Annotated in this window: 47 protein-coding genes, 7 tRNA genes, 2 other RNA genes and 2 pseudogenes; 32 read left to right on the forward strand and 26 right to left on the reverse strand. The window is 43.1% G+C overall.

Annotated elements, in window-relative coordinates:
* Positions 1-245: pseudogene (locus D7V32_RS17320) on the forward strand (hypothetical protein); the annotation flags it as partial.
* A gap of 52 nt (positions 246-297) precedes the next feature.
* On the opposite strand, the gene smpB reads toward D7V32_RS17320, so the two are convergent.
* Positions 298-771, reverse strand: coding sequence for an SsrA-binding protein SmpB (gene smpB, locus D7V32_RS11460; RefSeq protein ID WP_120403002.1), 474 nt, complete (start codon positions 769-771; stop codon positions 298-300).
* 138 nt (positions 772-909) lie between these two features.
* On the opposite strand from smpB, the gene coaD reads away from it, so the two are divergent.
* From coaD to D7V32_RS11480, 4 genes are all read left to right on the forward strand, one after another.
* Positions 910-1401 (forward strand): pantetheine-phosphate adenylyltransferase, encoded by a 492-nt coding sequence (gene coaD, locus D7V32_RS11465; RefSeq protein ID WP_120403003.1) that lies wholly within the window; start codon positions 910-912, stop codon positions 1399-1401.
* A gap of 1 nt (position 1402) precedes the next feature.
* Positions 1403-1666, forward strand: a complete 264-nt coding sequence (locus D7V32_RS11470; RefSeq protein ID WP_120403004.1) for a YfhL family 4Fe-4S dicluster ferredoxin — start codon at positions 1403-1405, stop codon at positions 1664-1666.
* Between the two features lie 26 nt (positions 1667-1692).
* Positions 1693-2069: RNase P RNA component class A (rnpB, locus tag D7V32_RS11475), an RNA gene on the forward strand.
* Between the two features lie 72 nt (positions 2070-2141).
* Positions 2142-2218, forward strand: a tRNA-Met gene (locus tag D7V32_RS11480).
* A gap of 63 nt (positions 2219-2281) precedes the next feature.
* On the opposite strand, the gene D7V32_RS11485 is transcribed toward D7V32_RS11480, so the two are convergent.
* Positions 2282-3010, reverse strand: a complete 729-nt coding sequence (locus tag D7V32_RS11485) for a hypothetical protein (RefSeq protein WP_147394223.1) — start codon at positions 3008-3010, stop codon at positions 2282-2284.
* Between the two features lie 357 nt (positions 3011-3367).
* On the opposite strand from D7V32_RS11485, the gene ubiH reads away from it, so the two are divergent.
* The 3 genes from ubiH (at position 3368) to D7V32_RS11500 (ending at position 6243) form a co-directional block, all read left to right on the forward strand.
* Positions 3368-4576: a 2-octaprenyl-6-methoxyphenyl hydroxylase gene (gene ubiH / locus D7V32_RS11490; protein WP_120403006.1), complete on the forward strand. Its 1209-nt coding sequence runs from the start codon at positions 3368-3370 to the stop codon at positions 4574-4576.
* A gap of 5 nt (positions 4577-4581) precedes the next feature.
* Complete coding sequence (locus tag D7V32_RS11495; protein ID WP_407641549.1) at positions 4582-5817, forward strand: FAD-dependent monooxygenase; 1236 nt, start codon at positions 4582-4584, stop codon at positions 5815-5817.
* A 174-nt stretch (positions 5818-5991) separates the two neighbouring features.
* Positions 5992-6243 (forward strand): hypothetical protein, encoded by a 252-nt coding sequence (locus tag D7V32_RS11500; protein WP_120403008.1) that lies wholly within the window; start codon positions 5992-5994, stop codon positions 6241-6243.
* A 657-nt stretch (positions 6244-6900) separates the two neighbouring features.
* Here the strand turns inward: D7V32_RS11500 and rsmI are convergent.
* On the reverse strand, positions 6901-7743 hold the full coding sequence (rsmI, locus tag D7V32_RS11510; RefSeq protein WP_120403009.1) for a 16S rRNA (cytidine(1402)-2'-O)-methyltransferase: 843 nt from the start codon (positions 7741-7743) through the stop codon (positions 6901-6903).
* A 10-nt stretch (positions 7744-7753) separates the two neighbouring features.
* Here rsmI and D7V32_RS11515 point away from each other — a divergent pair, with 10 nt between their 5' ends.
* From D7V32_RS11515 to D7V32_RS11530, 4 genes are all read left to right on the forward strand, one after another.
* Positions 7754-8710, forward strand: a complete 957-nt coding sequence (locus D7V32_RS11515) for a penicillin-binding protein activator (protein WP_120403010.1) — start codon at positions 7754-7756, stop codon at positions 8708-8710.
* A 16-nt stretch (positions 8711-8726) separates the two neighbouring features.
* On the forward strand, positions 8727-9146 hold the full coding sequence (locus D7V32_RS11520) for a YraN family protein (RefSeq protein ID WP_407641548.1): 420 nt from the start codon (positions 8727-8729) through the stop codon (positions 9144-9146).
* Positions 9147-9210: 64 nt separating this feature from the next.
* Entirely contained in the window at positions 9211-9897 is a 687-nt protein-coding gene (locus tag D7V32_RS11525) for a BON domain-containing protein (RefSeq protein ID WP_120403012.1), read from the forward strand.
* A gap of 4 nt (positions 9898-9901) precedes the next feature.
* The gene (locus D7V32_RS11530) at positions 9902-10783 is read left to right on the forward strand and encodes an alpha/beta hydrolase (protein WP_120403045.1); all 882 of its coding nucleotides are present in this window, start codon (positions 9902-9904) and stop codon (positions 10781-10783) included.
* A 54-nt stretch (positions 10784-10837) separates the two neighbouring features.
* Here the strand turns inward: D7V32_RS11530 and nudC are convergent, their stop codons facing one another.
* The 3 genes from nudC to dnaQ form a co-directional block, all read right to left on the reverse strand.
* The gene (nudC, locus tag D7V32_RS11535) at positions 10838-11611 is read right to left on the reverse strand and encodes an NAD(+) diphosphatase (RefSeq protein WP_120403013.1); all 774 of its coding nucleotides are present in this window, start codon (positions 11609-11611) and stop codon (positions 10838-10840) included.
* A complete protein-coding gene (locus D7V32_RS11540; protein WP_120403014.1) occupies positions 11611-13254 on the reverse strand; it encodes a chemotaxis protein in 1644 nt (547 codons plus the stop codon). The genes nudC and D7V32_RS11540 overlap by 1 nt, the downstream gene beginning before the upstream one ends.
* 126 nt (positions 13255-13380) lie before the next feature.
* Entirely contained in the window at positions 13381-14814 is a 1434-nt protein-coding gene (dnaQ, locus tag D7V32_RS11545) for a DNA polymerase III subunit epsilon (RefSeq protein ID WP_120403015.1), read from the reverse strand.
* A 207-nt stretch (positions 14815-15021) separates the two neighbouring features.
* Here dnaQ and D7V32_RS11550 point away from each other — a divergent pair, with 207 nt between their 5' ends.
* The 6 genes from D7V32_RS11550 (at position 15022) to D7V32_RS11575 (ending at position 25222) form a co-directional block, all read left to right on the forward strand.
* Complete coding sequence (locus tag D7V32_RS11550; protein WP_120403016.1) at positions 15022-18306, forward strand: LysM peptidoglycan-binding domain-containing protein; 3285 nt, start codon at positions 15022-15024, stop codon at positions 18304-18306.
* Between the two features lie 66 nt (positions 18307-18372).
* Positions 18373-20187, forward strand: a complete 1815-nt coding sequence (locus D7V32_RS11555) for an extracellular solute-binding protein (protein ID WP_120403017.1) — start codon at positions 18373-18375, stop codon at positions 20185-20187.
* Between the two features lie 24 nt (positions 20188-20211).
* A complete protein-coding gene (locus D7V32_RS11560) occupies positions 20212-21279 on the forward strand; it encodes a microcin C ABC transporter permease YejB (RefSeq protein WP_120403018.1) in 1068 nt (355 codons plus the stop codon).
* Positions 21279-22292: an ABC transporter permease gene (locus D7V32_RS11565; RefSeq protein WP_120403019.1), complete on the forward strand. Its 1014-nt coding sequence runs from the start codon at positions 21279-21281 to the stop codon at positions 22290-22292. The genes D7V32_RS11560 and D7V32_RS11565 overlap by 1 nt, the downstream gene beginning before the upstream one ends.
* The gene (locus D7V32_RS11570; protein WP_120403020.1) at positions 22267-23871 is read left to right on the forward strand and encodes an ABC transporter ATP-binding protein; all 1605 of its coding nucleotides are present in this window, start codon (positions 22267-22269) and stop codon (positions 23869-23871) included. Before D7V32_RS11565 ends, D7V32_RS11570 begins: the two co-directional genes overlap by 26 nt.
* A 106-nt stretch (positions 23872-23977) precedes the next feature.
* Positions 23978-25222 carry an NADH:flavin oxidoreductase/NADH oxidase family protein gene (locus D7V32_RS11575; RefSeq protein WP_120403021.1) on the forward strand — a complete coding sequence of 415 codons (1245 nt, stop codon included), beginning with the start codon at positions 23978-23980 and terminating at the stop codon, positions 25220-25222.
* 17 nt (positions 25223-25239) lie between these two features.
* On the opposite strand, the gene D7V32_RS11580 is transcribed toward D7V32_RS11575, so the two are convergent.
* The 13 genes from D7V32_RS11580 to pyrC form a co-directional block, all read right to left on the reverse strand.
* Entirely contained in the window at positions 25240-25926 is a 687-nt protein-coding gene (locus D7V32_RS11580; RefSeq protein WP_120403022.1) for a glutathione S-transferase family protein, read from the reverse strand.
* A gap of 173 nt (positions 25927-26099) precedes the next feature.
* Positions 26100-26175 (reverse strand) — tRNA-Glu (locus D7V32_RS11585).
* Between the two features lie 46 nt (positions 26176-26221).
* A tRNA-Glu gene (locus tag D7V32_RS11590) sits at positions 26222-26297 on the reverse strand.
* 24 nt (positions 26298-26321) lie between these two features.
* Positions 26322-26397 (reverse strand) — tRNA-Glu (locus D7V32_RS11595).
* 134 nt (positions 26398-26531) lie between these two features.
* Complete coding sequence (locus D7V32_RS11600) at positions 26532-27419, reverse strand: hypothetical protein (protein WP_120403023.1); 888 nt, start codon at positions 27417-27419, stop codon at positions 26532-26534.
* A 112-nt stretch (positions 27420-27531) separates the two neighbouring features.
* Positions 27532-28944, reverse strand: a complete 1413-nt coding sequence (locus D7V32_RS11605; protein WP_120403024.1) for an amino acid permease — start codon at positions 28942-28944, stop codon at positions 27532-27534.
* 111 nt (positions 28945-29055) lie between these two features.
* Positions 29056-29131: transfer RNA gene (locus D7V32_RS11610), tRNA-Glu, on the reverse strand.
* A gap of 176 nt (positions 29132-29307) precedes the next feature.
* Positions 29308-30738: an amino acid permease gene (locus tag D7V32_RS11615; protein WP_120403025.1), complete on the reverse strand. Its 1431-nt coding sequence runs from the start codon at positions 30736-30738 to the stop codon at positions 29308-29310.
* A 144-nt stretch (positions 30739-30882) separates the two neighbouring features.
* Positions 30883-31020: a hypothetical protein gene (locus D7V32_RS17325; protein ID WP_171407649.1), complete on the reverse strand. Its 138-nt coding sequence runs from the start codon at positions 31018-31020 to the stop codon at positions 30883-30885.
* A 207-nt stretch (positions 31021-31227) separates the two neighbouring features.
* Positions 31228-33738 carry a TonB-dependent receptor plug domain-containing protein gene (locus D7V32_RS11620; RefSeq protein WP_120403026.1) on the reverse strand — a complete coding sequence of 837 codons (2511 nt, stop codon included), beginning with the start codon at positions 33736-33738 and terminating at the stop codon, positions 31228-31230.
* Between the two features lie 152 nt (positions 33739-33890).
* Positions 33891-33966: transfer RNA gene (locus tag D7V32_RS11625), tRNA-Glu, on the reverse strand.
* Between the two features lie 20 nt (positions 33967-33986).
* The gene (rnt, locus tag D7V32_RS11630) at positions 33987-34646 is read right to left on the reverse strand and encodes a ribonuclease T (protein WP_120403027.1); all 660 of its coding nucleotides are present in this window, start codon (positions 34644-34646) and stop codon (positions 33987-33989) included.
* Positions 34631-35665, reverse strand: coding sequence for a dihydroorotase (pyrC, locus tag D7V32_RS11635; RefSeq protein WP_120403028.1), 1035 nt, complete (start codon positions 35663-35665; stop codon positions 34631-34633). Before pyrC ends, rnt begins: the two co-directional genes overlap by 16 nt.
* Before the next feature lie 152 nt (positions 35666-35817).
* On the opposite strand from pyrC, the gene D7V32_RS11640 reads away from it, so the two are divergent.
* The gene (locus D7V32_RS11640; protein WP_120403029.1) at positions 35818-37074 is read left to right on the forward strand and encodes a GGDEF domain-containing protein; all 1257 of its coding nucleotides are present in this window, start codon (positions 35818-35820) and stop codon (positions 37072-37074) included.
* A gap of 86 nt (positions 37075-37160) precedes the next feature.
* On the opposite strand, the gene argG is transcribed toward D7V32_RS11640, so the two are convergent.
* Positions 37161-38501 (reverse strand): argininosuccinate synthase, encoded by a 1341-nt coding sequence (gene argG, locus D7V32_RS11645; RefSeq protein WP_120403030.1) that lies wholly within the window; start codon positions 38499-38501, stop codon positions 37161-37163.
* A gap of 615 nt (positions 38502-39116) precedes the next feature.
* Here argG and lldP point away from each other — a divergent pair.
* The 10 genes and pseudogenes from lldP (at position 39117) to D7V32_RS11695 (ending at position 50562) form a co-directional block, all read left to right on the forward strand.
* Entirely contained in the window at positions 39117-40784 is a 1668-nt protein-coding gene (gene lldP / locus D7V32_RS11650) for an L-lactate permease (RefSeq protein ID WP_171407650.1), read from the forward strand.
* Between the two features lie 32 nt (positions 40785-40816).
* Positions 40817-41560, forward strand: coding sequence for a transcriptional regulator LldR (gene lldR, locus D7V32_RS11655; protein WP_120403031.1), 744 nt, complete (start codon positions 40817-40819; stop codon positions 41558-41560).
* A gap of 2 nt (positions 41561-41562) precedes the next feature.
* Positions 41563-42717, forward strand: a complete 1155-nt coding sequence (gene lldD, locus D7V32_RS11660) for an FMN-dependent L-lactate dehydrogenase LldD (RefSeq protein WP_120403032.1) — start codon at positions 41563-41565, stop codon at positions 42715-42717.
* A gap of 314 nt (positions 42718-43031) precedes the next feature.
* Positions 43032-44729 carry a D-lactate dehydrogenase gene (gene dld / locus D7V32_RS11665; RefSeq protein WP_120403033.1) on the forward strand — a complete coding sequence of 566 codons (1698 nt, stop codon included), beginning with the start codon at positions 43032-43034 and terminating at the stop codon, positions 44727-44729.
* 193 nt (positions 44730-44922) lie between these two features.
* Entirely contained in the window at positions 44923-46956 is a 2034-nt protein-coding gene (locus D7V32_RS11670; RefSeq protein ID WP_120403034.1) for an NADPH-dependent 2,4-dienoyl-CoA reductase, read from the forward strand.
* An 88-nt stretch (positions 46957-47044) separates the two neighbouring features.
* Positions 47045-47135 (forward strand) — tRNA-Ser (locus D7V32_RS11675).
* A gap of 478 nt (positions 47136-47613) precedes the next feature.
* A complete protein-coding gene (locus tag D7V32_RS11680) occupies positions 47614-48384 on the forward strand; it encodes a hypothetical protein (protein WP_120403035.1) in 771 nt (256 codons plus the stop codon).
* 8 nt (positions 48385-48392) lie between these two features.
* Positions 48393-49256: a hypothetical protein gene (locus tag D7V32_RS11685; protein ID WP_120403036.1), complete on the forward strand. Its 864-nt coding sequence runs from the start codon at positions 48393-48395 to the stop codon at positions 49254-49256.
* Positions 49257-49478: 222 nt separating this feature from the next.
* A pseudogene (locus tag D7V32_RS11690) lies at positions 49479-49850 on the forward strand (hypothetical protein); the annotation flags it as partial.
* Positions 49851-49902: 52 nt separating this feature from the next.
* Positions 49903-50562 carry a hypothetical protein gene (locus D7V32_RS11695; protein ID WP_228200212.1) on the forward strand — a complete coding sequence of 220 codons (660 nt, stop codon included), beginning with the start codon at positions 49903-49905 and terminating at the stop codon, positions 50560-50562.
* Positions 50563-50876: 314 nt separating this feature from the next.
* On the opposite strand, the gene ssrS is transcribed toward D7V32_RS11695, so the two are convergent.
* The 3 genes from ssrS to D7V32_RS11710 all read right to left on the reverse strand — a co-directional run bounded on the left by ssrS (position 50877) and on the right by D7V32_RS11710 (position 52001).
* A non-coding RNA gene (ssrS, locus tag D7V32_RS11700) (6S RNA) lies at positions 50877-51060 on the reverse strand.
* 99 nt (positions 51061-51159) lie between these two features.
* Positions 51160-51447: a cell division protein ZapA gene (locus D7V32_RS11705; RefSeq protein ID WP_120403037.1), complete on the reverse strand. Its 288-nt coding sequence runs from the start codon at positions 51445-51447 to the stop codon at positions 51160-51162.
* Positions 51448-51449: 2 nt separating this feature from the next.
* On the reverse strand, positions 51450-52001 hold the full coding sequence (locus D7V32_RS11710; RefSeq protein ID WP_120403038.1) for a hypothetical protein: 552 nt from the start codon (positions 51999-52001) through the stop codon (positions 51450-51452).
* A gap of 64 nt (positions 52002-52065) precedes the next feature.
* On the opposite strand from D7V32_RS11710, the gene D7V32_RS11715 reads away from it, so the two are divergent.
* The 3 genes from D7V32_RS11715 to D7V32_RS11725 all read left to right on the forward strand — a co-directional run bounded on the left by D7V32_RS11715 (position 52066) and on the right by D7V32_RS11725 (position 54816).
* Complete coding sequence (locus tag D7V32_RS11715; protein WP_120403039.1) at positions 52066-52695, forward strand: UPF0149 family protein; 630 nt, start codon at positions 52066-52068, stop codon at positions 52693-52695.
* Between the two features lie 140 nt (positions 52696-52835).
* On the forward strand, positions 52836-54161 hold the full coding sequence (gene pepP / locus D7V32_RS11720; protein ID WP_120403040.1) for a Xaa-Pro aminopeptidase: 1326 nt from the start codon (positions 52836-52838) through the stop codon (positions 54159-54161).
* A gap of 151 nt (positions 54162-54312) precedes the next feature.
* Positions 54313-54816 carry a GNAT family N-acetyltransferase gene (locus tag D7V32_RS11725; protein ID WP_120403041.1) on the forward strand — a complete coding sequence of 168 codons (504 nt, stop codon included), beginning with the start codon at positions 54313-54315 and terminating at the stop codon, positions 54814-54816.
* Positions 54817-54818: 2 nt separating this feature from the next.
* Here the strand turns inward: D7V32_RS11725 and D7V32_RS11730 are convergent, their stop codons facing one another.
* From D7V32_RS11730 to D7V32_RS17470, 3 genes are all read right to left on the reverse strand, one after another.
* Positions 54819-55436, reverse strand: a complete 618-nt coding sequence (locus D7V32_RS11730; protein ID WP_120403042.1) for a CatB-related O-acetyltransferase — start codon at positions 55434-55436, stop codon at positions 54819-54821.
* A 126-nt stretch (positions 55437-55562) separates the two neighbouring features.
* A complete protein-coding gene (locus D7V32_RS11735; protein ID WP_120403043.1) occupies positions 55563-56447 on the reverse strand; it encodes a class I SAM-dependent methyltransferase in 885 nt (294 codons plus the stop codon).
* Between the two features lie 133 nt (positions 56448-56580).
* A partial coding sequence (locus tag D7V32_RS17470; protein WP_213072552.1) for a hypothetical protein occupies positions 56581-57072 on the reverse strand: 492 nt, incomplete at its 5' end.

A 57072-nucleotide genomic window follows, 5' to 3' on the forward strand; every position in this document is an offset into this window, starting at 1 on the left:
TTCCGCAGGATCTAATTAACATTGATCAGCTGTTTCCGCAAATTGGTTCGGCGGTCAGCAATTATTTACAAAAGAACCCTGCTAAAACCAGTGACTTGGAAGGTTTGTTAAAATTAGGCGCTTTAACCGCAAATATTGGTGAAATTAATTTGAGCAATTCGCCTTTGAAGCTGAATGTGGAAAACTTAATTTTAAAGGGGCAGAATTTTGCGCCGAACTGTTATGGCGGTTTGAAATTCTGTTAATATGCCGTGATAAAAATAAAAAACCTCCAATTGGAGGTTTTTTTTATTGGTCTTATTTGTGAAAAAGACGCGCTTTATCGCGCTGCCAGTCACGGTCTTTTTCGGTAGCGCGTTTATCATGCAGCTGTTTACCTTTTACTAAGGCAATTTCCAGCTTGGCATTCGGGCCTTTCCAGTAACATGCCAACGGTACGCAAGAATAACCTTTTTGGTTAATTGCACCCATCAGTTTTTCAATTTCACGGCGGTTCAGCAAAAGTTTGCGTGTACGCGTTGCTTCAGGCACGACATGTGTAGACGCGCTGAGTAACGGCTGTATCTGTGCGCCAAAAAGAAAAGCTTCACCATTTTTAAAAGTGATATAGCTTTCAACAATAGTCATACGGCCAGCACGCATAGACTTTACTTCCCAGCCTTGCAAGGAAAGGCCAGCTTCAAATTTCTCTTCAATAAAATAATCGTGACGGGCACGCTTGTTGAGGGCAATTGTACTGCTGCTATTTTTTTTAACTACTGCTTTCGTCATAATCAAAAACTTCCAAACTTAAGACTATTGTACCTGATCTTTTAGCGAGTTGAAGTGTTTAAATTGATGGAGTTGCTTCACCTTGAAATCAAAGTTTTGCTAAAATACGGCTCTACAAAATAAACAGAGTACAAATGGATGACTAAAACTCGTGTAATTTATCCGGGGACTTTTGATCCAATTACCAATGGCCATATTGATTTGGTGACACGCGCTTCAAAAATGTTTGATGAAGTTGTGGTTGCAATTGCCATTGGACATCATAAAAATCCGGTGTTTAGCTTGGAAGAACGGGTTGAGCTGGCGCAAGCCTCACTGAGTCATTTGGAAAATGTAGAATTTGTAGGTTTTGACGGTCTGCTGGTAAACTTCTTCAATGAACAGAAGGCAACAGCAGTCCTTCGCGGCTTGCGCGCCGTATCTGACTTTGAGTATGAATTTCAATTGGCGAATATGAACCGTCGTCTTGATTCAAATTTTGAAGCGGTGTTTTTAACACCATCTGAACAATATTCTTTTATTTCAAGCACATTAGTGCGTGAAATTGCCCGCTTAAATGGCGATGTTACTCAGTTTGTTCCGCAGGCTGTAGTCGATGCCTTTGAGCGTAAACATCAACAAGGCTGGTAGAGTGTCTTTATATATAACCGACGAATGTATTAACTGCGATGTGTGTGAGCCAGTATGCCCAAATGAAGCGATTTTTATGGGTGAACTTATTTATGAGATTAACCCCAATTTATGCACAGAGTGTGTAGGGCATCATGACAAACCGCAGTGCCAGCTGTTTTGTCCTGTCGATTGTATTCCGCTGGACCCAAACCATGCGGAAACACAGGAACAGCTTTTGGCGAAATACGAAAAACTGATTGCTCAAAAAACATCAAGCAATTAATCTTAATTTTTGTTAAGATGCGCCTCGAAGTGAGCCAGACGATCGCTGCTGTGGAAATCTCCGTGATTGAAGCAGGGGAGGAAAGTCCGGGCTTCATAGGGCAGGGTGCCAGGTAACGCCTGGGCGGCGAAAGCCGACGGCAAGTGCAGCAGAGAGTAGACCGCCTTCATTATGTATCTAAGCAATTAGATTCGAAGGTAAGGGTGAAAGGGTGCGGTAAGAGCGCACCGCGTGTCTGGCAACAGTTCACGGCAAGGTAAACCCCACCAGAAGCAAGACCAAATAGGGATCCTGAGGCACGGCCCGTGCTGGATCCGGGTAGGTCGCTTGAGCGTACGAGTGATTGTGCGCCTAGAGGAATGATCGTTCACGACAGAACCCGGCTTATCGGCTCACTTCACCAAATTTTGATCAATCAGCGCAATATGGGGTTGACGTTCTGAAAAGAAAATTTCATAATGCGCGCACAGTTTAAGGCTATGTAGCTCAGTTGGTTAGAGCACCGCACTCATAATGCGGGGGTCACAAGTTCAAGTCTCGTCATAGCCACCATATTCTGAAAAAACCCGCTCCGATTGAGTGGGTTTTTTTATGCTTAAATATAATGTTGAATTTTTAACTACCAATAATACTCTGAATTAATTGTTGGGTGTTTAATATGCTTTGCGTGGCACTTTCTGTAATCTCAAGCATCCCTGTGATTTTTAGCAGTTCATTGAAAAAACTTTTTGCTTCTTGTGTTTGTGAGTAGGATTGATATTCCTTGTTGGTGACTATGTGTCCAATGGTGCTGTCTATTGTTTTGTGAAAGTCATTTAATCCAAAAACTTCATAATTTTTTAAATTGTTGATTAGCATATTTATCTGGGTTTGAATATAAAGTTTCACATTATCAGAAGCTTCACTTTGTAAAATAGCGCTTAATCTATCATCTAGTAATTGAATAACTTCATTAAGAATGTTTTGATCCAGTATTTTGTAATGATCATATTTTTCAACAATAGCGTCATGTGTTGTTTCGATAAGAAATAAATGCTCTGTGTTATATCCATTTATAAAATTAGAATGACTGGTGTGTAAGTGGATAGATTGAAAACTTTGACAAATTGGCAACGACCATTTGTTGTATTGTTTTTCTAAAAATACTGTACCAATGCAAAACTTTTTTATGTCAAAAACTTGTTGATGAAGCTTAGAAATATTATGTGTTATTAAAGCGGGATTTTCTTTATCTACTTCGAAAAACTCTGCAAATACATCTATCATTTTTCGATTTGCTAACCCATGTGCACGAAGTTTCGTTAAAGCATTATGTAGTTTTAGTGCTTGATTATCGTAGATCAATTTAGTTCCCACGTAGTATATTTATTGATTGAAAAACATACTATTAGGGATGGTAAAGATTATTCAAGTTCTTTGGGTAAATAATTTAATACTTTATTTATATAATCCGTCTGAAACGGTTTGTATTGTTTTTAACGCCATTAAAAAAGAAAGATTCTTAAGAAGCATTAACCATTAAAACTTTGTACGCTATCTTTATAATTTTTTGTCGCTTGTGAAAGATTCATAACTTAACTTTGAAAGTACGTAAATCCATCCTTTTCAATATAAAAAAACAAAACCTTGATGTAAGATAAAACCAATATTTTTTATACGTATTTCGGCTATAGTCCGAATACAGCAGAAAAGGAAGCAAGCATGCAGCAAGAAGTCATCATTGTTGGCGGCGGTATGGTCGGTTTAAGTTTGGCGCTTATGCTGGCTAAAGCAAAAATTGGCGTAAAACTATTAGAAGCCATTAAATACCCAAATTATGATGATGCAAACCTTGCGCCGTACCATTCAAGCTTTGATGCCCGCAACAGCGCGCTGTCACGCCGCAGTGTACAAATTTACCAAGAACTTGGCTTATGGGATGCATTGCAGGAACATGCTGTACCTATTTTAGAAGTAAACATTACAGAACAAGGCAGTTTTGGCAAAGCGCGCTTGCTGGCAGAACAAGAGAAAGTAGAAAGCTTTGGTCAAGTCATTGAAAATGCATGGCTGGGCCGTGTGCTGCTGACAGAAGTCAAAAAAGAACCGCTGATTGAACTGATTGACGGTGTGCAAGTGACGGCTTTGAAGCAAGATGCAGACTTTGCCTATGTCGAAGCACAGCGCGGTGAATATACGCATAAACTGCAGTCGAAGTTGCTGATTGCTGCGGATGGACGTGATTCATTCTGCCGTAAAGCCTTAGGCATAGGCGCATCTGAACATGATTATGACCAAGTCGCAATTGTGACAACTGTTCAAACCTCAAAACCGCACGGCCATGTCGGCTTTGAGCGCTTTAGCCCATTAGGCCCGTTGGCGCTGCTGCCGCTGCCGGGTGAGTACCGCCGCTCAGTGGTTTGGCCTGTACCAAAAGGTACAGAGCATGAATGGCTGGGTGAAGAAAATGATCAGCACTTCTTAGATGCGCTGCAAGAAACTTACGGTGACCGCGCGGGTAAATTCCAAAAAACAGGTAAACGTTTCAGCTTCCCGCTGTCACAAGTTTTAGCGGAAAAACAGGCTGTAGGGCGTGTGGTGCTGATGGGCAATGCCGCACATACCATTCATCCTGTTGCCGGTCAGGGTTTTAACTTATGCATGCGTGATGCGCATGTATTGGTTCGCTATTTAACTGAACAGCTGGCGCAAAATGCAGATTTAGGCGATGCTGCGATGCTGCAGGATTACGAAGCATCACGCTTGAAAGATCAGCAGCGTGTGATTAAATTTTGTGATTCGGTGGTGCGCGGTTTCAGTAACCAAAATCTGCTGCTTAAATTGATCCGCAATATGGGTTTGGTGGTATTTGAAAATGTGCCGGGCATTAAGCCGCTGGTTGCCAACTATGCTATGGGGTTAAAAGCCTGATGAATATGCGCGCAGATGTATTGGATGCAGTCATTATTGGCGGCGGCTTAGTTGGCGGTTTAACTGCGCTTTTACTGGCGCAGGGCGGTGTGCAGGCAACGGTTTTGGATGCAGCGCCTATTTTAGATGCTGAAAAGAATTTGGCCGCAGCCAACCCGCGGGTATTGGCGCTGAGTCAAGCAACCATACATTTACTGAAAACTGCAGGTGTATGGGAGCTTTTAGCCCGTCAAATGCCGTATAGCGGCATGCAGGTCTGGAATAAAAACGGCTATGGTGAAATCAATTTCGGTCAGGCCTCTGAGCGTACGCTAAACGCTGAGCAGGCGCTTGGCTCTATGGTTGAGCCGAGTATTTTAAATTTAGCGATTCAGCAAAAAATGCTGCAAACCTTGCAAGATTACCGCACACAAGTGAAAGTCAGCCGTGTCGAAGAGGGTGTAGGCATTTGGCATGTACATTTGGCAGATGGAACGGTACTGAAAACGAAACTGGTGATTGGCGCAGACGGCGCTAACTCATTTGTACGTGAGCAGGCTTTTATTGGGCTAGATGTGCTGGACTATAAACAGGCTGGCATCAGCTGCGCGATTCGTACTGCACAGCCGCACCATCATGTTGCACGTCAAATTTTCTTAGAGACAGGGCCTTTAGCATTTTTGCCTATGGCAAGCCTGAAAGCAGAGCAGCAGGGTCATTGGCAATCCATTGTGTGGACACTGCCGGATGATTATGCTGATGAATATGCAGCTTTGTCTGATGATGACTTTAAGCGCCTTCTGACTCAAGAAAGCCATCATATGCTGGGAGAGGTGCTTGAAGCTACGCCGCGGGCGAAGTTTCCATTGAAAGCCCGTGCGGCGCAGCAATATGTCAAAGCGGGTCTTGCTTTAATTGGCGATGCTGCGCATGTGATTCATCCGCTGGCAGGTCAGGGTGTAAACATTGGCTGTTTGGATGCTGCTGTGCTGTGTGATGCTTTGCTGAAAGATAAAAAGCGCGGCGTGTGGGCTAATGAGCAAACTTTGCGCCGTTATGAACATATGCGCAAAGGGCAAAATGATGCCATGATGCACAGTATGTCCGTGATTGGCTGGATAGAAACGGCCAATATTTTCCCAATAGTCTGGGCACGAAACTTTAGTTTAAAGCAGGTAGAAAAACAAAGCATGCTGAAAGATTTATTTATGGCTCAAGCCAATGGATTAAGTTTGCTGCAAGGGACACAATATTCAGCCTAGCTAAAACAGATGTTTTTTAAGCAATTGTATATAGCTGGTTACGTTTTTGATCAAAAAAGATACGATTTATTTGCTTTGGACTCTAGGCGAAAGCGCCAGAGATTGATAAATTTCTCTTAAAATGCAAGCCAGCTGAAATTGGACGTGTAAAAGTCATTTGTGGGGAGATTTAAGATGACTGATATGAATGATTATGATGATGCAGAAGATTCTGCAGTCGATGATGATGAAGCGAAAGCTGCTGAAAAAGGCGCTGCTGACAGTGAAGACACTGCATCTGACAGTGATGTTGCTGAAGCAGAAACATTAACAGTGACTGCAAAGCAGAAACAGCGTGAAGCTTTGGAAGACGAAGTTGCGGCCTTTTTGGCGCGCGGCGGCCGTATTACTGAAGTTCCGCCAGATGAATCTGCTACTCGTGAATGAATAAGCAACTTTGCCTTTAAACACCGCTTTATGCGGTGTTTTTTTATCTAAATTTTAGACTGGTGATTTGAGCTGCTGTGCCTGTATTTACGCCAAAGTGCATACATGGGATAGAAAACGACATGTGCCAGCAGTGTAAACATGCAATTCATAATAAAAGCTGCCTAATAAGGCGGTGCGTGCATTGCACCTATAAAAGCAATAAAACTTTGAGATATCAGCACAGTGCTAAGCAATAGATATGCGAAATAAGGCTGCTTGCGCCAAAAAGGGCTAAGCCGCAGTAAATTTCCTGCAATGAAATATACAGAAAATAAGCTTAGTACCATGAGTACTGCATTTGGCGCGGGGATGAGCAGCTCATCATAACGATCATGCCGATAGGGCTTTAAGCCCCTATAGCTAATATGCATTAATCCCAAGATCCAAATGCTGTTGAAGATCCAAGCTGCAGATAATTTATTTTTTATTATTTGAAAGCGCATGTCTGCTTAGTTTTTTGAAATGGTGATGAAACTATACAGGAATGAGCTATCACAGCGAGAGTGACCTTATTCATCGCTTGTTGAAATGACAGAATTAAAAAACAGCGTATTGAAGATTGTGTCAAAACGCTGTTTTGAATAAGCCATTTTCAGATGAACTTAGGGCAAAGATTTAGTCATCTTTTTGCGTCAGTTCTAAAGCGCGCTGATAAGCTGCTTTTTTCTTGATACCTGTCAGGTCTGCTGCCAGCTGAGATGCCGCTTTTACAGACAAGTCTTGCAGCAAGCGAGTTAACAGCTGATCGAGTTTCTCTTGTTCCATATCTTTTTCTTCGGTTGCGCCGCCAATCACCAGTACGATTTCACCTTTTTGCTGATGATGATCGGATTCAACAAAAGCCGCCAGCTCACCTAAAGTCATCTTTTTGATGGTTTCAAAGGTTTTGGTAATTTCGCGGGCAAAACCAACAGGGCGGTCTGCGCCAAAAACTTCAGCCATGTCTTTTACGCAATCTAAAATACGGTGCGGCGCTTCGTAAATAATCATGGTTTGCGTTTCATCTTTCAGCTTATTTAATGCAAGCAGGCGCTGAGACTGTTTTGAGGGCAAAAAGCCTTCGAAACTGAAACGGTCGCTTGGCAGGCCAACAGCGCTTAGCGCTGCTATGGCTGCGCATGCGCCAGGAACAGGAATGACTTGAATATTGTGCTGCTGCGCTGCGCGTACCAGTTTAAAACCTGGGTCACTGATCAGCGGTGTGCCTGCATCACTGATCAGCGCCATATTTTCGCCATTTAACAGGCGCTGAATCAGCTGATCAATTTTATTGCTTTCGTTATGTTCGTGGCAGGCGGTTAAAGGTGTTGGAATATTAAAGTGTTTAAGTAATTGCGCAGAAGTTCGTGTATCCTCTGCCGCAATAATACTGACTGACTTCAATACATTAATTGCACGATAACTAATATCATCTAAGTGCCCGATTGGAGTTGCAACAACAAATAACTGAGCACTCATAGGTTTCTCCATGTGGAAATTAATACGGAATAATAAAAAGAAAATACTGACAGCAATACTTTTAGGAGCAGGGCTTTCATCTGCGCAAGCAGAAGTATTGGTTATTTTACCCGAATCAGGCCCCATGGCGCGAGCTGCTTCAAGTATTAAGCAGGGTTTCAGCAGCGCTTATATTGCTTCGGGTTCAAAAATACCGCTTAAATTTGTCAATTCAGACCAAATGAAAATGTCAGGGCTGCTTAAAAAGCATGTCACGAAAAAAACGCAAATGATTGTTGGGCCATTAAGTGTATCTGAGGTTGATGCGATTATCAGCGCCAAACCCCAAATTAAAGTGCTGACGCTAAATGAAGGCAATAAGAAGCTCGCCAATGTCTTGCAGTTCAGTTTGGCAAAACGGGATGATGCTGGCGCTTTGGCTGCGGTGCTGCACAAAGACCAGATTGAAGAAGTGCTGGTTTACCGTGAGTTAGGTACAGAAAATGAAAATGAACTATTTTTAATGGCGCTGATGTCACAAGCAGAGCACACATTAAATGTAGTTGCAGAAAAGCCGAAAAAATTGAAGAAAAATCAGGGGCTGCTGCTGTTGGGCAGCAATGGGTGGCTGAATAGTCAAAGCGCATTGCCTAAAAAGCGTATTTATACCCTTGCAAATGCATTAGAGCAATACAAGCCTTTGCCAGCAGGCATAAAGTTTTGTGACAGTCCTGCAGTGCATGAAACTGGCTGGTATGACATGAAACATGCTTACGCGGCACAGCCTGTATCCTTGCCGTATCAGCGCTTATTGGCATTTGGCGGCGATGCATGGCAGATCACGCAAAGCCTATTGGAAAACCCGAAAACTAAAGCGCATGTATTTGAGGGCCGAACAGGCCAGCTGAATGTACAGAGCGGGCAGATTCGCCGTACGCCGCATTGTTATCTTTATCAGGCTAAAGGTTTGATGCTGCTTCAGATATAGGCCATAGATCGCATTTATGAGTATCTTAATGAATTTAGGGCCGTGGGCAGAACAGCGCGCAGGCCAGCTTCTAGAACAAGCAGGCTATGCTGTGCTTCAGATGAATTATCATAGCCGTTATGGTGAAATTGATTTAATTGCGCAAAAAGATGCGGATCTTGTATTTGTGGAGGTAAAAGCGCGTGCATCTACCCGTTATGCTCGGGCAGCTGAAACGGTATCTATACACAAACAGCGGAAAATGATGAAAACCGCCGTCATTTTCTTGCAAAAACACCCCGAATTGCAGTCTTGTTACTGCCGTTTTGATGTGATTTGTTTTGATTTTTATCAATACTTTGCAAAAACCATACAGTATGATTTTTCAAAATGCACTTATGATCTGCAATGGATAGAAAATGCTTTTACTTTTGATCAAGAGTTTATTAATCTTTGAACAAAATAGCCTGTGTAAATGCATAGATATAAAACGATCAAGAATATTTTAGGAGCCTTGCTGAGTGGTTAAGCGTATTGCAATGACAATGCTGTGTGTAGCAAGTTTATCTGGCTGCGCGACGTTCATTTCTGGCGGTACAGGCACAGCGCCTGTCGGTACAGACAGCGGCGCGCGCTCATTGGGTCAGGTATTTATTGACTCATCTATTGTTCGTACAGCCAAAATTAATTTATATAAATTAGACTCCCGTTTTAAGCAGTCCCGCGTCAATATCGAAAGTTTCCATGGCAGTGTGCTGCTGACAGGCCAAGTGCCCGATGCGCATTTGAAACAGCTGGCGGAAGATAATGTCAGAGCCATGAGCGATGTTAAAAATGTGCATAACTTTATCAGTATCGGCGATCAGATCAGCTATGGCACGATTATGCAGGATACAGCAGTAACTGCGAATACCCGCGCTTTGCTGATGAAAGCGCCAGTGGTTTCTGAAAGCAAAGTTCATGTACATACTGAAAATGCGGTGCTGTATGTGATGGGCCGTTTAAATACGGCTGAAATTAATGATTTGAATCAAGTGCTGCAGCAAGTTGGCAATATTACTAAAATTGTCACTTTGGTGGATAACATTGAACTCAATTCTGCGAATGGACAGCCGTCATCATTGACTGCACCCGCTTTGAATGCTGTACCGCAGGCCCAAACACCAGTTGCTATTGACCCAGATACTGTGGAACCAAATGCCCCTTAAATTGATGCAGCAAAATTTAGAGCGTTTAAAAGCGCAGCTGCAAAAACAGACTCAGATTGCGAAATCTCTATATCGGGATTTTCGCATATATGATTTTGGCAGCTATGCTTTAAACCGTCTTACGCCTAAGCAGAGTTATAGCTTGCAGGCAAACGTGGCTTACGGTTTGAAGGCGCGTCAGCGTTTAGATTTGTACCGTTCAGTGAAGCTGCGTGACAGCCAGCCTTTGCTGGTGTTTGTACATGGCGGCGCTTGGATGCATGGCGATAAAAAGGAATATGCCTTTATTGGTGAAGCTTTTGCCAAAGAAGGCTTTAATGTTGCGGTTATTAACTATCATTTAGCGCCTGAACATATTTTTCCTAGCTCGATAGATGATCTAACGCTGGCATTGAATTACTTAAATCAATCTCAGCAGAAACTGCATATTTCTGCTGAAAATATTGTACTGATGGGGCATTCTGCCGGCGCATTTAATATCATGTCGGCGCTGTATCACCCGCAGCCGTATGTTTTGCAAAGCAGAAGCAGTATCCGTGCAATTATTGGCTTGGCTGGCCCATATCATTTTGATTATAAAGGTGATCCGCTATGCGCTGATGCTTTTGATCAGACGGTGCCATACCAGCAGGTCATGCCGTATTACTTCTTAGAGCAAAACAGCATCAAGCATTATCTGTTTACTGCAGATCAAGATAATATTGTTGGGCTAAGCAATAGTACAGATTTGAATGAAAAGCTGCTGTCACTGGGTAATCACAGCCAAGTAATTCAAATACCGCGTGTCGGGCATATTACGATGATTGGTTCAGTATCCAGTATTTTCAGCCGTTTTTTCAGCACCAAAGCGCAAATTATGCAGGCTTTGGACGATGCTTTGAAATAGCGTAAAGGCAATAAAAAACCGCCGATTCAATCGGCGGTTTTTTATTTGTAAAATTTAAAGCCAAGCTTTAGTGTCATCCGCAGCAGGTGTGCCATGAATGACGTGCATAATCATGGCGTGGGCAATGCTGCCTTTAAATGGGATCTCAGGCAGCTGATCAAACTTGAAAAAGTCTGCATCACTGATTTCTTCAGGCTGCAGGCAGAGTTCACCAGAGGCATATTCTGCTTTAAATGCAATCATTAAATTACTTGGGAAGGGCCAAGGCTGGCTAGCAAGATATTGAATATTCTTCACTTGAAGTCCAACTTCTTCTTCAGTTTCACGGCGTACCGCTTCTTCTAAGGTTTCGCCAACCTCAACAAAACCTGCTATCAGGCCATACATACCGCGGGTATTTTTCGCATTTTTTGCAAGCAAAATTTCATCTTCACCGCGGGTAATGACTGTGATGACACATGGGTTGACGCGAGGATATTGATGATAACCGCAAGCAGGGCAGACCATGGCATATTCAGTACGGTGCACTTCGGTTTTATGGCCGCAGTGACTGCAGAATTTATGATTGCGGCGCCACTCCAAAAGCTGAATCGCACGGCTGGCTTGCTCAAATTGCTGAACATTCCAAATTTGCAGCAGCTGGCGTAAAGGCACCAGCTGCAAACCGTCAGGAATGATTTCATCGTCAAGCAAATCACGGGCAATCACTTGATCACCCGATTGAACCACCAGATCGCTTGCGATGCTTTCTATTCGAGGAAGCTGAAATTGTTCATCGACCAGCAGCTGCTGCTGTTTAAAAATATAGGCAAGCGATAGGTTTGACATTAGGCAACGGCTTTTAGTTTCTCACTGCTTTGCAATGCTACCTGAAACATGGCGTGCATAACAGGCTGTTTGCCTTTTAAATTGTCAATCAGCATGTCTGCGCTTGCAAGGCTGTCCAGCAAACGGTTGATATCTGCAGGGTCAATCGCTGTAGATGATTCGACACTTGCTTGCAGGAACTGGGCGCTGCGGTTCAGTGCTTGCTGACCTGCTTCTGCATTTAAGAACAGCATAGCGCCGCCGACTTCACGCAGCTGTGTTGCAACTGGCGCAAGTGCAGCTAAATCATTGTTCTGCACATATTGCACTAATGTGCCGCTTGCGCTGTCAATCAGTGATTTAGTTTCATTCAGCAAAACTTCATGCGCTTCGTCTAAGCGGTCGAGTGAAATATTCATATTGTTCACGCGCAGCTGCAGACGGCTGGAAGTATGGTGACGTTCTAATACGCCAATCGAGTTCATTGCAGACAAGATGCAGTTCATCAGCTGCTGAGCAAAGCTTTCATCTTTCAAAATATCGCCTTGGCTTAAAGAAGCCGCTTGGCGGGCCAAGTCATTATGCGCTTCATTTAGGTTGAGGACTTTGAAAATATTCGCAAGCTCTAGCAATTTTGTTTTAAGTTCCTGCGTTTTTTCTGGCGACATGTTTTGGTAGTTGAACTCGATGTCATTGCGGATTTGCGCCATTTCAGTGGTCACAAGGTCGCTGATGGTATGCATCGTGCCAAAGTCAGGGCCGTATAGATGACGGCTGAAGACTTGAATCTGCATGTCTGTCAGCAGGTCTTCGCCAATATTTAATTTGCCGCGGATGTGCTGTGCGACTTCATCTTCTTGGCTGATGCAAAGGCTCAGTACATTCGATAATTCAGTGATGCCTGCTTTGAAGCGTTCAGGCGAGCTGAAGTATTGCGCCATGCTGCGTTCAATGCTGATCAAAGTGCGCAGGCGGGGCTCATTAATCAGCAGCTGATCAATTTGGTTAAAGGCGACAAAAACCAAGTTCCAATACTGCTTAGAAGCATGCTTTTCTGAAAGGCCTGCTAAATATGCGCCAACAAGTTTGATCGCTTGAAGATCCATTTCGGTTTCTTCTTGCTTGATCAATTTATTTAATGACAGCTTATAAAGGCGGTGCACATATTTTGATTTCTCTAGCGCAGGCGCTTGAGGCAAGCTGAAATCAGGCGTGATGCAGTCCAGCAGGGGTTCGATGTGTTGGCCTTCGGACGTAATTGGCTTGCCTAGAGAAATTTCTAAGCGGTTCAGCGTGTCCAGCAGGAACTGCGGAATTTTTACTTCGCGCAAGCAAATAAATTCGATATAGCGCTTCAGCATGGTTGTGCCTTCGCTGAGCGCAATAACGTCAGTTGTTTCAATCGCCGCAGGATTCCCCATGATCTTGCGCATCAGCTCTGCTGAATATTGAGCGATTTTAGCCAAGCTTGCCATGTCAATCAGAGCAAGCACTTGAGCGCATTGTTCAAATTGAGTCAGGGCATCATCAATGCCGAATGGCAGTGTTTGATCTTCGACTAAGGTGCTGACAGCTGATTCGACCAATTTGATCGAGTTGTCAACCTCATTTTTTATTATCAGCAACGCTGTTGGATCAAAATGTATTGAGGTTTGGTAAGACATAAATCTGCACCTTTCCAAGTGTTTTATCTTGTTTGTGAACCGCCTGAACGGCGGACCATCTTTTATATTCAACTATAACGTAAGTTATGAATGTTTAAATACTAAATCCAAAATGAAATTTAGTTTTTATTTTGCAAAAAGGCAAGGTGTTCCATGTTTTTCTTCGAATTGTTTGACCCATTTCTCATGTGCTTCTAGTTCTTCAGCGCTTGGCATGATTATCGGCAGTTCAATTTGTATGCTTTGGCGTGAGCCGGAATTTTGTTCTGTTTCGCTGTGTGTCAGGGCATCCATATCAAAGGAAACCTGACCGCCTGTCATGGCTAAGTAGACATCGGACAGAATTTCGGCATCAAGCAAAGCGCCGTGGAAAGTACGGTCGCGCTGTACAATTTCATAGCGGCGGCTCAGTGCATCAAGTGAGTTTTTCTGGCCGGGGTGCTTGGCCTTAGCCATCGCTAAAGTATCGGTCACTTCACAGACTTCAGACAGTGCAGGGTAGCCTGCGCGTTTGAATTCCATATCTAAGAAGTTCATGTCGAAGCTTGCATTATGCGCAATAATTTCTGCGCCTTTTAGATATTCAAACAGCGGTTTAGCAATTTCTGCATATAGCGGCTTGTCTTTTAAGAAATCATCGCTGATGCCATGGACATTTTCAGAGTCGCCAACGGGTTTCTTTGGGTTAATGTAAATATGAATTGAGCTGCCGGTCAGTTTTCGGTTGATCATTTCAATCGCGCCTACCTCAATGATGCGGTCGCCGTCCTGATAGTAGAAACCTGTGGTTTCTGTATCTAGAATCAGCTGGCGCGGGCCATGGGCTTCAACCGTCGGCGGAGTCACAATGACCATAGGGTGCATAATTTCAGCGGGCAGAATCACAGAAGCTGAAGCATTTGCGATAACCGCCGTATGCTCCTTTTCTTCCGCCGCTGGCAGAGGGGCTGCTGCGCTTTGTATTTCAGTCTGTTCAGGCATTGCTTTTTCTTCTTCTAAGATGCTGCTGTCTTCTTCAGTAAACTCATCTTCTTCTAGTTCTTCATCTTCAGCTGTATCTAAGCCAAAAGGATCGTTTAACAGCCAGTCTGATTCAACTTTTTTTTTAAGCTCATCAGTTTGACCGCCATTGATTCTTTTTAATGTTTCTTCCACACCTTGGTTTGCCAGCTGGTCAGCCATTTCATTGCCGGCATGCCCAGCGTGGCCTTTAATCCAGTTCCATTCAATTTCACGGCCTTGGCAGGTTGCATCCAGCAGCTTCCATAAATCTGGATTTTTAACATCTTTCCAGTTTTTCTTTTTCCAGCCATGAATCCATTCGGTAATGCCTTGTTTTACATAGTTGGAATCAGTCCAGATAATCAGTTTGGCATCTGCAGGGCAGTGTTTAATGCCTTCAATGGCCGCAGTCAGCTCCATGCGGTTGTTGGTGGTTTCAGCCTCTCCGCCGCAAATTCTCTGCTCTTGGCCTTCGCTTAAAATATATGCGCCCCAACCCCCTAATCCGGGGTTGCCTTTACAAGCGCCATCTACATAAAGCGTAATTGTTTGAGCCATAAAACTGCATCCAAACTAAAATTATCAAACAGAATGGACTATTGTATAACGCAAATACATCTGAGCGCGCTAGTTCAGCGTTATTTTTTAATTTCTTGTAACATTTATACCTAAATAGCGTTAAATTACTGCCTTGTGTCTGCGTCCCGCTTCACTACAATGGCATATCTAAAAAATAAATTTTATACGAGCTGTTTGGATATTTTTATGTATAAACCAACCAAGAACTGGTGTCAGCCTGCTTTGCCTGCCTTATTTAAAATGACAATTTTAGGATCAGCGGTTATTGCTTTAGGCTTAACGGGCTGCTCTTCATCGTCCAGCGCAACTCAAGCATCGAAGTCAAAAATGGTTGGTTCATCAGGTCTGATGGGCGCAGACAGTTTGGATGGTTTGGAAGACTTGCTTTCTGCGACCGATATGCGTGCAGTAGAAGGCGACCGCCTGCTGGTGCTGAAACACGGTGATGTGTGGAAACGCATGACAGTGGGCTTTAAAATGGATTTAAATCATTGGGATCCGCGCATTGAAGCGCAGCGCGGCTGGTTTATTTCACGTCAGCCGTATATTGAGCGTCTGAGCGCCCGTGCATCTCGTTATTTATTTCATACGGTCAAAGAAGCGGAACGCCGCGGTCTGCCGACGGAATTGGCTTTGCTTCCTGTGATTGAAAGTTCGTATGACCCTGCAGCAACATCCAGCGCAGCCGCAGCTGGCTTATGGCAGTTTATTCCAAGCACAGGCCGTATTTATGGCTTAAAGCAAACCTCTCAATATGACGGCCGCCGCGATGTTGTTGAATCGACACGCGCTGCATATGAATTTTTAGGCAGTCTGTATAATCAGTTCGGTTCATGGGAGCTGGCGCTTGCGGCATATAACGCAGGCCCGGGACGTATTCAGCAGGCAATTAACCGTAACCGCGCTGCAGGCTTGCCGACAGATTATTGGTCTTTAAAACTGCCGCAAGAAACAATGAATTATGTGCCCCGTTTCTTGGCGGTAGCGCAAATTATTAAAAATCCAAATGCATATGGTGTCAGTTTGCCGCCAATTGCTAACCGTCCTCACTTTAGAGAAGTGATGGTTGGCGCTGCCAATTTAAATGATATTTCTTCGATTACAGGTTTAAGCCGTGCAGAGCTATATGCGCTGAACCCAGGTCACCGCACAGACTTTATTGATACTGCAAGCCCAATGAAGATTTTGATTCCAGCGGATATCAGCCCATCTGTAGATGAACGTCTGAAAAAAATGCAGTCTGCAAGCGGTTTATGGGCGTCGTCTAATTCAAACTTGCCTAAAAATAATGTGACGGTTTCGCCGTCTAAAGCTGCGCCGCCAGAAATGAACAGCAAGACGATTGCGCCGTCTAAAGTTACTCCGCCAGTTATTGCTGCAACGGTAAAAACACCAGTTCAAGCCGCTGAAAAGCCTGCAGTGACTGCTGCGGCATCTGCGCCAAGCCGTCCATTAAGCATGACGCCTAAAGGTTCTTCGGCCTTGGCTGCATTTGCATCGAATAGTGATATTCCAAGTGCGCCGCGTATTCCAGTCGCAGTAACGCCAACAACTCCTGTTGCCAGCAAAGTGACAGTTGAGCCGCCAGTCAGCGCGAAAGAGCGTGAGCAAATCATGACGGCTATTCAGGCAGAAGGCAAAACGCAAACTGTGGATGAAGTGCTGAAACCTGTAGCCAGCAAAGCTGAACAGGATGAGGTGGTTCAAGAGTTGAAAGCTTTAGCGCCAAGCGGTACTGAAATTGTTGATCCGTATGACGGTAAAATTAAATTGACTGCAATTCAGACCAGTTTGTCTGTAGCAGAACAGCAAGGCAAAGAGCTGACGAAGGGCTTTGCTTATCCGAAAAGCGTAGCGGAAAGCACAACTTCAGATTCAGAGGAAGCTAAGCGTAATCAAGGCAAAAACGTCATTCAAACAGACTCTGAAGTTGTAGTTGTCGCGCCGAAAGGAAAACGCAGCACTTATACAGTACAAGCGGGCGACACCTTAGCCGTGATTGCGATGAAAAATGGCGTGAACTGGCGTGACGTGGCGAAGTGGAACCAAATGGATGCTGAGTCGAAGCTGTATGTCGGCACGGCCATTTATTTATATGACGCAAAACCCGTTGTGCAAGAAGAGGTAAAAGCGAAGCAGCCAGAAAGCTATGTGGTGAAAGCCAATGACAGCTTAACTGGGGTTGCAAGTCAATTTGGCCTCACTGTAAAACAGCTGGCGGATTTAAATGGTTTAGAGACCAGCAGCGGTTTGTTGGTAGGTCAAAAGCTGAGCTTGAAAGAAACGCCCGCATCTAAGGCAAAACAACTGCAAGCCAAAGCTGATGCAGACGCTAAAAAAGCAGCGGCTGAAAAAACGGTCAAAGCAGCAACGAAAACATATACGGTTAAACGCGGCGAATACTTAAAGCTGATAGCAGACCGTTATGCATTGTCTAATCAGGAGCTGGCAGATTTAACAGCGGGCTTGAATGCAGGCAGCAGTTTGATGGTTGGTCAGAAGATTCAGGTGCCGTTAAATGAAGTGAATGATGCGCCTGCATCGCCGGCTAAATCAGAATTGAAAACAGATATTAAAGCAGCGCCTAGCTATAAAACAGAAAGCTACAGCGTACAGCGTGGCGATACGCTATATAGCGTTGCGAGCCAGTCTAAAATCAGTGTGTCTGAATTGGCGGATTTAAATAATATTTCTGCAAATACTGGCCTGCGTATTGGTCAAAGTTTGAAAGTGCCCGCTGTAAGTAAAGCGCCAGAACAGTATGTTGTGCAGCCGGGTGACAGCTTAACGGCAATAGCAAACCGTTTTGACATGAGTATTGATGATATTGCGAATTTGAATGGCATGAGCCGTACCGCGTCATTACGCGTAGGCCAGCGTTTGCAGCTGACAGGTGAGCCTGCAGCAGTAAAATCTGAAAGCCGTAATGAGGTTAAAGCGGATACCCGTGTCAGCAATGGTGAGCCATCAGATACGCATACTGTCCGTGCAGGTGAAACACTGTCTTCCATTGCGCAAAAATATAAACTTCAGATTGGCTATGTTGCTGACTTGAATGGCTTATCGCGCAGCAGCGCATTACGTGTAGGCCAGCGCTTAAAAATTGATGGCGATGTGCCGAAGGCTGAAGCGGAAAAAATGGTTAAATCTGCAGTATCAAGTTCGTACAGCGGCAATACAGAAAGCTATACTGTTAGTTCAGGCGAGTCTTTGCATGCAATTTCAAGCCGTTATGGTATGCCAGCTGCAGAGCTGGCGGCAATGAATAACTTAAGCGCCAAAGCTGGCTTACGTGTGGGGCAAAAAATTAATGTCCCTAAGTTAGTGACAGAGTACCGCATTAAGCGCGGCGATACCTTGATTGGCCTTGCCAGCCGTTACGGTGTAGAAAGAGACGCACTGGCTGAAATGAATAATTTGAAGCCTTCTGCACAGCTGCGGATTGGCGATGTGATTAGAGTGCCAAATTAATACTTAAAAATATAAATCACAAAGCAAGGGAGCCGCGTGAAAAGGATCTTTACTCAAGCCAAGCCAATGTGCTTGGCTTTCGGGGTGGCCGTTTATGCACAGGCGGGCTGGTCTGCTGTTCAGACCACACCATATATTGCTATTCATAGTGCGCCGCAGTACGCCCGCAGTGCTGTAATGCCCTATGCAAATGCTCAGGCGCCTAAAGGCGGTTATTTAAGTACAGCCAGCAATGGCACATTTGATAACTTAAATAGTATGAATGGCAAAGGCAGCGCTGCGGATGGGGTAAATTATTTATTTGACTCGTTGATGAGCAGCTCTTTAAATGAGCCGGGCGTGATGTATCCGCTCTTGGCTGAAAAAGCCACCTTTGATCCTCAAAAAACCTCTTTTGTGATCTTTCATTTGAACCCGAAAGCGAAATTCAGTGACGGTTCACCTGTGACAGCGGAAGATGTCAAATTCAGTTTTGACGCTTACCAGACCAAATCTAATCCGGGGCTGCAAATGTATCTGGCGGATTTGGCGAAAACGGAAGTGCTTTCCAAGCATCAAGTGAAAATGAGCTTTAAGTCGGACAACAATGCGGAAATGCCGCTGATTTTGTCACAGTTGCCAATCTATTCGAAAAAAGACTGGGCCAAAAAAGACTTTACCCGTGTGACCATGCAGCCGATCTTGGGATCAGGGCCTTATTTGCTAGACCGCATTGATGCGGGGCGCAGTCTCAGTTATAAACGCAATCCCAATTATTGGGGCAAAGATTTGCCCGTCAACAAAGGCCGCTATAACTTTGACCGCTTGAAATATGTGTATTACCGCAGTTTAGACATTGCCTTCGAGGGCTTTAAGTCTGGGCAATATACTCTGCATGAAGAATACACTGCGCGCAAATGGGTGACAGAATATAATTTCCCTGCGGTCAAAGCCGGTATGGTGGTGAAATACCGTTTTAAGCACAGTAATCCGATTGCTACGCAAAGTTTTGTCTTTAATACGCGCCGTAATCCATTTCAGGATATCCGTCTGCGTCAGGCGCTGACCTATGCCTATGATTTTGAATGGCAGAATAAAGCGCTGTTTTATGGGCAATATACCCGTTTGCAAAGTTATTTTGCCAACAGTGAATTGGAAGCCAAAGGCACGCCTTCCGCCGCAGAGCTGGCTGTGCTGAAACCGCTGCTGCCGAAATTGGATTCTGTGCAGCGTATAGGCGTATTGAAAAACTGGAAGTATCCGGTTTCCGATGCCAGCGGATTTAACCGCAATAACCTGCTGACGGCACGTCAGCTGCTGCTCAATGCGGGCTACAAATATAAAAATGGTCAGCTACTGGACAAAAAAGGCCAGCCGATTCAAATTGAATTTTTGATTCATCAGGAAGGTTTGCAGCGTACTTTGATGCCCTTTGTGCGCAATATGAAGCGTTTGGGCATACAGGTGAATATCCGTCAAGTGGATGTGCCGCAATACATCGAGCGTATGCGCAGCAAAGATTTTGATATGACCACCAGCGTGATGCCGCAATCCTTAAGTCCGGGCAATGAACAGGCACAGTTTTGGGGCAGCGCATCGGCGGATCAGCCCGGCAATTATAACTATGCCGGCATTAAAAATCCCGTAATTGATGCGGTGGTTGAGCAGGTGATTCGTGCGCCAGACCGGCAGGCTTTGGTCATTCGTACGCGCGCTTTAGACCGTTTGCTGCGGGCAGGCTATTATCAAATCCCGACCTATGGCAAGGGAGAAAACTGGCTGGCCTATTGGAATATGTATAAACAGCCAGCCGTGAAGCCGAAACTGTCTACCGGTATTGACTACTGGTGGAGCGATCCCGCACAAGCGCAGAAAGTCACCAGCTATTTGCGTAAGCAATAAGCCCAAAGCATAAGGATAATAATGATGGGCACCTATATTTTAAAACGTCTGCTGCTGATTATCCCCACACTGTTGGTGATTCTGCTGATTAACTTCATCGTTATTCAGATTGCACCGGGCGGGCCAGTGGAACAGGCGATTCAGCAGGCCGAAGCTTTTCAGGGCATGGGAACCGCGGGCGGCGGGGAAACTGCGCAAGGCGGCAGCAAGTATCAAGGCGCCAAAGGTCTCAGTGACGAGATGGTGCAAAAGATTGAAGCACAATATGGTTTTGATCAGCCGGCCCATATCCGTTTTTGGCACATGCTGAAAGGCTATGCCACTTTAGATTTTGGTACCAGTTTCTTTAAAGATAAGCCTGTAACTCAATTGCTTTGGGAAAAATTGCCAGTTTCGTTATCTTTGGGGTTATGGAGCACACTACTGATTTATTTGGTGTCGATTCCACTGGGCATCAAAAAAGCCCGTCAGCATGGTCTGCTGTTTGATAAAGCCACGTCGATGTTGCTCGCAGTGGGTTATGCCATTCCAGCCTTTGCTTTTGCCATTTTGCTGATTGTATTTTTTGCAGGTGGCTCCTATTTTCAGTGGTTTCCGCTGCAGGGTTTGGTGTCGGAAAATTTTGCTGAACTCAGTCTATGGGGCAAAATCACTGATTATTTCTGGCATATGACCTTACCGCTGTTGGCCATGGTGATTGGCGGCTTCGCAGGACTGACCTACTTAACCAAATATTCCTTTATGGAAGAGCTAAATAAGCAGTATGTACTGGCAGCACGCTCCAAAGGTTTAACCGAGTCGCGTGTGCTCTATGGTCATGTGTTCCGCAACGCCATGCTGATTGTCATTGCAGGTTTGCCTGAAGCATTAATTGGTATCTTCTTTGTGGGCAATTTATTTATTGAGATTATTTTCAATTTGGACGGCTTAGGTCTGTTGGGTTTTGAGGCCATTGTGCAGCGCGATTATCCAGTGATTTTTGGTACTTTATTTATTTTCACGCTGTTAGGGCTGATTCTGCGTTTAATTAGTGATGTGCTGTATCAGGTGATTGACCCGCGCATTAACTTTGAATCACGGGGAGCAAAATAATGTCCCCAATGATGCAGGCGCGGTTAAAGCGCTTTAAGCAAAATAAGCTCGGTTTTGGCTGTTTTATTATTTTTGCCGTGATTTTTGTGCTGTCGCTTGGTGCAGAACTGATTGCCAATGATAAGCCACTGCTAGTGAAATACGGCAGCAGCCTGTATGTGCCGGCATTTAAAAGCTACCCTGAAACTGCGTTTGGTGGTGTATTTGAAACTGAAGCCGATTATAAAGACCCTGCGGTGCAGCAGCTGATTGATAACAAAGGTTGGGCGCTGTGGCCGATCAATCATTTTTCTTATCAAACACCGAATTTGGAATTGGCCGTGCCGGTGCCGTCCGCGCCGACTGCGCAAAACTGGCTAGGCACCGATGATCAAGGCCGTGATGTTTTGGCGCGTATTTTATATGGTTTGCGGGTGTCATTGCTGTTTGGTTTTGCTTTGACGCTGGCTTCGGCGGTGCTTGGTATTATTGTCGGCGCAGTGCAGGGCTATTATGGCGGTTGGATTGACCTGATTGGACAGCGCATTTTAGAAGTTTGGGGTGGCCTGCCGATGCTGTTCATGGTGATGATTTTGGTCAGCATGTTTACCCCAAGCGTGTATTGGCTGTTTGTGATTATGCTGCTGTTTGGCTGGACAGCATTGGTGGGGCTAGTCCGTGCAGAATTTCTGCGCGCGCGGAATTTTGACTATGTACGCGCGGCGCGCAGTTTGGGTGTGTCGGATCGTGCGATTATTTTCCGGCATATTTTGCCCAATGCCATGAGTTCAAGTTTGTCACAGCTGCCGTTTATGCTGACCGCCAATATTACCGCTTTAACAGCTTTGGACTTTTTAGGTTATGGTTTACCGCCAGATGCGGCATCTTTGGGTGAGCTGCTGCTGCAGGGTAAAAATAACTTAAATGCGCCGTGGCTGGCGCTGTCAGGCTTTTTCACTTTGGCAATTGTGCTGTCATTGCTGATTTATATTGGGGAGGCGGCGCGTGATGCATTCGATCCAAGACGTCAATAACATGCCACAAAATACAGTGCAGCATTCAACCTTGTCAGTGAGTCAGCTGCATATTCAACATGAAGAACAGGCTTTGGTTCAGGCCTTGAGTTTTGATCTGCAGGCGGGTGAAACACTGGCGATTGTCGGTGAAAGCGGTTCTGGAAAATCCATCAGCAGTCTGGCGGTATTGGGGCTATTACCGAAAAATCTACAGGTCACAGGACAAGCGCTGCTGAACGGGCAAAACCTGCTGGCGATGAATCCCGCAGGATTGCGCCAAATCCGCGGTGAAAAAATTGCGATGATTTTTCAGGAGCCGATGACGGCGCTGAATCCGCTGCACCGTGTAGAAAAAATTATCGGTGAAAGCCTGCTGCTGCGCGGCTGGTCGAAGGCCAAAACCCGAGAACGAGTGATTCAGTTGCTGCAAGATGTCGGTATTCCTGAGCCTGAAGAAAAATTAAAGCGCTATCCGCATGAATTGTCTGGCGGTCAGCGCCAGCGGGTGATGATTGCGATGGCTTTGGCGCTGGACCCTGAGATTCTGATTGCCGATGAACCGACTACTGCATTGGATGTGACCTTGCAGGCACAGATTCTCAATCTGCTCAAGGAACTGCAGCAAAGCCGTAAGATGGCGATGATCTTGATCAGTCATGACTTGAATCTAGTGCGTAAATATGCCGATCAAGTGATTGTGATGCATAAAGGTGAGGCTGTTGAACAGGGCGGTGTACAGCAGATTTTTGCTGCGCCTGAGCAGGACTATACTCGGAATTTGCTGAATCATGATTTTGGTGAAGCGCTAAAGCTTGAAACTCAGCCTGTGCTGCTGCAGTTGGAAAATTTAGGCGTCAGATTTCCGATCAAGCAGGGTTTATTGAACCGTATTAAAGATTACTTTGTGGCGGTTGAGCCTTTGAGCATGGCGCTGCAGCAAGGTCAGTCTATCGGCATTGTGGGTGAAAGCGGTTCGGGTAAAAGCTCCTTGGCTTTGGCTGTTTCGCGTTTGATTGACAGTGAAGGCCAAATCCTGTTGCAAGGACAAGATTTGAATCAGTTGAATGAAAAGCAGCTGAGGCTTTTACGCAGTGATTTTCAAATCGTGTTTCAAGATCCGTTCAGCAGCTTAAACCCGCGTTTGAATGTCGAGCAAACTATTGGTGAAGGCTTGGCCTTAAAAAAACTTTCAGCGGCAGAAATCAGCGCGAAAATTGAGGCCGCTTTGCAGCAGGTGGAATTACCAGTCAGTTTTAAACAGCGCTATCCACATGAACTGTCAGGCGGTCAGCGTCAGCGTATTGCGTTAGCGCGGGCGTTGGTGCTGCAGCCGAAAGTATTGATTATGGATGAGCCGACTTCGGCATTGGACCGTACTACACAGCGTGCGATTGTAAAATTGCTGCGCCGTTTGCAGCAAGAAACGGGTATGAGCTATTTGTTCATCAGTCATGACTTGCAAGTGGTGAAAGCGCTATGCCAAAAAGTGCTGGTGCTGCGTCATGCGCAAGTGTTTGAATTTCAAGATACCGACCAGTTATTTGCACATCCGCAGGCGGAGTATACGCAGAAATTGATTGCTGCCAGCCAGTATTGATACTGGTTTTACCTAAAGTGACAATATAAATTGTCTAACTGCTATTGACGTGCAGATAAATGTCATTAGAGTAAAGATGTCAATTAAAAATAATGGATATAACAACATGAGCCATCTTGCCGAATCGATACAGATCCGCAGTACACAGTTTAAAAACCGCATTATTAAAGGCGCAATGAGCGAAGCGCTGGCCAATACGGCAGGACAGCCAAACCATCTGCATTTTGGTTTGTATGAGGCCTGGGCTAAGGGCGGTTTAGGCTGTGCAATTACCGGCAACGTGATGGTAGATTTGCGCGCTAAAAATGAACCGGGCGTGGTTGGGGTTGAATCTGAACGGGATTTAGCTTTACTCAAGCAATGGGCTGATGTCGGTAAAAAATACGGCATGGTGCAATTGGTGCAGCTGTCACATCCGGGGCGTCAGTGTCCGAAGGGCTTAAATAAAGAAACCGTCGCACCGTCAGCGGTTGCATTCAGCCCAATGCTAGCGACGACTTTTGGCACGCCGCGCGCACTGCGTGAAGAGGAAATTTTAGACATTATTCAGCGTTTTGCTACAGCAGCAGCGGTTTGTGAAAAAGCCGGATTTGAAGGCGTGCAGCTGCATGGTGCACATGGCTATCTCATCAGCCAGTTTTTGTCGCCACTGACCAATCAGCGTACCGACCAATGGGGCGGTTCAATTGAAAACCGTATGCGCTTCTTGCTTGAAGCCTATAAAGCTGTACGTGCAGCAACATCTGACAATTTTATTATTTCGGTAAAGCTCAATTCAGCCGATTTTCAGCGCGGCGGCATTACTGAAGAAGACGTGGTCACGGTATTTAAAGCCATTGATGCAGCGGGTATTGATTTGATTGAAGTGTCTGGCGGCACCTATGAAGCGCCAGCCATGGCTGGTGCAAAAGAAGAGAAACGCAAAGCTTCGACCATTGCCCGTGAAGCCTATTTCTTGGATTTTGCGGCAAAAATCCGTAAAGAAGTGAAATGTCATCTCATGGTGACAGGCGGTTTCCGTACCGTTGAAGGTATGAATGCAGCATTGGATAGTGGCGCTTGCGAATTTATCGGTATTGCACGTCCATTTGCGGTGGAACCCGCACTGGCAGACCGCTTAATTGCAGGTCAGGATGTACGTTATGGTGTCGACAAAATTAAAACTGGCATTCCGATGGTTGATAAAATGGCGATTATGGAAATTATTTGGTATGCAGCGCAATTTAAATCGATTGGCGAGGGCAAACAGCCAAATCCTAAACTGTCGCCATTAAAAGTGTTCTTTAATTATTTAAAAGGCAATTTAACCGCCGTGATTAAAGGCCGCGTGAATTCACGTAAATCGGCTTAACTGCATCATTTTTGCTTTTATTGGGTTATTTGCCAATAGCGCTGAAACTCTTGAGCAGACCATTGTCCTTTGGCGCACGCTTGCTGGAAGGCGGGTCTGCTCTCTATTTGCCTTAAATAACGGTTTAAAGCGTCATATTGTTGGAACTGAGGCGCAGCATATTGGCAGGCATAGAGCGGAAACCATAGCAGAAGATCAGCAGTACTGAAGTCATTGCCCGCGAGCCAAGGATGCAGCTGCAAATGCTGTTCAAGATGCTGCAGCTGGCGTTGCAGTTCAGGGTTTAGATAGGCTTTGTTAAATGCTGCTTTAAAAGCCAAACTGATAAAGCGAACAGGCCAAGGGGTATTTTGCACAATTTGGCTGAACACTTGTTTCAGCGCTAAATTAGGCATAAAGCTGGCATCTGCAAAGTTTTTGTATAAACAGTAATTGCTAAAATTTTTATGTTCAGGTGAAATTATTAGCCGCTGTTCTTTTTGGCAAAAATACTCTGCGATAGCGCTGCTTTCTGTCAGCTCAAAAGTAGACTTTGTATTGCTAATTTTTACTGTGGGATATTTTTGGGTGACTGCAGATTGTGCAGTATTAAGCTGCTGCTCAAAACAAAGTTCATAGGGAAGCTGTAATTCTTCAAAAAGCCAAATGATACGTTGTGAGCGTGAGTTGGTTTTATGAAAAAGCTGAAGCGTACTATTTTGCATGCAGTATTTTTTGAATAAATTTTATATTGCTGAATATAGCAGATGAAGTGTTTTTGATCTGCATCTATACGGCAAGTATTTTGAAAAGCATTGTATTTATAAAATGAGCAAACAATAAAAAAGCCCAAGTCATCATGCTTGGGCTTTTTTATAAGATGTTGCCATCCTGAATATGGCGTCCCTACGGGGATTCGAACCCCGGTTACCGCCGTGAAAGGGCGATGTCCTAGGCCTCTAGACGATAGGGACAGTACAGAAGTTATATTTTAAAACCGCTACTTTCTGTTAGAAGTAATGGCGTCCCTACGGGGATTCGAACCCCGGTTACCGCCGTGAAAGGGCGATGTCCTAGGCCTCTAGACGATAGGGACTTAATAAAATGTACTTCTGAAAATTGGCGTCCCTACGGGGATTCGAACCCCGGTTACCGCCGTGAAAGGGCGATGTCCTAGGCCTCTAGACGATAGGGACGTTTCAGAGGTGGGCGTATAATAGGGTGAAAATAGGGGGGTGTCAAACGCATTTCTAAAATAAAATCATAAAATTTTAACAACTGGATAATTTGTGCGCGTAATTTTTAGATATGCGGAAATAATAGGCGAAATTTACCGTTTTTCTAAGGCGGATAAGATTTCGTGGATAACATCTGGATGCTGCAGATAGCCCATAATTTCATGGGGCTGTGCTGCAAAGGTTTGAATTTGGCGGTTAATGATCGCGGGCTGAAAGTTAAATGGCGGCTCGGAGAGCGGGAAAGCTGTTAAAAAATCATCAGATGAATAGAAGTTGATCCAATTGCCTGAAATACCGGCAGGCCTGCGGATCGGATGCTGAATTTTGTCTTGAATGACACGGAATACCAGCGGTGAACCAAGCGTGATCAGGTCCTGAATGGCAAATTCGGGATGTGCATACAGCAGATTGTAGGCGATGATCGTTCCAAGCGAATGTGCAACCACAATGTGCGGTTCATGACGGTCTAAAGTCTGTAAAATCCGCGCATGCACTTCTTGGGTAAAACATTCGTTGGATAAATACAGATAGGTTTCAATTAAAAAGCGGTGAATCAGTGCATCATGTAATTTAGGAAAATGATTGAGCAGAATAGACAATTCTTTAAAGATCATGTCTTTGCTGAGTGCAGTAAATAAGGCTAATTTTTCAGAAAAGGGCAGCGTTTGAGCAGCGCTGTCATGCAGCAGGAAAGGGATGAAGTCCTGATCATGCATTTTGCCTGTTAAATGCGGGTGCAAATGTAAAGGGAAATGCTGTGCAAAACTTTTTGGCAGCAGCGTATTTAAGTCCAAAGTATTGGCTAAGCGGTGTTTTTGCAATAAATCGCCATAAAAAGCAAAGCGGATATTTAACTCTTGAGCGCGAAGTGTGCTCTGAGCATTATTTAGCCCCTGCTGGAAAATGTGCAGCCAGTGCTGTTCTAATGTTTTGGCTGTGTATTGCTGCTGGTTCATGCCATGTATAAATAATATTTTCATCTAGCGCCAATCTGAGATGAACATAAATTAGTTATACATAAAAAAGAGCAGCCTAAGCTGCTCTAATTTGCTGCTAAATTGTCATTTGACTTCTTTAGCGTATAACTGCTGATTAAGACTTGTTGTGATAAAACGTATAGTAGCTGGCATAACAGGCAGCAATAAATGCTAAACAGCCAAAGAAGCTGATACGCATAGATGGGTCAAAGACCATACTCATACAAGTAATAAAGCAAAAGATGAAACCTAAAATAGGTACGATTGGAAAGAGCGGAGCGGCAAAGCCTAATTCTGCTTTGGTGTGGCCATCTTTATACCATTGACGGCGGAAGTTGAATTGACTTAAGCAGATGCTCATCCAAACTACAACCATAGTAAAGGCAGCAATTCCAAGCAAGTTGGTGAAAATCGTTTCAGGCGCAAATTGCTCAGAAAGCAAACCCGGCATACCGCCAATCATTGTGACGATAACAGCAACATAAGGAATGCCGCGTGAATTTAATTTTGCGAAAACGGCAGGCAATTGCTTATTGTAAGACAGTGACCACATCATGCGTGATGCGGCAAATAAACCAGAGTTTGCAGCCGAAAGTAATGCTGTGATAATCACGAAACGAATTACATCTTCAGCATATGGAATGCCAATGTGCTGGAATACTGCCACAAAAGGTGAGCTGCTGACACCGTCACCGCCGATACCTGCTTCTTGATGCGGCAATAGGCAAGTGACAACGATAATTGTACCGACAAAGAAAATTAATAAGCGGAAAATTGCGGTATTAATTGCTTTGGGAACATTTTTTGCAGGATCTTTGGTTTCACCGGCAGCCACACCAATCAGTTCTGTGCCAGAGAATGCAAAGTTTACAATCAGCATGGTGGCAAAGATGGGGAATAAGCCTTCTGGAAACCAGCCTTGTGCCGTGAGATTGCTGAATAGCGGCGCAGTTTCTTGGCCTTGGTAGCTGATGACGCCAAAAATAGCCAATAAGCCAAGCAAAATAAATGCAACAACAGTAATGACTTTAACTAAAGCAAGCCAAAACTCTGATTCTGCAAACCATTTGGTGGAAATCATATTTAAGCTAAATACAAAAGCGCCAAAGATCAGCGTCCACATCCACATAGAGCTGTCTGGGAACCATTCCTGCATGAGTAATGCAGCGGCAGTAAATTCGGTCCCTAAAGTCACTGACCATGTCAGCCAATACAGCCAAGTGATAGTGTAGCCAGTGCCTGGGCCAATATAGCGCTTTGCATAAGCGCCGAATGAACCGGATTCTGGCATATGTACTGCAAGTTCACCAAGGCAGAGCATGACCATATAAGCAATGATACCGCCAAGGAAATAAGAAATAATGGCACCTACAGGCCCCGTTTGTGCAATGACTTCACCCGACCCTAAAAATAGGCCTGTACCGATTGCGCCGCCAAGCGAAATCATAACCAGATGTCGAGTACTCATAGCGCGTTTTAAAGGCGCAGAATTGCCCTGATGCGAAGCATCATTCGGAGATGAGTGCATAGGATGAATAAAAAAATAGGGATGAAGCAGGGTATTGTAGAGAAAAACAGAAAATCTGCAATTGAATTATGAATAAGATAATTTTTATTTATGAATCACATGAGTGATATATGGCGTCCCTACGGGGATTCGAACCCCGGTTACCGCCGTGAAAGGGCGATGTCCTAGGCCTCTAGACGATAGGGACGTTGCGAGGTGATGGCTATATTAGGGATTTTTAAAAAAGCTGTCAAATAAGAATAGCAATTTTTTTTAATTTATTGAATTGGTTGATTAAAAAATGAAAGGTTTCGCGCGGTTTAAGTGTTTTAAAGCGCAAAGCGCAGTATTTTGACTGCGCTTTGCAATGCATAAAGCTAAGGCTTAATTTTTATTGTGATATAACCAATAGTAACTGACGTAACAGGCAGCCATAAATAATAAGCAACCGATAAAACCTGAGAGCATTTCAGGGTCGGCAGCCATACTGAGGCCTGTTGCAGTACAGCAAATGAAGCCTGCAATTGGAACAAATGGGAACCATGGTGTGCGGAATTTAAGTTTAGCAGCGGTATGGCCTTGTTTGAGCCATTGGCGGCGGAAGTTAAATTGACTCCAGCAAATGCTCATCCAAACAATGACCATGGTGAATGCTGCTACGCCCATCAGGTTTTTGAAAATCACATCTGCACCGAATTGCTCTGAGAGCAAGCCGGGTAAGCCGCCAATCATCGTGACCCAAATGGCAACAACAGGAACTCCTGCTTTATTGACTTTAGAAAAGATGCGGGGCAGCTGTTTTTGAGCAGAAAGCGCCCACATCATACGTGATGCTGCATATAAACCAGAGTTTGCAGTAGAGAGCAATGCGGTAATAATCACAAAGCGGATAATGTCTTCTGCATAAGGAATACCCATCAGGTTAAAAACAGAAACAAAGGGGCTGCTGCTTAAACCGCCATGGCCGCCTACATTTAAGCCTGCATCGCTATAGCTTAAGAGTGAACTAATGACAATGATTGTTCCCACAAAGAAAATCATAAGACGCCAAACGGCAGCATGAATGGCTTTGGGAACATTTTTTTCTGGATTTTCAGTTTCACCTGCAGCAATACCGATCATTTCTGTACCATTGAAAGCAAAGTTTACGATGAGCAGCGTTGCAAAGAGAGGGAATAGGCCATTTGGCAGCCAGCCATGTTCAGTTAGGTTGCTAAATAATGGTGCAGAGCTATAGCCTTGAAATGGAATAAAGCCGAAAATACAGGCAAAACCTAAAAAGATGAAAACGAGTACGGTTGCGACTTTAATAAATGACAGCCAAAACTCAGATTCTGCAAATGTGCGGGTAGAGCTCAAATTTGAAATTAATACCCCAGCTGCAAAAATAAGTGTCCATAACCAAACAGAGGTATGCGGAAACCACTCCTGGGCAAGGATTGCTGCTGCAGTAAATTCAGTGCCTAAAGTGGCGGACCAGCCAAGCCAATACATCCATGACACCATGTAGCCAGTGCCGGGGCCAATATAATTGCTGGCAAATGCGCCAAAAGATCCTGAAACAGGTAAATGAACGGCAAGTTCACCTAAGCAGAGCATGACCATATAGGCAATCAGGCCGCCAATGATATAGGCCATAACAGCGCCCAAAGGGCCAGCCTGTGAAATCACTTCGCCAGAGCCCATAAATAAGCCTGTACCGATTGCGCCGCCCAGAGACAGCATAATTAAATGCCGTGTGGTCATTGAGCGTTTTAACGATTGAGTCTGTTCGCCCGCCTGATTTGGCGGTGAAGACGGAGTAGGAGATTGCATGTGAGGAAAAGAGGTGTACCTAAACTATTATTTTATGATTATATGGCTTAAATAGATCTTATACATTGTTATTTCAAATTAAAAAATTATCTCTATTTGCAAAATAGATGCATTTGCAGCAGATTGTCTGCTGCAAATTTGATCTTATTGATGCTGATCTTGAGGGTGGGAGGCTTCTGGCTGGGCTGGTGTTTGAGCGGGCTGTTCAGCATTGGAAACAATATATAGGTAGAGTGCTGCTGGAAATAAAATAAGCAGAACCAATAAAATTTTCTTAAGCATTTTTACTGCAATCTATAAATGAACTGCATAAATTATAATTTAAATTGGCAGGTGTGTAAGCGGTTTAGTTGGATTTGCGGGAAGACTGTTTTATTTGCAGCGGCTTGTTTGAAGCAGTGAGATGGGTTCAGGTTGTGTAAAGTCTGCTTTTTTGATGGCTTAGCCCATAAATTAAGAGCGCTAAGCGCCCTTAATTTATTTTCATACTTAAAATTTAAAGGTTACATCAGCAATGAATTGGCGGCCGATTTCAGGGCTGGATGTTCCATTGGTTGCGGTAATTGTATTGTTTTTATTGGTAAGGTTATTAATCGTTAGGCCTAAAACCCCTTCATATTGTTTAGCAATTGGAAGTTTATAGGCGGTTCTGATATCCCAGCTGAATGCGCTTTTATTTTCAAAAGGTACATAGGTGTCATAGGCATTGCCGCTTTCATCTTTATAGCTGTCTTTATGCAAATAGCTAATTTTTTTCATCACATCATATGTACTTTTATAACTTAAAAAATTACTGATTTGGAGCGGGAAGTTGTTGAAGCCAATATTCCACGTTGCACGAACAGTCCACGGAATATTGTAATTGCTTGAAGGAACATCTTCAGCATCAATCAATTTTCCGTCATACATGGCTTGTGCAGTCCCATTAATGATACTTGCAGCATAGGTTTCAAAGTTGCGTGCCGATTGGGAATAGTCTGCAGCAAGGCTGAAGTAATGCTGTGAGTTTTTGAATTGTAAAGCTTCAATATTTTTAATGTTAAAGGTGTAAATATCCGAGGCTGAGCGGCCTGAATTATCATAGCTCTTGGTGTTTTGACTTATATTGCCTGTGATTTCAGAATTTTTTTCTAAGATGGTCTGTTTAAGCTGATCCTTATTATTGCGGTTTACCCATTTAAGGCCCCAGTTTAGATTTTGATATTCACCATTCAATCCCAAAACAATTTCATCTGAATGCGGTGTTTTTAAATCGGAGCGGTAGGTTGCTGTTGGGCCTGCATAGGTTTGATCTTCAGTCCAATTATTTGTCCAAAGGCCAGCAGAATCTTTTTGACGATTTTCACGAATTTGATATTGATCAACACGGTCAAGGAGTTCATTGGAAAATGAGTTCAGTCCATAATAACGGTTCCAGCCAGTAAGAATATGTAAACGTTGATCGCCAAAGGGGCGGTAACTAAAACTGCTGCGAGGCGCTAGATTCATATCTTTAGTGAGAGAATCATAATCTGCCCGTAAACCTAGGGTTGTGCTTAGGTAATTATTAAATTGAACATTGTCTTCTGCAAAAAGGTGGACACGGTCTTGCGATACATCAATTTCATGCGCCAGATAGGTCATCCGCTGCCCGAAAGTATTGTTTTTTGTGCTTGAGTCATTACAGGCAATTAGTTCTTCTGTTCCATTTACACAGCTTGTAGTGTCCGTACGTGAGCTGTAAACGTAAGTATTATTCGCGCGCTCAGAGCTGGCATTATAATGTCCGTAGCCAGCGCCTATTTTAAAATTGTGCAGACCAAATACTGTTGTTATTGGCTTAAATAACGTTTTTATTGAATACTCAATTTTTTCTTCTTGTTGTTTTAAATCACCTAAATGACCTTGCTGCTGTAAACCGTTGAGTGTTGACCAGTCTTTTGCTGCTGATTTTGCCCAGTTATAGCTATGCAGCGCTGCATTTCTTTCTGCTGTTTGGTTTTGGTAGTTGAGTTGTTGGGTGAGCTGAAATTGGTCGAAGTGATTGTCAAGCTGTGTGTATATGCTTTGACTATCTGAGCGGTGCGTTGATTCTGAGTCTTTAATATTTGCTTTGAAGTATTTACCGTCATTTTCAAAAAATTGAGTGCCAATTTTTAATGCTGTTTTGTCATTTGGGGTATAAAAAAGCTCTAGGCCTGCATTGCTTGCAGTGCGGTTTTGTTCAAAAGCTGTTGGGTCTTTGAGTGTTGTTTTTAAGGGAATATCTGAATTGCGGAAAGAGCCAAACGCATTAAAGCCTAACTGTTCTGACAGATTGCCGTAGATATTGGCACTAATTCCTTGTTTTGTAAAAAAAGGCTGGTTCGATTCGGTAGTTGATTCTTCAAAATTTGATTGTTCTTCAGGGCTGGAAAAGTTTATTTTTGACCAATGATCAGAAGTGTAATCATAGCTGATGCTGCCGTGAATTTTTCCGACAGCTGTGGCGGGTTTACATGTTTCTGCGCTGACCACACCGCCAGTAAATTCGCCGTATTCGGCACGGACATTGCTATCTAATACGGTGATGCTGCAAAGTAGATCTGTATTTACTGCAACAGTTTGTGAGCTGCCCATTAAACTGTTTGGATCGTTCGATTCTTTTGCGCCAATAGGGTTGATATTGTTATTGATGCTCATGCCATTGATTAATATTTTATTTTCATAAGGCTGAGAACCATTGATACTGATATCACTTGCGCTGAGTTCACCTTGGTTTAATCCGCTGCGTACACTGTGATCAAACTGCACATTTGGATTAACTTTTAAAAAGTCAGTGATATTTTTCGAGCTGTTCGGTGTTTTTTCTAAGTCTTCTTTGCTATAGGTTGTTTGGCCAATTGCATCCGTTTTTTTTGCTTCGACGACAATCGTATTAAATGTGACTTCAACTTGCGTGTTTTCATTTTCTGCAAATGCAAATACAGGGAATAGGGCAGCGCAGATAGAAAGCGAAAGTTTTGATTGTACGAATTGCATAGCAGTGAACTTAAGTGATAAAACAAGCGCGAACGATTATCATTAACTTAAATAAAATAATCAATAGTAATGAGAATTATTTTCAATAAAAAATTCAACAGAATTAATGAGCTGAGTTGTATAAGTAGATTTTAAATAGGGGGAGAAGATATTGGCGTCCCTACGGGGATTCGAACCCCGGTTACCGCCGTGAAAGGGCGATGTCCTAGGCCTCTAGACGATAGGGACGTTTAGAAGATGGCGGTATCTTATTGATCCGCCACCAAAGTGTCAAGCAAGTGTGGGCCGAGTTTGTTCAAAATATAGCAAAACAGTTCAGCAGTTTTTTGAGTGTCGTAAAGAGCGGAGTGCGCTTCTTTGCCGTCAAATTCAATGCCAGCCTGAATGCAGGATTTGGCGAGTACCGTTTGACCAAACATTACAGCGCTTAAAGTCACGGTGTCGAATACAGAAAAACTATGAAACGGATTTTGATTTTTTGTACCTGTACGCGCAATGGCTGCTTGTACAAAACCTAAGTCAAAATGCGCATTGTGGCCAACTAAAACAGCATGAGTGCAATTTTGTTTGCGGCGAACGTCATTGACCGATTTAAAAATGCGTTTAATCGCCGTTTTTTCATCTTCAGCCATTGCGATACGCATTGGGTTAGATGGGTCAATGCCAATAAAATCCAGTGAGCGGCGGTCTAGGTTTGCACCTTCAAATGGATTGATATGTGCATGGTAAGCTTCACCCGGCACAAATTTACCTTCTGCATCATACACAATAGGTATGGCTGCAATTTCCAGTAATGCATCAGTCTGTGCATTAAAGCCTGCTGTCTCAACATCGACAACAACAGGCAAAAATCCACGGAAACGCTGACCAATTACTGGTAGAGTTTCATCAGTCACACTTTTCTCCATTGGATGGTCTTACCCGCATATAACGGAATAATTTTTTCGCCATCCAAATAGTCAAAACTTTCAGGGATCACTTGATCTTCTTTTACCAGAGTAATGGTATTGCTATTGCGCGGCAGGCCATAAAAGTCTGCGCCGAAGTGGCTGGCAAAACCTTCTAAGCGCTCAATTTTACCGGCTTGATCAAATGCTTGAGCATAAAGCTCGATTGCGGTAGGCGCACTATAGCATCCTGCGCATCCGCATGCATTTTCTTTAGCATTTTTTGAGTGCGGCGCGCTGTCTGTACCCAAGAAAAACTTAGGATTGCCGCTGGTGGCAACTTCAAGCAGTGTTTGCTGATGCGTTTGGCGCTTTAAAATAGGCAAGCAGTAAAAATGCGGTTTTACGCCGCCTACCAGCATGTCATTACGGTTAAACAGCAAATGCTGCGGTGTAATAGTAGCTGCGACATTACGGTCCTGTTCAAGCACAAAGTTGGCAGCTTCACTTGTGGTAATGTGTTCAAGCACCAATTTCAGCTTAGGGAACTGTTTTAATAGCGGCGAAAGCACTTCATCTAAAAAGCGTTTTTCACGGTCAAAAATATCGACATGATTATGTGTAACTTCACCATGCAGCAATAATGGAACCTGATGTTCTTCCAGCTGCTCAATGACACTGTACACTTTGCGGATATCACTTACACCGCTGTCTGAGTTTGTTGTAGCGCCAGCTGGATACAGCTTGATGGCATTTACAAATTCAGAATCTTTGATTTTTTTTACTTCACTGGCTTCAGTGTTGTCTGTGAAGTAAAGCACCATGCGCGGGTCAAAGTTCATGCCTTCTGGAACATGAGCCATAATGCGCTCACGGTAGGCATTCGCTTCTTCTACAGTCTTCACTGGCGGTACAAGGTTCGGCATACAAATAGCGCGTGCAAATTGCTTTGCTAGGTCTGGTACAGTGCGCTGTAAAGCTAAACCATCACGCAGGTGAGCGTGCCAATCATCTGGCTGTAGAATCGTAATCGTATTCAAGGCGAATTCAAACTTAGAAATAAAACAGATGATAATGCAAAAAGTGTGAAAATGGTAACGGGAATTAAAGACAAATGGAGTGATATTTATAAATAAATTGTCAAAACTATGTTATTTTTAAGCGAATAAAAAAACAACATAAATGCTTGGAAATGGAATACAAGTATAAACTTGCAAAGTTGCAATATGACAAAGAGAAAATTGAAGAGCTTATTGCGCAGCAAAGCAGCCGTGTAGGGCAGGTGTTCCCTAAAAAAATGGAAGAGGTATTCTGGCAAAAAAATTTAGAGCGTTCTCGTAAGCATATAGAAAAAAACTTGTGGTCTGGCGTACTGGTTTATTTCCTTTTTATTTTGGTCATGATTCCAACCGATTATTGGATTATCGATAAAAATTTTTTTAAGCAAGATTTTATACAATGCGTACTTGGGCTGACCAATGGGGCTTTTACCCTGATGCTGATTTATTTTGCAGCCTCGCTGCCAAAGCTTAAGCCCTATTTTGTATTTACTGCTTCCGCTATATTTTTCTGGGCAATTGTGTCTATGTCATGGCTGACACTGACCATTCAAACAGAGGATCTGAAGCATCAAGCTTTAGTGATTATCTGCATTATTGATATTTTGGGTTTTATGCTGATAGGGCTGAAGCCTTTTCATATGCTGACAGTGAGTATGCTGGCTTCATTCAGTGCGATTGTATTGCTGGTTTTTACTGTAGATATGAACCCGCTGCTGCTTGGGCGTGTTTTGCTGGGCGGCTGTTTTTTAGGCTTTGTAATCAGCCATATGGGGTCTGCCCGTGAGCGGATGATTTATCTTTACACATCGCGTGCAAAAATCAGTGAGCAAATCCACCGTATTCATAATTCAGAGCTGCTGCATTTAAGTCAGCATGATGCGCTGACGAATATTTCAAACCGGCGAACCTTTGATGAAACATTAACGGATTATTTTAATATTTCTAAGCGTGAGGAATCTCCGCTGGCGGTACTTTTTATCGATGTCGATCATTTTAAAAATTTTAATGATTTCTATGGGCATCAAAAGGGTGATGATGTGATTTCATCCATTGCGGAAAGTATTAAAAATGCGATTCGCCATATGGACTTTGTGGCGCGTTATGGCGGTGAAGAATTTGTGGTGCTGCTGCCAGAAACAAATGCGCATGGGGCATATGCAGTTGCATCAAATATTTATAAGGCGATTGACCGTTTAGGAATTCCGCATGAAAAATCGTTGGTTTCTAACCATATTACTATCAGTTTAGGTATTACGGTGTACCGCGGGGAAGAGATGACGCAGGATGAGCTGCTGTGCATTGCAGATCAGGCGCTCTACCGGGCAAAACAGCTAGGCCGAAACCAAATTTATTATCAGTCTATCCGTTCTGAGGCCGCATCTTTGTGATAATGGCGGCGCGAAGGTATGTGTACATCAAAAATTATGAAATAAAAAACCGCTCAATTGAGCGGTTTTTTAACTTAAGCAAAAACTTAGTTTTTGTCTTTCAGCTGTGGAACTGCAGAACCAGCACCTACAGAAAGCAGGCCAGAGTTAGTGTAAATGCCTAACTTAGCGCGGGTATCTGTAATGTCTAGGTTGCGCATAGTCAATTGGCCAATACGGTCCATAGGAGAGAACATTGAATCACCTTTTTCCATCGTCAAGCGTTCAGCTTCGTAGGTTAGGTTTTCAGATTCAGTGTTCATGATTGTGTAATCATTACCGCGGCGGAGTTCTAAAGTTACTGTACCTGTTACAGCTTTAGCAACCCAGCGCTGCGCAGTTTCACGAAGCATAAGCGCTTGAGAGTCGAACCAGCGGCCTTGGTAAAGCAGACGGCCTAAACGTAAACCGTTGATGCGGTATTGTTCGATTGTATCTTCGTTATGAATACCAGTCACAAGACGCTCGTAAGCGATGTGAAGAAGCGCCATGCCTGGAGCTTCGTAGATACCGCGAGACTTTGCTTCAATAATACGGTTTTCGATTTGATCCGACATGCCTAGACCGTGACGGCCGCCAATACGGTTCGCTTCAAGAATGAATTCAACCGGATCTTCGATACGCTGACCGTTGATTGCAACTGGGAAACCTTCTTCAAAAGTAATAGATACTTCTTCAGGTGCGATTTCAACGTCGTCTTTCCAGAATGCCACGCCCATGATTGGATCAACAATTTTGATGCCGGCATTAAGGTATTCAAGATCTTTAGCTTCGTGAGTTGCACCAAGCATGTTTGAGTCAGTTGAATACGCTTTTTCTTTTGACATTTTGTAGTCAAAGCCATTGTCGATCAGGAACTGTGACATTTCTGCACGGCCGCCTAGCTCGTCAATAAACGTTTGGTCTAACCAAGGCTTATAAATTTTAAGCGCTGGGTTGGTTAAAAGGCCGTAGCGGTAGAAGCGCTCAATATCATTGCCTTTATAAGTAGAGCCGTCACCCCAAATGTTAACGTCATCTTCTTTCATTGCTGTAACAAGCATTGTACCTGTTACTGCGCGGCCTAGCGGCGTCGTGTTGAAGTATGGAACACCGCCAGTAGAGATATGGAATGCGCCGCATTGAATCGCTGCAATACCTTCTAATGCAAGCTGCAAACGGCAGTCGATTAAACGTGCTTTTACTGCGCCGTAAGCTTCAGCTTTACGCGGAATCGCATCATAGTCATCTTCATCAGGCTGGCCTAAGTTTGCTGTATAAGCATAAGGCTCCGCGCCTTTTTGTTTCATCCACAAAAGCGCAGCTGAGGTATCTAGACCACCAGAGAAGGCAATACCAACTTTTTTGCCAACTGGGACATTCTGCAAGATAGTTGCATTATCAGTCATTGTTAATCCTAACGATATAAATATAGGCACCGAGAATGGGTGGCCTGAAAGAATACATATATGTGCGTGATTGTAGCACTTTTCTGTACGGTTTTTCTAAAAAATCATTATATACAGGCAATGCCGCGGAAAATAATTGCAGATGAAATCTATTGCGGAGTTTTGCATGCAGATTTTGCTCTTAGAAAATGAAGTTGGCTCAAAGGACAATGCAATTTAAATGCAATGTGCTTAAATATAGCAATGGTCATACCAATATTTTTTGTGTTTTTTATTTTAGTCTTTTGTTAATTGTTAAAACCGACTTTGATGGTAATATGCCATTAGACTAAAGTATATTTGTATCGATTTATATATAATTAATAAATATAAAACAGGTGTTTAAGCGATGTAAAATTGTGTTTTTAAATTAAAAGCTATATTTTTGCATGATTTATTGGTCGGACCAAAAATAATAAAAGCTTGAAATTTTGACCTAAAATAAATCAAAATCACTGTGTATTTTAGCAATGATGTTCGTTTTTATAACTTTTATGTTTATATTGGTCACACCAATATTAAGGGTTATGGATCTAAATTGCTCAACAATTAAATCTTAGTAAGCATTTCAAGGAGATGACAATGCTTCAATGGCAGCAAATATATGACCCAATGGGGAATATATGGATATCAAGTTTAATTGCGCTTATTCCGATTATCTTTTTTTTCTTGGCGCTTGCAGTATTTCGTTTAAAAGGCAGTGTGGCAGGTACAATCACCGTTGTACTTGCACTTCTGGTCTCCTTATTTGCCTATAAGATGCCTGCGATGATGGCATTTGCATCGATGGTTTATGGCTTCCTTTACGGCTTATGGCCGATTGCGTGGATCATTATTGGCGCTGTATTCCTGTATAAAATTTCAGTGAAGACAGGCCAGTTCGACATCATTCGTTCTTCTATTCTCTCAATTACTGAAGATCAGCGTTTACAAATGCTGCTGGTAGGCTTTGCTTTCGGTACCTTCTTAGAGGGTGCAGCAGGTTTTGGTGCGCCTGTGGCAATTACCGCTGCATTATTAGTTGGTTTGGGTTTTAAACCTTTATATGCAGCAGGTTTGTGCCTAATCGTAAACACTGCGCCAGTGGCTTTTGGTGCGATGGGTATTCCAATTATTGTTGCTGGGCAAGTCTCTGGTGTCGATACGATGGAAATCAGCCAAATGGTGGGCCGTCAGCTGCCATTTATGGTGCCAATCGTGCTGTTCTGGATTATGGCAATTATGGACGGCTGGCGCGGTGTGAAAGAAACATGGCCAGCAGTTGTGGTGGGCGCAAGCAGCTTTGCAATTGCGCAATACTTAACTTCTAATTTTGTCGGTCCAGAATTACCTGATATTACAGCGGCAATTGCCTCTCTAGTTTCTTTAACAATTTTGTTTAAATACTGGCAGCCAAAGCACATTTTCCGTTTTGCAGATCAAGACGCAACGATGAGTGAAGATGTGGCTGCACAAAAACAGCAAAAATACACTGTAGGGCAAATTGCAAAAGCATGGTCTCCATTCGCGATTTTAACTGTGATGGTGACGATCTGGAGTGTGAAACCGTTTAAGGATTTATTCGCCAAAGACGGTGCATTGCATGACTGGGTGATTTCAATCAAAGTGCCATTTTTGCATCAAATGATTCAAAAAATGCCGCCAGTGGTTGCTGAAATTAAAGACTATGATGCGATTTACAAGTTTGATTGGATCTCAGCAACCGGGACAGCAATCTTTCTTGCAGCATTGATCACCATTGCTTATTTGAAGATGAAACCGAAAGATGCTGTGGTGACTTTTGGTGAAACGCTGAATGAGCTGAAAGTTCCAATTTATTCGATTGGTATGGTGCTGTCTTTTGCTTTTATTGCGAACTACTCGGGCATGTCTTCGACTTTGGCTTTGGCCCTTGCGCATACGGGTCAAGCTTTTACGTTCTTCTCGCCTTTCTTGGGTTGGTTGGGTGTATTCCTCACGGGTTCAGATACCTCTGCCAATGCATTGTTTTCAGCGCTTCAAGCCACTACGGCTCAGCAAATTGGCGTACCGGAAGTTTTACTGGTGGCAGCCAATACCAGCGGCGGTGTGACCGGTAAGATGATTTCACCTCAATCGATTGCGATTGCCTGTGCGGCGGTAGGACTGGTTGGTAAAGAGTCGGATTTATTCCGTTTTACCTTAAAACACAGTATAACGTTCACAATTATGATGGGTATTATGATTACTCTACAAGCCTATGTGTTCCCATGGATGATTCCATAACACCAATTGTGTATTAACGTTAAGGAAAGCAGATGAAAGTCTCCGATAAAGCAGTACAAAGCCTGCGTGTATTGATTGAACAAAGCAATATGCAAGTTGGAGACCGTCTGCCTGCCGAAAGAAAACTGTGTGAACAGCTGCAAGTCTCCCGCTCTTCTTTAAGAGAAGCGATTTCGCAGCTGGCCAGCATGGGTGTGCTGGTCAGCAAAGTGGGAGCAGGGACATTTTTAAAACAACTGCCGGCAACTTGGTCGAGTTATCAAATCGTACAGCCGATCAGCAATTTGATGAGTGAAGATCCTGCCTACCGATTTGATGTGCAAGAAGCGCGCATTATTTTAGAGGGCGGGACGGCTTGGTATGCAGCGCAGCGCGCAACCCAAGAAGATTTGGTGAATATCCAGCATCATTATGATCAGATTAACCATTTTCAGGCTTTGGGGGATGATAATGAGGCTGCCCGTGCAGATGCAAAATTTCACTTAGCGATAGCTGAAGCATCGCATAATTTGGTCTTGATTCAGATGATGCGCGGTCTGTTTGATTTGCTGCAGTTCAACGTCGCTTTAGGGCGCCGAAAGGTCTATAGCGAAGCACACCGTTTTGATCAATTGCATGATCAGCACTTTCAAGTCATGAGTGCAATTCAACGCCGTGATCCAGAAGCTGCGCGTAAAGCAGTCTGCGGACACATTGAGTTTGTAGTACAACAGGTGCGAATGATTGATGAGGAAGAAGCCCGTCGTCAGCGCGCCAGTCGATTAAACAGGATATAAGCATGATTATTTCTTCTGCCAATGACTACCGTGAAGCGGCGCGACGTCGTTTACCGCCATTTTTATTCCATTACATCGATGGCGGTGCGTATGCAGAATATACCCTGAAGCGCAATGTAGAAGATTTATCAAAAATTGCTTTGCGCCAGCGTGTATTGAACGATATGTCGCAGTTAAGTTTAGAAACCAAACTGTTTGATGAAACGTTGTCGATGCCTGTTGCATTATCTCCTGTGGGTTTAACAGGCATGTATGCGCGCCGAGGCGAAGTTCAAGCTGCGGTCGCTGCAGATAAAAAGGGTATTCCGTTTACGCTGTCTACTGTTTCAGTGTGTCCAATTGAAGAGGTAGCGCCTGCGATTAACCGTCCCATGTGGTTCCAGCTCTACGTACTGCGTGACCGCGGTTTTATGAAAAATGCCTTGGAGCGTGCTAAAGCGGCAGGATGTTCAACCTTGGTGTTTACCGTGGATATGCCTGTTCCGGGTGCGCGTTACCGTGATGCCCACTCAGGTATGAGTGGCCCAAATGCAGCCATGCGCCGTTATATGCAGTCGTGTTTCCACCCGCACTGGGCGTGGAATGTCGGCATGATGGGACGTCCGCATGACTTGGGCAATATTTCTAAATACTTAGGTAAACCTACAGGTCTAGAAGATTATATTGGCTGGTTAGGTTCTAACTTCGATCCGTCTATTTCGTGGAAAGACCTTGAGTGGATTCGTGAGTTCTGGGATGGCCCAATGGTCATCAAAGGTATTTTAGACCCTGAAGATGCCAAAGATGCCGTGCGTTTCGGTGCAGATGGGATTGTGGTTTCAAACCATGGCGGCCGTCAGCTCGATGGTGTCCTATCTTCTGCACGTGCATTGCCGCCAATTGCAGATGCAGTCAAAGGCAATATTAAAATCCTCGCGGATTCAGGCATTCGTAATGGCTTAGACGTGGTGCGTATGCTGGCGTTGGGTGCAGATACCTGTATGCTCGGTCGTGCCTTTGTTTATGCACTAGGCGCAGCAGGCGGTGCAGGCGTTTCCAATCTACTTGATTTGATTGATAAAGAAATGCGTGTGGCGATGACTTTAACAGGTGCCAAAACCATTGCCGATATTACTTCGGATTGTTTAGTGAAGTTAGAACGAGAGTTGGCTGAGTAAAACTCTCTAATAAAAGCGAATGAATATAAAGAAGCATCCTTTGCCTCATTTTGAATTAAAAAATTTAAGTTCAATTGCGTAGGCGATACCTTACTTTTCAAGGATGAAAAGTAACAAAAATCCTTTGTTGGGCGTGAGAAGTGAAGCTTCGCAAGACGTCCTCTTGCGGAGTTGTACTCCTCACCGACCCAACGGCGGCATCCATGCCGCCACACGACATCGAATACCGTGATCAATACACTTAAAACATTAATGTGTTATTTCGTAATCTAGCTTTATTGAAAAGCTCAAAAAATTAATGGGCAGGATATAAAATGCAATCCAATTTAGATGCACCGCAAACTATTCAAAAGCTTATCACTATTGTGGGTAAACAACACGTTTTAACTGACGATAAAGACACACGTTTATACCGCCAAGGTCGTCGTTACGGTGCAGGGAAAGTGCTGGCTGTTGTTGCGCCGGGGTCATTGCTTGAACAGTGGCAAGTGCTGCAAACGGCTGTAAATGCAGATTGTATTGTGATTATGCAAGCAGCCAATACAGGTTTGACTGGCGGTTCAACGCCATTTGGCGATGATTATGACCGCCCTGTGGTTCTGATCAGCACGCGCCGTTTGCTTGGCATACAGGTGATTAATGATGGACAGCAAGTGATTTGCTTACCGGGTGCGACATTAGACAAGCTTGAAAAAGATTTGGCGCCATTTAATCGTGAACCGCATTCGGTGATTGGTTCATCCTGTATTGGGGCTTCGGTTTTAGGCGGTGTGTGCAATAACTCAGGCGGGGCATTGGTACGCCGCGGTCCTGCTTATACAGAGCTTGCACTGTATGCACAAGTCAATTCATCAGGTGAATTGGAGCTGGTCAATCATTTAGGGGTGAATTTAGGACAGACACCTGAAGAAATTTTATCTAATCTTGAAAATAAAAATTATCAAATCGGCGACATTATCAATAATTCAGGCTGCTGTGCATCGGACCATCGTTATGGACATGATGTGAAACAGGTTGATGAAAATACGCCTGCACGTTTTAATGCCGATCCGTCTCGTTTATATGAAGCATCGGGTTCGGCAGGTAAAGTATGTGTTTTTGCCGTACGTTTGGATACCTTTGAAAAAATTCCAAGTCAGGTGTTCTATGTGGGTACAAATTCACATGATGATTTGACTGAAATTCGCCGCTTTTTGCTGAAAGATTTACCGCGGTTGCCGATTGCAGGTGAGTATATTCACCGTGTCGCCTATGATATTGGTGCGGAGTATGGCAAAGATACCTTTATGTTCATTGAGAAATTCGGTACGGCAAAAGTGCCTGCGGCATTTGCCATGAAAGATAAGGTCGATGCGTACTTAGAAAAGTTTAGGATGAAAGGTTTGTCCGATAAAGTTCTGCAGTTGATTACTAAATTTTTGCCCAATCATTTACCGAAACGCATGAATGAATTTCGTGATTTGTATGAACATCATTTGGTGATTCGGATTGAAAATCAAGATGCCGAGCAAGTGGAAAGTTTTTTAAAACGTTATTTCCAAGATAAAACCTCAGGTGATTTTTTCCGCTGTACTGAGGAAGAAGGACGTAAAGCATTTTTACATCGCTTTGCCGTTGCTGGCGCAGCCATTCGCTATCGGGATACACACCGTTCAAAAGTTGAAGATATTGTGGCTCTAGATATCGCACTGCGCCGTAATGACCGCGAGTGGGTGGAAACCCTGCCCAAAGAGATGGATGATCTGATTATTCATAAACTCTATTATGGTCACTTTTTATGTCATGTGTTTCATCAGGACTATATTGTGAAAAAGGGCGTAGATCCTTTGGCGATGGAACATCAAATGTGGCACTTGCTGGATGCACGAGGGGCAGAATACCCAGCTGAGCATAATGTTGGACATTTATATGCAGCAAAGCCTGCACTGCGGACGCATTATGAAAAGCTTGATCCAACCAATAGTTTTAATGTGGGAATTGGTCAAACCAGTAAGCAGAAGCATTGGCGCTAAAGGCTCTTGCTTAAATACATTCAGCCAGTGAAGTCAGCATCACTGGTTTTTTTATGCTCTAATGTTTTGAGGAGGGTTCGGCTGAATTGACCATAGATGCCAAGAATATTTTATAAAGTGTCATCCCAATATCTAAAAAAACAGCTAAAGTAGTATGCAACAAGTTGCAAAGCCCGATATAAAAGGATTCATCATGACAACTAGCTATGCAAATATTTTAAAACCGCTCCATCTTGGCTTTACGACAATTAAAAACCGTGTCGTGATGGGTTCTATGCATACAGGCCTAGAAGACCGTTTTTATAACTATCCTAAACTTGCTGCATATTTTGGTGAACGCGCTAAAGGCGGCGTTGGCCTGATTATTACTGGCGGGATTTCGCCAAACCGTTCTGGCTGGCTGCTGCCAGCAGGCGGAACGATGAATACTTTGGGGGATATTGCGCCGCACCGTTTAGTGACGCATGCTGTACATAAGCATGGCGCTAAAATTCTCATGCAGATTCTGCATGCAGGGCGTTATGGCTATCAGCCTTTTGTGGTCTCTGCCAGTCCAATTAAATCACCTATTTCACCATTTAAACCGCGCCAAATGAGTGAAAAGCAAATTTTGGAAACCATTAAAGATTATGCGCATACGGCAGGTCTTGCACATAAAGCAGGCTATGACGGTGTAGAAATTATGGGGTCTGAGGGTTACTTGTTGAATCAGTTCCTGAGCCGCCATGTGAACCAGCGTGATGATCAATGGGGCGGTGATATTGAAAACCGTATGCGTTTTGCGGTTGAAATTGTCAAAGCCGTTCGTGCTCAGGCGGGTGAAAAATTTATTATTTGCTTCCGTTTGTCGATGCTGGATCTAGTCCATGACGGCAACACGATGCAAGAGGTCATTACTGTTGCTCAAGCTTTAGAGCAGGCAGGAGTTACGTTGCTGAATACTGGTATTGGCTGGCATGAAGCGCGAATTCCAACAATTGTCACTTCTGTGCCGCGGGCTGCTTTTGTAGACTATACTGCTGAAGTGAAAAAGCATGTCAAAATTCCAGTCATTGCTTCAAACCGCATTAATATGCCTGAAACAGCAGAAGCAATCTTGGCAGCAGGTAAAGCAGATATGGTGCAGATGGCCCGTCCGCTGCTGGCAGATGCATTTTGGGTCAATAAAACTGCAACCAACCGTGTTGATGAAATTAATACCTGTATTGCATGTAATCAAGCATGTTTAGATCATACTTTTAAAAATCAGCGTGCAACCTGTCTGGTTAATCCGCGTGCAGCTTATGAAACTGAGCTGGTTTATGTTAAAGCTAAAAAAGCTAAACGTATTGCAGTGGTCGGCGGCGGTGTGGCGGGAATGTCTGCTGCAACAGTCGCCGCCAGCCGAGGGCATCATGTCACGTTATTTGAAGCTAGCAGTGAAGTAGGCGGCCAGTTTAATTTAGCCAAAGTTGTACCGGGTAAAGAAGAGTTTCACGAAACCATCCGTTATTTTAAAGTTCAAATTGAAAAAACGGGTGTAGAGCTGCGCTTGAATACCAAGGTGAACCGTGAGCAGCTGGAGCGTGAAGGTTTTGATGAGGTGATTGTTGCGACGGGTGTAGTGCCGCGAGCTTTAAAAATTGAAGGCAGTCATGCACCGCAAGTATTGTCTTATGCCGAAGTACTGCGCGGTGCGCCAGTGGGTGAGCGTGTGGCGGTTATTGGCGCTGGCGGGATTGGTTTTGATGTTTCAGAGTTTTTGCTTAAACCGCCGCATCAAAAACAGCCTCAGCCGCTAGATGAGTGGCAGCGTGAGTGGGGGGTAGATCCAAATCTTAACTATGTGTCTGAAGGCGGTATGCAGCCTGCAGAAGTTCATCCGCCAGTGCGTGAAATTTATTTATTGCAGCGTAAAACAACGCCGCTGGGTGCAGGTTTAGGCAAGACCTCTGGCTGGGTTCATCGTGCGCAGCTTAAGAAGCATGGCGTGCGTATGCTGCGCGGTGTGCAGTATAAAGCAGTTACGAATGAGGGGCTGTGGATTGAAACAGCAGGGCATGACCAGCTGCTGCGTGTAGATACGGTGGTAGTATGTGCAGGGCAAGAGTCTGTAAAAGATTTGATGCCTGCAGCAGGAGAAAATACCTTAGCGAAGTATCATATTATTGGCGGCGCTAAACTCGCAGCTGAACTGGATGCAAAGCGCGCGATTCGTGAAGGGGCCGAATTAGCTGCCCAGTTTTAAACTTTTTGGTGAAACAATATCCATTTGAATGGTTTAACTTAAATTTTTACTTGTCATCCTGTGGAAAGCTCCGTATGATGGCGCACATGGAAGCGTGGCAGAGCGGTTTAATGCACCGGTCTTGAAAACCGACGAGGGCTTATACCCCTCCGTGAGTTCGAATCTCACCGCTTCCGCCAAATTTTGGAAAATCCCTTGTTATTACAAGGGATTTTTTTTTGCCTATGGTTTTACCCCGCAACCTGCCCCACATAAAATATTGAATTGAATAACACTCCAGTATAGGTTAAAGGAGGCTGGGAGGAGGAATTTAGATTAAAGGCCTCTGAGGATACCTTTGTTGAGTTTTTTAGTTTTCGTAAAATTTTAGCACGGCTGTTAATATTTTAATCTTGGAATATTAAATCTAGGGAGCTGTTCTAGAAAAAATGAACAATCATTAAGTTATTAATGTTAAGGACGTGTATTAACATTGACTTCTTATTTTATGTTTTCGGGTTGAAAAAAAATGATAAATAAAAAGCGAATTATTTCTCGAAAATAAGAAATAAAGTAATTTAAATCATTTTTATGTATTTAATTTATATTAGAAAAGTCTAAAAAATAAACTAAAATTTATTAAGGTCAATTGGTCTTAAAATATATTGAACAATTACAATGTATATCAGTTTTACAATAACAGATGATCATAAACATACGGAAACAGGGTCCATTCAAGTAGGGTGGTTCCTTACAGATGATAAGGCTTCAATCCTTTTTGAACCACCGTATCGCATGCGTTCGAAGCCACAACAAAAGCATGCAAAATCTGCCAGTCGTTGCCCAGCAGTTCTTCAGCTTGAAAGCCGTTATTTTGTCATCAATTGTCCATTTGATTTTCATCTACGTTTTGAACGAGATCAAACAGGCAAACCTGCATTAGTGAATGTATTGGGTGATGCTTCACCTGTACGTGGAAATAAGCTGCGTGAACTGCTGACGCTTGTAAATGAAAATGAATGGCGCATGCCAAATGTTCCAATCCTTCAGCTCAAACTTCCTTATTGTTTTATTGCCGATGAAGTGGTGTATATCACCCAGTTAGATGCTTTTGGGTATTATCGCAAACATCCCTTACTCGGCACTATCTTTGGCGGTCGATTTCCTATTCATATTTGGCCTAGACCGCTAATGTGGGCTTTTGAATGGCACGATACATCAAAAGATTTAATTTTAAAGCGTGGAGAACCCTTATTTTATTGTCAGTTCGACGGTTTTGACCCATCACGTTCAATGAGGTTGGTTCAAGCCGAGAAAACACCTGAGCTTTTACAGTATGTGGAACAGATTTCAGGTGTAGTGAATTATGTGAATCAGACATTTTCATTGTTCAGTGAATTAGAAAAAGTCAGACCGAATAAATTAGTTTCAATAAAAGATAGGGGATAGGGGAATACATGAAAAAATTATATTTATTTGTTTTTTCAGTGATTTTATTCCTTGGTTATATGTATAAGGATACTCCGCATGAAGCTGAATTTAAGCCACCCATAAGCCCTTATGGGCTAGCTTACCATGCTGGAAATTTAGGTGGTCAACCTGTGCTACTAAGTGAACAGGTGCAGTGGTTGGAATATGAGGATTCCCCAAGATTAGTTCGCGAAAATCGCTACAAAGGGTACAAGCCACCACCTCGAGATTTCAATTCAGTAATTACCTCATTTTCAATAGATATGAAATATACCACGGGTCTAGTTTTTGTTGGTTATGGTGGGGCACCTGAAGGTTCAGAAGCAGCACGAACTGCGAAAGAATCACAAAAGCAATATCGTGCAGAAGAACATCAAAAGCATAATGAATGGGTCACGATCATGACGAATGCAGGTGTACGGTACCGCCCAAATTTAACAGCGTTTTTTCTAAATAATACTTTGGACTCACAAATACAGTCACATGAACAATTAAAAAAATATCATTATGCAAGTATTTATATTCCAGCGAATAAAGAAGAATTTGGTTTGGAAAAATATAATCCTCATCCTGACTGGGTAAGTAGTGATGGATATCCAGAAACTAAAGATATGTATGTCGAAAAGGACAACCGAGGCAAAGTTATTACTTTGATTTTTTGTAAAAATAAAGAAAGAAATAATTTAGAAAAAAGATGTCATATGTACTGGAATATAGAGCCATTTATGAAAGTGCAGCTAGAAGCATTATTTAATCGTGTGCATTTAAAAGATTGGAGACTAATTCAAGAACGTTCAGAAAAAATCATTAAAGATCTAGCAGTAGACCCTAAAACAATATCAACCAATTAATATTCATAGATTATGAGGAATCATTATGAGCACAATTCAGACGTTAAAAATTGAAAAAATTGAAGAATATCAAGAGTTAGTCAAAAATCATGGTATAGGGGCAGTACCAGGAATTTATAAAGCATTAAGTGAGATGCAGAAGGTGTGTCTACAGGTAATTCTAAGGCTATGCTTATGCTGGTTGGGCAGATGGTGTTGCAACAGGTGATGCTATTACTGGGCAGGCTGCATTATTGTTTTATTGCTGATGAAGTGGTGTATATCACCCAGTTGGATGCTTTTGGGCATTATCGCAAACATCCCTTACTCGGCACTATCTTTGGCGGTCGATTTCCTATTCATATTTGGCCTAGGCCTTTGATGTGGGCTTTTGAATGGCATGACACCACAAAAGATTTAATTTTAAAACGTGGTGAACCTTTATTTTATTGCCATTTTGATCCATCACGTTGAGTGAAGTTGATTCAAGCCGAGAAAACACCTGAGCTTTTGCAGTATATGGAACAGATTTCAGGTGTAGTGAATTATGTAAATCAGACTTTTTCGTTGTTTAGTGAGGTGGAAAGGGTAAGACCAGTAAAGCTTCTTAAGTAATTTAGAAATTAGAGGATTTTAAGTGAACTATTTAAAAATAGGAGTCTTTTTTATGAGTTTAATTGCTCTCGGGGGCTGTAAGCCTCAAGAAAAAGTACATATTCCGCAAGAGGAAGAAATTGTGGTTTGGAAACAAAATCCACAACTTATTGTAAAAGCTAAACTTGGACCACGCCGAAAACATATACCAGATCAATTTGATTATGAGTTTTATAGACCCGCTCGAGAACATTATTTAGGGCAATTTCCCATAAATTATGTTCCTGAAAAATTTCCAGTAATTACGCAAGAAGAAGCAGATAGTTTGCCGATGCCTGATTCGAATCGACAATTACAGTTTGATTTAAAATTAAGCAATTCGGATTTTCAAGCAACGGATGGACCTTTACCTGATCATGATGATCATGTGAGGGTTCGAATTGAAGGTCTTACCATGGATATGCGCGCTGAGAATTTAGACACCTATAAGACCTTTTTAAAAAGAAAAGATTTTTTTAAGGAAAATTCAAAATTTGAAAAATATGGCCTGACTTGTTATCAGAGATTAGAAGCAGATTATTCCTTTAATTGTTATGGAAAATCTAAAGAACAGGATGTGACTGGTGTTTTATTAAGTGTAAAGACTTTAGATAGTTCAGTGGCATTCGAAAATAAGATTATTCAAATTAGAGGTAATAGTTATGAGCCAAATAAATATGGGGGGTGTGGATAAAGTGGGAAACAAATTTAAAGAATTGGGATCGTTGGAAAGAAATAGATAGTGCAATTTGGCGATTATTAGATACATGGAATGCTGCGCCAACTAAACAATAATTTCAGATATAAAAAAGGAATAACAAAATCATGATCACCTTGAATGAATCGCAAAAGAGTGAACTTAACGGACTTTTCATTTTTAAGTTCACGGGCTTTTTATATAGGGCAAACAATTGATATGACGAAAAAAATGGAACGCTATATTTTTAGCTAAAAATGGAAAAATTTAAAATAAAACAAAATGTTGTAATAATTATAAGAGGGAAAATAAATAGCTCCGAAGATGCCGCTGCATGTCATTACCCTGAACCCGAAGAAGTTCAAGGTGGACGCGACGCATACTTGCTGGGTTTCCTGCACGAAGGCAGGCATACACTCTAAATATGCAGAACACAATCCGGAGATTTAAGTATCGGCAGGGATATAGACGCGCTGGCGAACACCTCAGAGTTAAACCAAGTATAGCGGATTAGCAGTATATGGCAAAGTATTTGGCGTTTATAACTGTAAAGTGATGTTTAATTGGCTATGCTTTAGGCAAAAAAAATCTTGCCTATTCAGCAAGATCTTCGACTTCTTCAAGAATAGCCTGCAGCAGCCGTTCACAATGTTCATACTCTTGCAGGCTTTTATTCATATTCAGCACTTCTTGCATGAGTTCAAGCGCAACCATAATAATCAGCTTGCTTGGCTCCATACGCGGGGCTTTACGGCGAAATTCATCATATCTGTCGTTAAGCAGCTGGGCCGCGCGTTCAAGCTCTGGCTGTTTTTCAAGTGTCGTGGCTAAACGGAAGTTATGGCCTAAAACTTTTAAATCTACTGGAATTGGTTCGCTCATGCTTAAACTTCCTCATTGGCGTCAGCAGGATGTTCCAGCTGCTGAATCTCTTGTGCATGATGATCTTGTGCCGTACCTAAAACAGACAAGCGCTGAATAATTGCTTCGACTTTGGCTTTGGCATGTTCATTTTTTTGCAGCAGGCGCTCTCGTTCTTTTTCTAAGCTTTGAATATTTGTCTGTGCCTGACGCTGCTCGTTTTGCAGTTTTTCTTTCATTAAACGCAATTCGTTACGTTCAGCTAAAATTTCCTGAAAACGGTTTTTTAAATCTGTACAGCTTTTTTCCAAGCGGCTATAGCGGTCAGCTAAAGCGGTTGCGTCATTATTCAGCTGTTGAAATTGCGTACGGGACTCAGCCAGCTGCTCAGTCAGCGTTTCAATTTCTTCTTGTTTTTTGGTAATAATGCCATTTTTTTGGACAATTTGAGTGTGATGCTGTTCGTTGGCAGCATTCTTGTCTTCAGCTAAAGCATCATTCTCTGATTCATAGTGCGCTAGGCGTGTTTTTAAAACACCTATATGCGCTTGCAGACGCTGTAATTCTTCTAACATATCGTGGTCGCACAGTATTGCAAACAAAGGTAATATATAAGAAGTATAGAGATTGGATAAGCGAATGCAAGACGATATTTCAGGTTGGTCGGAATGGGACCGCAATTTTAATGCAATTGAAGAGATTTCAAGCCCAAGTGAGTTACATGGCTTGCTTACAGGTATAGTTTGTGTTTCTCAAGCGCCTACGCGTGATGAGTGGGAACAAATTTTATCTACGCTTGAGGTGGTCGAAATTGACCCGCAGGCGCTGGAAATTTTATCCGATGAATCGGAAGACATTGCGCACTCTTTGTCAGAAGATGAGCTGGACTATTTGCCGCTGCTGCCAGATGACAGCCATAGCTTGGCTGAGCGTGTACAGGCGCTTGCAGACTGGTGTACAGGTGTTGTGCTTGGGTTTGGTTTGGCTGCTGGCCATTTACGTGCAGAAGAGCAAGAGCTGATTGAGCATTTGCAGGATGTCGCAGCTGTTGAATTTGATGAATCAGATAATGATGAAGAAGGTGAGGAAAGCTATCAGGAGCTGTATGAGTTTGTTCGTCTGATTCCTGTCAGCCTATCTATGGGCCGTACCAAAGTTGCTGTTTCTGAAACGCCTTTATTGCGCTTATATGTAGGCAATGGTGAAGCGAAGCAAAAATCAGACGCCGCAAGTGTTGTCGAAATGTTTACGCCAAACCGTCCAAGCTGATCCTGCATTAAGCTTTGAAAAATAGGGTCTGATGGCAAAGAAGTTTGTATATTCTGCACCTGCTGCAAATATGCTCATGCTTGCCAAAAGGCCCTTACTGTATCAGCAAGATTTAAATAAGTGAGATAAGAAGTAATCAAATGAAGAAATTGACTCAAGCCGATTTTCAAGAACGCAGAGCTATACTCGCAGGTGAAATGGGTTTACGCAGTATTGCAATTATTGCTACGAGTAAAGAAGTGATGCGTAACCGCGATGCAGACTTTAAGTTTCGTGCGGACAGCAGTTTCTTTTATTTGACAGGCTTTGCGGAACCGGAGGCGGTTGCGGTTATTGAAACCTTTGACACAGAAGAAGAAGGCTACAGCTATAGCTTATTCTGCCGCGAGCGTAACCGTGAAATGGAAATTTGGAATGGCTACCGTGCAGGTATAGATGGCGCAGTTGATGATTATGAAGCAGATGAGGCATTTGCTATTGATTTGCTGGATGATGAAATTCTAGAAAAACTGCAGAATAAAGAGAAACTGTTTTACCGCATAGGTCAGCAGGCAGATTTTGATGCCCGAGTGGCGCAGTGGATTGCGAAAGCAAATGCAGAATCACGCCGCGGCACAACTGCACCTGCACAAGTGATTCAGCTGGACCGTATTTTAGATGAAATGCGTTTGCATAAATCTGCAGAAGAAATTGGGCTGATGCAAATTGCTTCTGATATTTCAGCGGAAGCGCATACCCGTGCGATGCAAGCTGTACAGCCGGGTATGATGGAATACGCGCTGGAAGCAGAGCTGAATTATGTTTTTGGCAAAAATGGCTGTGTACCGTCATATAACAGTATTGTGGGCGGCGGTGAAAATGGCTGCATTCTGCATTATGTGGAAAATAATAAAGAATTAAAAGACGGCGACTTGGTGCTGATTGATGCGGCATGTGAATATCAGCTTTATGCCTCAGACATTACCCGTACGTTCCCAGTAAATGGCAAATTCAGTCCAGAGCAAAAGGCGCTGTATAACGTGGTGCTGGATGCGCAAATAGCGGCGATTGATGCTGTTCGCATTGGCAACTCATATAAAGAACCGCATAACGTTGCAGTACGTATTTTGGTGCAGGGTCTGTTGGATTTGGGCTTGATGCAGGGTGATATTGAGGAAATTATTCAAAAAGAAACTTTCCGTCAGTTCTATATGCACGGTACTGGTCACTGGCTGGGTATGGATGTGCATGATGTTGGTTCTTACAAGCAAGACGGTGACTGGCGTGCCTATGAAGAAGGCATGGTCGTGACAGTTGAGCCGGGTCTGTATATTGCGCCAGATGATGAAACTGTAGATGAGAAATGGCGCGGTATAGGTATTCGAATTGAAGATGATATTGCGGTGACTAAGAATGGCCCGCTGAATTTAACCTCTAAAGTTGTGAAAACTGTAGAAGATATTGAAGCGTTAATGGCGAAAGCATAAGTTATATCAACTTGAAAAAGCCCGATCAGTTGATCGGGCTTTTTTTGTCCTATTTTTAAGTGCGGATATTACATAGGCGGATTTACACTTTTTAAGTGCTGTTTTCAGCCTTGTGTTAAGTTGTAGAAGAGCCTCTTTTTAAGATAAGAAAATGTCAGATTTTGAAATTAAAATTTTAGATGCAAATGATGCTGCAGATTTTAGGAGTATCAGGCTTTCAGCTTTAGCAAAAGCGCCCGCAATGTTTGGGTCTTCCTATGCATTGGAGGCAGCCAAGCCTTTGAGCTTCTTTGAATCTTGTTTAGCTAATGCCAAAGTATTTGCAGCATTTCAGGGTCAAAAAATTATAGGGTTGGCCGTATTTAGCCAAGAACAGAGCACAAAGCTTTCTCACAAAGCACAGCTTAGCAGTGTGTTTGTAGAGCCTGAATACCAGCAGCAAGGTGTTGCGGGTCAATTGCTCCAAGCTGTTATAAACTACAGCAAAATGCATGTGGAGCAAATTTTACTGACCGTCGCAGCTGATAACGCACCGGCTGTCCATCTATATAAAAACTTCGGTTTTCAGCTTTATGGAATCGAGGCTAAGGCTTTAAAAGATACAGATCGATATATTGATGAAATTTTAATGAAGCTTTTTTTGGCCCGAATTTGAGTTTATTGTCCAAAATGTTTAATTAATGCCTGAACATTATCCGTCTGCAATTGTTCGCGCATTTTTAAAAACTGCTTTTCATCTAGGTCATAAAGTTTAAGTGAAAGCAGTTTTTCAATATCTTTTTCAGAAAAGCGGTATTGAATAATCTTGGCAGGCACTCCGCCTACCACAGCATAAGGCGGCACGTCTTTGGTTACGACCGCACCTGTAGCCACTACAGCGCCTTCACCTAAGGTCACGCCTTGCATAATCATGGCGCGTGAGCCAATCCAGCAGCCATTGCCAATAACAGTATCACCAGCAGGGACAAAACTGCGGGTATCGAAAGGAAAGGCTGAAATCCAATCAGTACGGTGCAATTGGTTGCCGCCCATCATAATCACGCATTCTGCGCCAAAACAGACGAAATTGCCGATATGCAGCTGATCAATCGGTTTATCTGCAGTTGAAGGCTTGTCATGTAAATAACGCACTACGCAACGCTCAAAACCTTGATCCCAGTATGCTGAATAATAAGAATAATTTCCTTTAATGTGAATATTGGGGTTTTTCACAGTTTTGGAAATAAATTCAAATTCACACCAGTGTTTTACAGGCGAGTTGATGGAATCAGTCATAGATTTAAAGCATAGATGCAAAGGGAAAGAGTAAGGTTATTCTATATGAGCAAGCAGTAAAAATTAAGTAAAATAGCCTAAGCAGTATAGAAAACTAGGCTATTCTTGAAATAGAACATAGGAAATTTAAAGTAATTTTAAATGAATCAAATGTGAGCCATGTGTATGACGAATATGGTCAGGGCGGTGGCTAAAATAGCGTTCTGTAATATCCACACCAGATAAATCTTCTAGTACGTCATAACCCATTTTTTCGACTTGTTGATGTAAATCTTGCGATGCAAAAGCACCAATCAAAGGTTCTTTCAAAAACTTGGTAAAATGCGTCAAAGCAAATGCACCAAAGCGTTCAATACCGTGTAATTCTTTATAATCAATCGAATAGTCCATCACCACTTCACTGTTTTGACCTGCAATCGACGCAATGTTTTGTAAAGTCGCTAAAGTGGTTTGAGGTGTTAAATAATGTGTTGTGCCTAACCAAGAAAAAAATGCGGGATGGTTAGAATCAAATCCACTGCGTTGTAAGGCATCGGACAGTTTTTCTTTTTCAAAATCAATGCTGACAAATTCCACATTGGCAGGGAGTTGCTTTGATTTAGATACTTTCTTTAATTTTTCAATTTTGGTTTTTTGTGTATCAGGATGATCAACTTCAAATATTTTTAACTGTGGATATTGATTTGCTAAACGCAAAACAAAAGAATCCAATCCTGCACCAACGATAACATATTGTTGAATCTTATGATTTTCAATGGCTTGTTGTAAGAGGTCTTCGGTATAACGCGAACGCCCAACCACTTGCCCAGTGAGTTTACCTAAAGTTTTGTTCAACACATCTGAGTTAAGTGTTTTACGAAATAATGTGTTATTTAACAATAAACGCCAACGTGCATTGGTCATGTCAAAGGCGTAGGAATCTGAAAATACAGGATTACTGGCATTGAGATGATGATTGGCTCGTAAGGCTGCTGCGGCTTCTGCTGTACGGCTGACACGTCCTGCTTTCATAATATTTCCATGACACTTTTTATTTTCTAACACTTTAAAGGAAACTGGAAAATTAACAATGATGATTTAAACCGAGATGATTGGATCATATTGCGAGTTGAATGTTTTGAATCGGCTGTATCATGAATTTGAATCAGTTCAATTTATCATCCCAAATACCATATTTTGGACCATAAAGTTCTATGTATCGACTTTCGTAAATGTATCCATTGGTAGATTGGCAATAATAGATGGCATCGGAGGCTGGAACACTTTTACAAACTTTGTTTTCGCATTTAGATACCATATATTTATAACGTTTTTGGGTACTTTCGCACTGATGTTGTTCTAAATAAGTTTCAAAGTTTCGGCTGGTTAATGATGACATTTGTGCCCACAATCCTGAAAATAATATGGGAGCAACAAAAGCAAAAGACGATATGATACTTGTGGAAACATCATCAGGTCTCTTTTTATTTTGACTATAAAAAAAGATGCTATATGCACAAAAACAAAGAAATAGCCCAATGCCGAAAGTGATGATGCCTTCTTTAAGAACAGTGAAATAGAATGCTGTTGGAAGGAGCAAACAAAGCAAAAATGTTGAATTAAAAAATGATTTAAGTTTCATTGTTGAATAGGAAAT

The sequence above is a fragment of the Acinetobacter tianfuensis genome, assembly GCF_003611465.1.
GTDB classification, from domain to species: Bacteria; Pseudomonadota; Gammaproteobacteria; order Pseudomonadales; family Moraxellaceae; genus Acinetobacter; species Acinetobacter tianfuensis.

Excerpts from the sequence above, each read along its gene's own strand:
- smpB (WP_120403002.1), bottom strand. The coding sequence starts at position 771 with ATGACGAAAGCAGTAGTTAAAAAAAATAGCAGCAGTACAATTGCCCTC.
- coaD (WP_120403003.1), top strand. The coding sequence starts at position 910 with ATGACTAAAACTCGTGTAATTTATCCGGGGACTTTTGATCCAATTACC.
- ubiH (WP_120403006.1), top strand. The coding sequence starts at position 3,368 with ATGCAGCAAGAAGTCATCATTGTTGGCGGCGGTATGGTCGGTTTAAGT.
- D7V32_RS11495 (WP_407641549.1), top strand. The coding sequence starts at position 4,582 with ATGCGCGCAGATGTATTGGATGCAGTCATTATTGGCGGCGGCTTAGTT.
- D7V32_RS11500 (WP_120403008.1), top strand. The coding sequence starts at position 5,992 with ATGACTGATATGAATGATTATGATGATGCAGAAGATTCTGCAGTCGAT.
- rsmI (WP_120403009.1), bottom strand. The coding sequence starts at position 7,743 with ATGAGTGCTCAGTTATTTGTTGTTGCAACTCCAATCGGGCACTTAGAT.
- D7V32_RS11515 (WP_120403010.1), top strand. The coding sequence starts at position 7,754 with ATGTGGAAATTAATACGGAATAATAAAAAGAAAATACTGACAGCAATA.
- D7V32_RS11520 (WP_407641548.1), top strand. The coding sequence starts at position 8,727 with ATGAGTATCTTAATGAATTTAGGGCCGTGGGCAGAACAGCGCGCAGGC.
- D7V32_RS11530 (WP_120403045.1), top strand. The coding sequence starts at position 9,902 with ATGCAGCAAAATTTAGAGCGTTTAAAAGCGCAGCTGCAAAAACAGACT.
- nudC (WP_120403013.1), bottom strand. The coding sequence starts at position 11,611 with ATGTCAAACCTATCGCTTGCCTATATTTTTAAACAGCAGCAGCTGCTG.
- D7V32_RS11540 (WP_120403014.1), bottom strand. The coding sequence starts at position 13,254 with ATGTCTTACCAAACCTCAATACATTTTGATCCAACAGCGTTGCTGATA.
- dnaQ (WP_120403015.1), bottom strand. The coding sequence starts at position 14,814 with ATGGCTCAAACAATTACGCTTTATGTAGATGGCGCTTGTAAAGGCAAC.
- D7V32_RS11550 (WP_120403016.1), top strand. The coding sequence starts at position 15,022 with ATGTATAAACCAACCAAGAACTGGTGTCAGCCTGCTTTGCCTGCCTTA.
- D7V32_RS11555 (WP_120403017.1), top strand. The coding sequence starts at position 18,373 with ATGTGCTTGGCTTTCGGGGTGGCCGTTTATGCACAGGCGGGCTGGTCT.
- D7V32_RS11560 (WP_120403018.1), top strand. The coding sequence starts at position 20,212 with ATGGGCACCTATATTTTAAAACGTCTGCTGCTGATTATCCCCACACTG.
- D7V32_RS11565 (WP_120403019.1), top strand. The coding sequence starts at position 21,279 with ATGTCCCCAATGATGCAGGCGCGGTTAAAGCGCTTTAAGCAAAATAAG.
- D7V32_RS11570 (WP_120403020.1), top strand. The coding sequence starts at position 22,267 with ATGCATTCGATCCAAGACGTCAATAACATGCCACAAAATACAGTGCAG.
- D7V32_RS11575 (WP_120403021.1), top strand. The coding sequence starts at position 23,978 with ATGAGCCATCTTGCCGAATCGATACAGATCCGCAGTACACAGTTTAAA.
- D7V32_RS11580 (WP_120403022.1), bottom strand. The coding sequence starts at position 25,926 with ATGCAAAATAGTACGCTTCAGCTTTTTCATAAAACCAACTCACGCTCA.
- D7V32_RS11600 (WP_120403023.1), bottom strand. The coding sequence starts at position 27,419 with ATGAAAATATTATTTATACATGGCATGAACCAGCAGCAATACACAGCC.
- D7V32_RS11605 (WP_120403024.1), bottom strand. The coding sequence starts at position 28,944 with ATGCACTCATCTCCGAATGATGCTTCGCATCAGGGCAATTCTGCGCCT.
- D7V32_RS11615 (WP_120403025.1), bottom strand. The coding sequence starts at position 30,738 with ATGCAATCTCCTACTCCGTCTTCACCGCCAAATCAGGCGGGCGAACAG.
- D7V32_RS17325 (WP_171407649.1), bottom strand. The coding sequence starts at position 31,020 with ATGCTTAAGAAAATTTTATTGGTTCTGCTTATTTTATTTCCAGCAGCA.
- D7V32_RS11620 (WP_120403026.1), bottom strand. The coding sequence starts at position 33,738 with ATGCAATTCGTACAATCAAAACTTTCGCTTTCTATCTGCGCTGCCCTA.
- rnt (WP_120403027.1), bottom strand. The coding sequence starts at position 34,646 with ATGGAGAAAAGTGTGACTGATGAAACTCTACCAGTAATTGGTCAGCGT.
- D7V32_RS11640 (WP_120403029.1), top strand. The coding sequence starts at position 35,818 with ATGGAATACAAGTATAAACTTGCAAAGTTGCAATATGACAAAGAGAAA.
- argG (WP_120403030.1), bottom strand. The coding sequence starts at position 38,501 with ATGACTGATAATGCAACTATCTTGCAGAATGTCCCAGTTGGCAAAAAA.
- lldP (WP_171407650.1), top strand. The coding sequence starts at position 39,117 with ATGACAATGCTTCAATGGCAGCAAATATATGACCCAATGGGGAATATA.
- lldR (WP_120403031.1), top strand. The coding sequence starts at position 40,817 with ATGAAAGTCTCCGATAAAGCAGTACAAAGCCTGCGTGTATTGATTGAA.
- lldD (WP_120403032.1), top strand. The coding sequence starts at position 41,563 with ATGATTATTTCTTCTGCCAATGACTACCGTGAAGCGGCGCGACGTCGT.
- dld (WP_120403033.1), top strand. The coding sequence starts at position 43,032 with ATGCAATCCAATTTAGATGCACCGCAAACTATTCAAAAGCTTATCACT.
- D7V32_RS11670 (WP_120403034.1), top strand. The coding sequence starts at position 44,923 with ATGACAACTAGCTATGCAAATATTTTAAAACCGCTCCATCTTGGCTTT.
- D7V32_RS11680 (WP_120403035.1), top strand. The coding sequence starts at position 47,614 with ATGTATATCAGTTTTACAATAACAGATGATCATAAACATACGGAAACA.
- D7V32_RS11685 (WP_120403036.1), top strand. The coding sequence starts at position 48,393 with ATGAAAAAATTATATTTATTTGTTTTTTCAGTGATTTTATTCCTTGGT.
- D7V32_RS11695 (WP_228200212.1), top strand. The coding sequence starts at position 49,903 with ATGAGTTTAATTGCTCTCGGGGGCTGTAAGCCTCAAGAAAAAGTACAT.
- D7V32_RS11705 (WP_120403037.1), bottom strand. The coding sequence starts at position 51,447 with ATGAGCGAACCAATTCCAGTAGATTTAAAAGTTTTAGGCCATAACTTC.
- D7V32_RS11710 (WP_120403038.1), bottom strand. The coding sequence starts at position 52,001 with ATGTTAGAAGAATTACAGCGTCTGCAAGCGCATATAGGTGTTTTAAAA.
- D7V32_RS11715 (WP_120403039.1), top strand. The coding sequence starts at position 52,066 with ATGCAAGACGATATTTCAGGTTGGTCGGAATGGGACCGCAATTTTAAT.
- pepP (WP_120403040.1), top strand. The coding sequence starts at position 52,836 with ATGAAGAAATTGACTCAAGCCGATTTTCAAGAACGCAGAGCTATACTC.
- D7V32_RS11725 (WP_120403041.1), top strand. The coding sequence starts at position 54,313 with ATGTCAGATTTTGAAATTAAAATTTTAGATGCAAATGATGCTGCAGAT.
- D7V32_RS11730 (WP_120403042.1), bottom strand. The coding sequence starts at position 55,436 with ATGACTGATTCCATCAACTCGCCTGTAAAACACTGGTGTGAATTTGAA.
- D7V32_RS11735 (WP_120403043.1), bottom strand. The coding sequence starts at position 56,447 with ATGAAAGCAGGACGTGTCAGCCGTACAGCAGAAGCCGCAGCAGCCTTA.